The sequence below is a fragment of the Streptomyces sp. NPDC030862 genome (genome assembly GCF_055571835.1).
On sequence record NZ_JBVIEN010000002.1, the window covers coordinates 178,815 to 236,006 of the forward strand.

At 73.3% G+C, this 57,192-nt stretch carries 53 protein-coding genes (1 of these 53 cut by a window edge); 32 read left to right on the forward strand and 21 right to left on the reverse strand.

The genetic code is table 11. The annotated features are described in order from the left end of the window. Positions 1–136: 136 nt before the first annotated feature. The gene (folP, locus tag ACZ42X_RS05070) at positions 137–997 is read right to left on the reverse strand and encodes a dihydropteroate synthase (RefSeq protein ID WP_468284438.1); all 861 of its coding nucleotides are present in this window, start codon (positions 995–997) and stop codon (positions 137–139) included. A gap of 104 nt (positions 998–1,101) precedes the next feature. Here folP and ACZ42X_RS05075 point away from each other — a divergent pair, with 104 nt between their 5' ends. Then, positions 1,102–1,533: a hypothetical protein gene (locus ACZ42X_RS05075; RefSeq protein WP_468284440.1), complete on the forward strand. Its 432-nt coding sequence runs from the start codon at positions 1,102–1,104 to the stop codon at positions 1,531–1,533. Next, positions 1,530–2,111 carry a DNA-3-methyladenine glycosylase I gene (locus tag ACZ42X_RS05080; RefSeq protein WP_468284442.1) on the forward strand — a complete coding sequence of 194 codons (582 nt, stop codon included), beginning with the start codon at positions 1,530–1,532 and terminating at the stop codon, positions 2,109–2,111. The genes ACZ42X_RS05075 and ACZ42X_RS05080 overlap by 4 nt, the downstream gene beginning before the upstream one ends. Before the next feature lie 11 nt (positions 2,112–2,122). On the opposite strand, the gene chcB is transcribed toward ACZ42X_RS05080, so the two are convergent. Further along, a complete protein-coding gene (chcB, locus tag ACZ42X_RS05085; RefSeq protein WP_468284444.1) occupies positions 2,123–2,911 on the reverse strand; it encodes a 2-cyclohexenylcarbonyl CoA isomerase in 789 nt (262 codons plus the stop codon). 309 nt (positions 2,912–3,220) lie between these two features. On the opposite strand from chcB, the gene ACZ42X_RS05090 reads away from it, so the two are divergent. Then, positions 3,221–3,388 (forward strand): DUF3117 domain-containing protein, encoded by a 168-nt coding sequence (locus ACZ42X_RS05090; protein WP_179198936.1) that lies wholly within the window; start codon positions 3,221–3,223, stop codon positions 3,386–3,388. Between the two features lie 116 nt (positions 3,389–3,504). On the opposite strand, the gene ACZ42X_RS05095 is transcribed toward ACZ42X_RS05090, so the two are convergent. Beyond that, on the reverse strand, positions 3,505–4,170 hold the full coding sequence (locus tag ACZ42X_RS05095) for an O-methyltransferase (RefSeq protein ID WP_361419610.1): 666 nt from the start codon (positions 4,168–4,170) through the stop codon (positions 3,505–3,507). A 136-nt stretch (positions 4,171–4,306) separates the two neighbouring features. On the opposite strand from ACZ42X_RS05095, the gene sigE reads away from it, so the two are divergent. The 5 genes from sigE (at position 4,307) to ACZ42X_RS05120 (ending at position 8,999) form a co-directional block, all read left to right on the forward strand. Beyond that, positions 4,307–5,077: an RNA polymerase sigma factor SigE gene (gene sigE / locus ACZ42X_RS05100; RefSeq protein ID WP_468284447.1), complete on the forward strand. Its 771-nt coding sequence runs from the start codon at positions 4,307–4,309 to the stop codon at positions 5,075–5,077. Then, positions 5,074–5,955, forward strand: coding sequence for an anti-sigma factor family protein (locus ACZ42X_RS05105; protein WP_468284449.1), 882 nt, complete (start codon positions 5,074–5,076; stop codon positions 5,953–5,955). Before sigE ends, ACZ42X_RS05105 begins: the two co-directional genes overlap by 4 nt. Positions 5,956–6,061: 106 nt before the next feature. Further along, positions 6,062–7,636, forward strand: a complete 1,575-nt coding sequence (locus tag ACZ42X_RS05110; RefSeq protein ID WP_468285583.1) for a S1C family serine protease — start codon at positions 6,062–6,064, stop codon at positions 7,634–7,636. 193 nt (positions 7,637–7,829) lie between these two features. Then, on the forward strand, positions 7,830–8,258 hold the full coding sequence (locus tag ACZ42X_RS05115; RefSeq protein ID WP_361419602.1) for a sec-independent translocase: 429 nt from the start codon (positions 7,830–7,832) through the stop codon (positions 8,256–8,258). A 66-nt stretch (positions 8,259–8,324) separates the two neighbouring features. After that, positions 8,325–8,999 (forward strand): hypothetical protein, encoded by a 675-nt coding sequence (locus tag ACZ42X_RS05120; protein WP_468284452.1) that lies wholly within the window; start codon positions 8,325–8,327, stop codon positions 8,997–8,999. Between the two features lie 62 nt (positions 9,000–9,061). Here the strand turns inward: ACZ42X_RS05120 and ACZ42X_RS05125 are convergent, their stop codons facing one another. From ACZ42X_RS05125 to ACZ42X_RS05135, 3 genes are read right to left on the reverse strand one after another with little or no spacing between them, the layout of a single operon-like run. Beyond that, entirely contained in the window at positions 9,062–10,195 is a 1,134-nt protein-coding gene (locus ACZ42X_RS05125) for an Mrp/NBP35 family ATP-binding protein (RefSeq protein WP_468284454.1), read from the reverse strand. A 42-nt stretch (positions 10,196–10,237) separates the two neighbouring features. Further along, entirely contained in the window at positions 10,238–10,783 is a 546-nt protein-coding gene (locus tag ACZ42X_RS05130) for a DUF1003 domain-containing protein (RefSeq protein WP_468285586.1), read from the reverse strand. Between the two features lie 34 nt (positions 10,784–10,817). Next, on the reverse strand, positions 10,818–12,092 hold the full coding sequence (locus tag ACZ42X_RS05135) for a magnesium transporter MgtE N-terminal domain-containing protein (protein WP_468284456.1): 1,275 nt from the start codon (positions 12,090–12,092) through the stop codon (positions 10,818–10,820). Positions 12,093–12,296: 204 nt separating this feature from the next. Here ACZ42X_RS05135 and ACZ42X_RS05140 point away from each other — a divergent pair, with 204 nt between their 5' ends. Beyond that, positions 12,297–13,082: a hypothetical protein gene (locus ACZ42X_RS05140; protein WP_468284458.1), complete on the forward strand. Its 786-nt coding sequence runs from the start codon at positions 12,297–12,299 to the stop codon at positions 13,080–13,082. Here the strand turns inward: ACZ42X_RS05140 and ACZ42X_RS05145 are convergent. Both ACZ42X_RS05145 and ACZ42X_RS05150 read right to left on the reverse strand, forming a co-directional pair. Beyond that, the gene (locus ACZ42X_RS05145) at positions 13,079–13,606 is read right to left on the reverse strand and encodes a hypothetical protein (protein ID WP_468284460.1); all 528 of its coding nucleotides are present in this window, start codon (positions 13,604–13,606) and stop codon (positions 13,079–13,081) included. The two genes, ACZ42X_RS05140 and ACZ42X_RS05145, sit on opposite strands and share 4 nt — an antisense overlap. A 32-nt stretch (positions 13,607–13,638) precedes the next feature. Further along, the gene (locus tag ACZ42X_RS05150; RefSeq protein WP_468284462.1) at positions 13,639–14,766 is read right to left on the reverse strand and encodes a magnesium and cobalt transport protein CorA; all 1,128 of its coding nucleotides are present in this window, start codon (positions 14,764–14,766) and stop codon (positions 13,639–13,641) included. Positions 14,767–15,207: 441 nt separating this feature from the next. Between ACZ42X_RS05150 and ACZ42X_RS05155 the strand changes: the two genes are divergently transcribed. Further along, on the forward strand, positions 15,208–15,792 hold the full coding sequence (locus ACZ42X_RS05155; RefSeq protein ID WP_468284464.1) for a suppressor of fused domain protein: 585 nt from the start codon (positions 15,208–15,210) through the stop codon (positions 15,790–15,792). Positions 15,793–15,798: 6 nt separating this feature from the next. Here ACZ42X_RS05155 and ACZ42X_RS05160 read toward each other — a convergent pair whose 3' ends face one another. Next, on the reverse strand, positions 15,799–17,034 hold the full coding sequence (locus ACZ42X_RS05160; protein ID WP_468284467.1) for an MFS transporter: 1,236 nt from the start codon (positions 17,032–17,034) through the stop codon (positions 15,799–15,801). A 162-nt stretch (positions 17,035–17,196) separates the two neighbouring features. On the opposite strand from ACZ42X_RS05160, the gene ACZ42X_RS05165 reads away from it, so the two are divergent. The 3 genes from ACZ42X_RS05165 (at position 17,197) to ACZ42X_RS05175 (ending at position 19,506) form a co-directional block, all read left to right on the forward strand. Further along, a complete protein-coding gene (locus ACZ42X_RS05165) occupies positions 17,197–17,832 on the forward strand; it encodes a DUF6758 family protein (RefSeq protein ID WP_468284469.1) in 636 nt (211 codons plus the stop codon). A 75-nt stretch (positions 17,833–17,907) separates the two neighbouring features. Beyond that, positions 17,908–18,774 (forward strand): PHP domain-containing protein, encoded by an 867-nt coding sequence (locus ACZ42X_RS05170; protein WP_468284471.1) that lies wholly within the window; start codon positions 17,908–17,910, stop codon positions 18,772–18,774. Between the two features lie 126 nt (positions 18,775–18,900). After that, entirely contained in the window at positions 18,901–19,506 is a 606-nt protein-coding gene (locus ACZ42X_RS05175; RefSeq protein WP_468284473.1) for a MarC family protein, read from the forward strand. 83 nt (positions 19,507–19,589) lie between these two features. On the opposite strand, the gene ACZ42X_RS05180 is transcribed toward ACZ42X_RS05175, so the two are convergent. Further along, entirely contained in the window at positions 19,590–19,742 is a 153-nt protein-coding gene (locus tag ACZ42X_RS05180; RefSeq protein ID WP_361419566.1) for a hypothetical protein, read from the reverse strand. A 132-nt stretch (positions 19,743–19,874) separates the two neighbouring features. Here ACZ42X_RS05180 and ACZ42X_RS05185 point away from each other — a divergent pair, with 132 nt between their 5' ends. Next, positions 19,875–20,798 (forward strand): NYN domain-containing protein, encoded by a 924-nt coding sequence (locus tag ACZ42X_RS05185; RefSeq protein WP_468284476.1) that lies wholly within the window; start codon positions 19,875–19,877, stop codon positions 20,796–20,798. Here ACZ42X_RS05185 and ACZ42X_RS05190 read toward each other — a convergent pair. Together ACZ42X_RS05190 and ACZ42X_RS05195 are read right to left on the reverse strand one after the other, a co-directional pair. After that, positions 20,783–21,688, reverse strand: coding sequence for an alpha/beta fold hydrolase (locus ACZ42X_RS05190; protein WP_468284478.1), 906 nt, complete (start codon positions 21,686–21,688; stop codon positions 20,783–20,785). The genes ACZ42X_RS05185 and ACZ42X_RS05190 overlap by 16 nt on opposite strands. A 103-nt stretch (positions 21,689–21,791) precedes the next feature. Next, positions 21,792–23,852, reverse strand: a complete 2,061-nt coding sequence (locus ACZ42X_RS05195; protein ID WP_468284480.1) for a DEAD/DEAH box helicase — start codon at positions 23,850–23,852, stop codon at positions 21,792–21,794. A gap of 529 nt (positions 23,853–24,381) precedes the next feature. On the opposite strand from ACZ42X_RS05195, the gene ACZ42X_RS05200 reads away from it, so the two are divergent. After that, entirely contained in the window at positions 24,382–25,149 is a 768-nt protein-coding gene (locus ACZ42X_RS05200; protein ID WP_468284482.1) for a ferritin-like fold-containing protein, read from the forward strand. Positions 25,150–25,226: 77 nt separating this feature from the next. On the opposite strand, the gene ACZ42X_RS05205 is transcribed toward ACZ42X_RS05200, so the two are convergent. The 4 genes from ACZ42X_RS05205 to ACZ42X_RS05220 form a co-directional block, all read right to left on the reverse strand. After that, a complete protein-coding gene (locus ACZ42X_RS05205) occupies positions 25,227–25,493 on the reverse strand; it encodes a hypothetical protein (protein WP_468284484.1) in 267 nt (88 codons plus the stop codon). Positions 25,494–25,693: 200 nt separating this feature from the next. After that, a complete protein-coding gene (locus ACZ42X_RS05210; protein WP_361419554.1) occupies positions 25,694–25,921 on the reverse strand; it encodes a DUF3107 domain-containing protein in 228 nt (75 codons plus the stop codon). A 122-nt stretch (positions 25,922–26,043) separates the two neighbouring features. Beyond that, positions 26,044–26,685: a TetR/AcrR family transcriptional regulator gene (locus tag ACZ42X_RS05215; protein WP_355364199.1), complete on the reverse strand. Its 642-nt coding sequence runs from the start codon at positions 26,683–26,685 to the stop codon at positions 26,044–26,046. Between the two features lie 186 nt (positions 26,686–26,871). Further along, a complete protein-coding gene (locus ACZ42X_RS05220) occupies positions 26,872–27,099 on the reverse strand; it encodes a hypothetical protein (protein WP_468284487.1) in 228 nt (75 codons plus the stop codon). A 142-nt stretch (positions 27,100–27,241) separates the two neighbouring features. Here ACZ42X_RS05220 and ACZ42X_RS05225 point away from each other — a divergent pair, with 142 nt between their 5' ends. The 7 genes from ACZ42X_RS05225 (at position 27,242) to moeZ (ending at position 35,981) form a co-directional block, all read left to right on the forward strand. After that, the gene (locus ACZ42X_RS05225; protein WP_468284489.1) at positions 27,242–28,237 is read left to right on the forward strand and encodes an alpha/beta fold hydrolase; all 996 of its coding nucleotides are present in this window, start codon (positions 27,242–27,244) and stop codon (positions 28,235–28,237) included. A gap of 8 nt (positions 28,238–28,245) precedes the next feature. Continuing rightward, entirely contained in the window at positions 28,246–29,634 is a 1,389-nt protein-coding gene (locus ACZ42X_RS05230; protein ID WP_468284491.1) for a DUF3152 domain-containing protein, read from the forward strand. 204 nt (positions 29,635–29,838) lie between these two features. After that, positions 29,839–31,533 carry a DUF3492 domain-containing protein gene (locus tag ACZ42X_RS05235; protein WP_468285588.1) on the forward strand — a complete coding sequence of 565 codons (1,695 nt, stop codon included), beginning with the start codon at positions 29,839–29,841 and terminating at the stop codon, positions 31,531–31,533. Further along, positions 31,526–32,704, forward strand: coding sequence for a hypothetical protein (locus tag ACZ42X_RS05240; protein ID WP_468284493.1), 1,179 nt, complete (start codon positions 31,526–31,528; stop codon positions 32,702–32,704). Before ACZ42X_RS05235 ends, ACZ42X_RS05240 begins: the two co-directional genes overlap by 8 nt. Positions 32,705–32,857: 153 nt before the next feature. Beyond that, complete coding sequence (locus tag ACZ42X_RS05245) at positions 32,858–33,859, forward strand: NAD-dependent epimerase/dehydratase family protein (protein ID WP_468284495.1); 1,002 nt, start codon at positions 32,858–32,860, stop codon at positions 33,857–33,859. A gap of 104 nt (positions 33,860–33,963) precedes the next feature. Further along, positions 33,964–34,740, forward strand: coding sequence for a spherulation-specific family 4 protein (locus tag ACZ42X_RS05250; protein WP_468285591.1), 777 nt, complete (start codon positions 33,964–33,966; stop codon positions 34,738–34,740). A 62-nt stretch (positions 34,741–34,802) separates the two neighbouring features. After that, positions 34,803–35,981 (forward strand): adenylyltransferase/sulfurtransferase MoeZ, encoded by a 1,179-nt coding sequence (moeZ, locus tag ACZ42X_RS05255; RefSeq protein ID WP_355362658.1) that lies wholly within the window; start codon positions 34,803–34,805, stop codon positions 35,979–35,981. 117 nt (positions 35,982–36,098) lie between these two features. On the opposite strand, the gene ACZ42X_RS05260 is transcribed toward moeZ, so the two are convergent. From ACZ42X_RS05260 to ACZ42X_RS05270, 3 genes are all read right to left on the reverse strand, one after another. Further along, the gene (locus ACZ42X_RS05260) at positions 36,099–37,664 is read right to left on the reverse strand and encodes an alpha/beta hydrolase (protein ID WP_468284498.1); all 1,566 of its coding nucleotides are present in this window, start codon (positions 37,662–37,664) and stop codon (positions 36,099–36,101) included. Between the two features lie 89 nt (positions 37,665–37,753). Then, positions 37,754–39,322, reverse strand: coding sequence for an alpha/beta hydrolase (locus ACZ42X_RS05265; protein WP_468284500.1), 1,569 nt, complete (start codon positions 39,320–39,322; stop codon positions 37,754–37,756). 97 nt (positions 39,323–39,419) lie between these two features. Beyond that, positions 39,420–42,188, reverse strand: coding sequence for a lysylphosphatidylglycerol synthase transmembrane domain-containing protein (locus ACZ42X_RS05270; RefSeq protein ID WP_468284502.1), 2,769 nt, complete (start codon positions 42,186–42,188; stop codon positions 39,420–39,422). A 119-nt stretch (positions 42,189–42,307) separates the two neighbouring features. Here ACZ42X_RS05270 and ACZ42X_RS05275 point away from each other — a divergent pair, with 119 nt between their 5' ends. The 5 genes from ACZ42X_RS05275 (at position 42,308) to nudC (ending at position 52,417) form a co-directional block, all read left to right on the forward strand. After that, complete coding sequence (locus ACZ42X_RS05275) at positions 42,308–42,739, forward strand: MGMT family protein (RefSeq protein ID WP_468284504.1); 432 nt, start codon at positions 42,308–42,310, stop codon at positions 42,737–42,739. Positions 42,740–42,808: 69 nt separating this feature from the next. Beyond that, positions 42,809–46,267, forward strand: a complete 3,459-nt coding sequence (locus ACZ42X_RS05280) for an ATP-dependent helicase (RefSeq protein ID WP_468284506.1) — start codon at positions 42,809–42,811, stop codon at positions 46,265–46,267. 67 nt (positions 46,268–46,334) lie between these two features. Next, positions 46,335–49,970, forward strand: coding sequence for an ATP-dependent helicase (locus tag ACZ42X_RS05285; RefSeq protein ID WP_468284509.1), 3,636 nt, complete (start codon positions 46,335–46,337; stop codon positions 49,968–49,970). A gap of 10 nt (positions 49,971–49,980) precedes the next feature. Beyond that, entirely contained in the window at positions 49,981–51,435 is a 1,455-nt protein-coding gene (locus ACZ42X_RS05290) for a dipeptidase (protein WP_468284511.1), read from the forward strand. Between the two features lie 46 nt (positions 51,436–51,481). After that, entirely contained in the window at positions 51,482–52,417 is a 936-nt protein-coding gene (gene nudC / locus ACZ42X_RS05295; RefSeq protein WP_468284513.1) for an NAD(+) diphosphatase, read from the forward strand. Positions 52,418–52,497: 80 nt separating this feature from the next. Here the strand turns inward: nudC and ACZ42X_RS05300 are convergent, their stop codons facing one another. Next, complete coding sequence (locus ACZ42X_RS05300; protein WP_355362642.1) at positions 52,498–52,740, reverse strand: mycoredoxin; 243 nt, start codon at positions 52,738–52,740, stop codon at positions 52,498–52,500. 192 nt (positions 52,741–52,932) lie between these two features. Here ACZ42X_RS05300 and ACZ42X_RS05305 point away from each other — a divergent pair, with 192 nt between their 5' ends. The 5 genes from ACZ42X_RS05305 to ACZ42X_RS05325 all read left to right on the forward strand — a co-directional run bounded on the left by ACZ42X_RS05305 (position 52,933) and on the right by ACZ42X_RS05325 (position 56,787). Next, positions 52,933–55,113, forward strand: coding sequence for an ATP-dependent DNA helicase UvrD2 (locus ACZ42X_RS05305; RefSeq protein ID WP_468284516.1), 2,181 nt, complete (start codon positions 52,933–52,935; stop codon positions 55,111–55,113). Between the two features lie 166 nt (positions 55,114–55,279). Further along, complete coding sequence (locus ACZ42X_RS05310) at positions 55,280–55,612, forward strand: hypothetical protein (RefSeq protein WP_468284518.1); 333 nt, start codon at positions 55,280–55,282, stop codon at positions 55,610–55,612. A gap of 169 nt (positions 55,613–55,781) precedes the next feature. Beyond that, a complete protein-coding gene (locus ACZ42X_RS05315) occupies positions 55,782–56,150 on the forward strand; it encodes a WhiB family transcriptional regulator (protein ID WP_468284520.1) in 369 nt (122 codons plus the stop codon). Further along, positions 56,147–56,476 carry a hypothetical protein gene (locus ACZ42X_RS05320; RefSeq protein ID WP_468284522.1) on the forward strand — a complete coding sequence of 110 codons (330 nt, stop codon included), beginning with the start codon at positions 56,147–56,149 and terminating at the stop codon, positions 56,474–56,476. The genes ACZ42X_RS05315 and ACZ42X_RS05320 overlap by 4 nt, the downstream gene beginning before the upstream one ends. Positions 56,477–56,589: 113 nt before the next feature. Then, entirely contained in the window at positions 56,590–56,787 is a 198-nt protein-coding gene (locus tag ACZ42X_RS05325; RefSeq protein ID WP_355362632.1) for a hypothetical protein, read from the forward strand. Positions 56,788–56,833: 46 nt separating this feature from the next. Here ACZ42X_RS05325 and ACZ42X_RS05330 read toward each other — a convergent pair whose 3' ends face one another. Then, positions 56,834–57,192: the final stretch of an ABC1 kinase family protein gene (locus ACZ42X_RS05330; RefSeq protein ID WP_468284525.1), read on the reverse strand. The gene runs 1,018 nt beyond the window's last position; 359 of the gene's 1,377 nt are visible here — the last part of the coding sequence; its start codon lies beyond the right edge, outside the window; the stop codon is at positions 56,834–56,836.

Here is a 57,192-nt window from a genome sequence, read left to right on the forward strand (position 1 = left end):
GGGGGGCAAGAAGGGACCCCCACACGCCACCTACCCAGAGAAGCAAAGACAAAAACCCAAGAGGGTAGGGGGAGGCCAGCCCCCCCCCCCCCCCCTCCCACCCCCCCCCCCCCCCCCCCCCCCCCCCCCCCCACGCCTACGCCAGTCCCCGGCGGGCGACGGCCGGCGGCCGGTGGCCCGCGATGGAGGCCACCATGTCGAGGACCTGCCTCGTCTCGGCGACCTCGTGGACGCGGTAGACCTGCGCGCCGAGCCAGGCCGAGACCGCCGTCGTGGCCAGCGTGCCGAGGACGCGCTCCTTGACCGGCCGGTCGAGCGTCTCGCCGACGAAGTCCTTGTTGGAGAGGGAGACCAGGACCGGCCAGCCCGTCTCCACCATCTCCGGCAGGCGGCGCGTCGCCTCCAGGCTGTGCCGGGTGTTCTTCCCGAAGTCGTGGCCCGGGTCGATGAGGATCCCGTCGCGCCGCACCCCGAGCGCGGCGGCGCGCTCCGCGAGACCCACGGTGACGCGCAGGATGTCCGCCATCACGTCGTCGTACGTGGTGCGGTGCGGCCGCGTGCGCGGCTCCGCGCCGCCCGCGTGCGTGCACACCAGGCCCGCGCCGTACCGCGCCGCGACCTCCGCGAGCTTCGGGTCCACGCCGCCCCACGCGTCGTTCAGCAGGTCCGCGCCCGCCTCGCAGACCGCCTCGCCGACCTCGTGCCGCCAGGTGTCGACGCTGATCACGACGTCCGGATGCCGGCGCCGCACCTCGGCGACGAAACCGACCGTGCGGCGCGCCTCCTCCGCGGCGGAGACCTCCTCGCCGGGGCCGGCCTTGACGCCGCCGATGTCGATGATGGCGGCACCCTCCGCCACCGCCTGCTCGACGCGGGCGAGCGCGGGCTCGTCGCGGAACGTGGCGCCCTGGTCGTAGAACGAATCCGGGGTCCGGTTCACGATCGCCATGATCACCGGCTCGCGCGCGCCGAATTCACGCCGTCCCAAGCGCAGCATCCCGTACGTCCTCCTCGCGTTACGTCGACTGCGACCTTAGCTGTCGGTGGCGCATGGCACGATCGGGAGCAGACGGTTCGGCTCTTACCGGGAGAGGCACGCCTGTGTTCTGGTTCTTGATGATCGCGATGGTCGTGGTGATCGCCGCGGTCACCCTCGCGGTGGTCGGCGGCGGTGAGAGCGAGGTCCTTCCCGAGGCGGCGCCCGAGCAGCTGGTGGACCCGCTGCCGCTGACCCGCCCGGTGGGCCGCGCCGACGTCGACGCCCTGCGGCTGCCGGTCGCGCCGCGGGGATACCGGATGGCGGACGTCGACGACGTGCTGAGCCGGCTCGGCGCGGAGCTCGCCGAGCGGGACGCGCGGATCGCCGAGCTGGAGGCGGCGCTCGCCGGGGCGCAGGCCACCGCGGTCGGCGGGCCGGACCTCTTCGACAAGAGGCCCGCCCGCCCGGAGACCCGTCCGGAGATGCGCCCGGAGGCCCGTCCGGAGGCCCGTCCGGAGACCCGCTCCGGGGACGACGAGGAGCCGGGCCGGTGACCGGCGGAGTCGTACCCGGCCCGGACGGGAAGCCTCGCTGCCCCTGGGGCGTCTCCGCGACCGAATACGTGCCGTACCACGACGAGGAGTGGGGGCGGCCGGTCCACGGCGACGACGCCCTCTTCGAACGGCTCTGCCTGGAAGCCTTCCAGTCGGGCCTGTCCTGGATCACGATCCTGCGCCGCCGCGAGGGCTTCCGCCGCGCCTTCGCCGACTTCCGGATCGAGGCCGTGGCCGAGTTCACCGACGCCGACCGGGAGCGGCTGCTCGGCGACGAGGGCATCATCCGCAACCGCGCCAAGATCGACGCCTGCCTCGCCAACGCGCGCGTGCTGGCGGGCTGGGCCCCCGGCGAGCTCGACGCCCTCGTCTGGGGCCACGCCCCCGACCGCGCCGGAAGGCCGGCGCCCCGCACGATCGCGGAGGTGCCGGCGGTGACGGAGGAGTCGACCGCGCTGTCGAAGGACCTGAAGAAGCGCGGGCTGCGCTTCATCGGCCCCACGACGGCGTACGCCCTGATGCAGGCGTGCGGACTGGTCGACGACCACCTGGCGGAGTGCGTGGCCCGCCGGGACTGAAGCGTGTCCGCCTAGCGGCCGAGGTACTTCGGCTGCTCCTTCGCGAGGAAGGCCTGGACCGCGATGGTGTGGTCCTCCGACGCGCCCGCCTTCGTCTGGAGCTCGTCCTCCTTCTCCAGCGCCTCCTCCAGCGTCCGGGACGCGCCGTACGCCAGGGACTCCTTCAGCGCGGCGTACGCGAGCGTCGGGCCCGAGGCGAGGGTCCGGGCGACCGAGGCGGCCTCGGCGGGCAGGTCCGCCGCCGGGACCAGCCGGTTCGCGATGCCCAGGTCGTACGCCTCCTGCGCCTTGATCGACCGCGGGAAGAGCAGCAGGTCGGCGGCGCGGCCCGGGCCCACCACGCGGGGCAGCGTCCAGGAGACGCCCGAGTCGGCGGCCAGCGCCACGCCGGCGAAGGAGGTGTTGAAGGACGCGGTGTCGGCCACGACGCGGTAGTCGGCGGCGAGCGCGAAGCCGAAACCGGCTCCGGCGGCGACCCCGTTCACCCCCGCCACCACCGGCTTCTCCATTCCGGTGATCGCCCGGACGATGGGGTTGTAGTGCTCCCGCACCGTGCTCATGGTCCGGCCGGAGCCGTCGCCCAGGAGCGCGATGTGCTCCTTGAGGTCCTGGCCGACACAGAAGGCGCGGCCCGTCGCGGTCAGCAGCACGGCCCGTACCGCCGGGTCGTCGCCGGCGGCGTGCAGCGCGTCCCGCAGGGCCACCTTGGCGTCGATGTTCAGCGCGTTCATGGCGTCCGGCCGGTTGAGCGTGATCGTCGCGAGCCCCTCGCTCACCTCGTACAGCACGGTGTCGGCCATGGCGGATCCCCTCAGTCGATGACGACGATGTCCGCTCAGCATGGCGGAGATCTCCGCCCCCCTCCATGTGACCTGCGTCAAAGAAACTCCGGTGACGCGGCCGTACGCAGCGGCGAAGTATCGCAGGCGGATCGCCGAATTATGCGGTTTTGCGAAAGCGCGTTGCGGAAGCGATGCGGTCCGATGTTGGTCATCGGGTCCCGCCATGCGGGATAATGACCTGGAAGCAATGTGTTCGATGCCGGTGATGCGTGCCCATGCCAGAGGGCCGTCGGCGACGATGAGCTGGTTTCAGGAAGGGGAACGAGCATGGCGGCCATGAAGCCGCGAACGGGTGACGGCCCGCTCGAGGTGACCAAGGAGGGGCGGGGCATCGTCATGCGCGTTCCGCTCGAAGGCGGCGGTCGGCTTGTCGTCGAGCTGACTCCGGACGAGGCGAAGGCACTCGGCGAGGCGCTGGAGAAGGTCACGGCCTGACACTGCCCACAGTTTTTCCGACGGTCCCGGCGTGAAGGTACGCGCCGGGGCCGTCGTGTTCCCGCACGGTCGGCTTCTCGCGCGGTCGGCTTCTCGCCCGACCGGCCGGACACGTCCTAGCCGCGCCGTACCGCGCAGAGCAGGCCGTCGCCCACCGGGAGCAGCGACGGCAGCAGCTCCTGGCTCTCCCGTACGGCGCGCAGCAGCTCCCGCAGGCGCTGCACCTCGGCCGGCTGGGCCGCCGAGTCGACCGTGCGGCCGTCCGCGAAGACGCCCTCGAAGCAGACGAGCCCGCCGGGCCGCAGCAGGCGCAACGATTCAGCGAGGTAGTCGAGGCACTCCGTGCGGTCGCCGTCGCAGAAGACCAGGTCATAGCCGCCGTCCGCGAGCCGGGGCAGGACGTCAAGGGCCCGTCCGGGGATGAACCGGGCGCGGTTGCCCGCGAAGCCGGCCGCCCGGAAGGCCTGCTTGGCGAACTGCTGCCGCTCCGGCTCCGGGTCCACCGTGGTCAGGACGCCGTCCGGGCGCATGCCGTGCAGGAGGTAGATCCCGGACACCCCGGTCCCGGTCCCGATCTCGGCCACCGCCTTGGCGTCCGCGGTGGCCGCCAGCAAACGCAGCGCGGCGCCGGTGCCTGGCGACACCGAGGGCAGCCCTGCCTCCCGGGCCCGGTCACGGGCCCAGCGCAGTGCTTCGTCCTCGGCGACAAAGGCGTCGGCGAACGCCCAGCTCGTCTGCCGGTTGGCGGTAATGACCCTCTCCTGTCCCCGTAGTTGGCGCAACGGTGACTGTATCCGCTCGGGGCCGGGAACCCGCAGATGGGACCGGGCGTTAAGGAGGGGCAGAGGGACCAAGACACGGGAGACGGTCCCAAGTTCACGTAAAGATTCTTATCCGGAGCTAACGGGCGAGGTGGCTATGGTAGGGGCTCCGCTGGACACCACCAGAGCCGACAGGGGAGGTGCGGCTGCGCCTGTGGATCGGGGAGGAGTGCCGCTGCTGCGGCGCTTTCTCAGGTCGGCGGGTGAGCCGAAATCCGTGACCTACACCGCTGACCGTTCCCACGCCGTCGACGACTCCGCACCCACCACCGCGACCTTCGCCTCGGATGCGGAATCGCAGGCGTGGGCTCCGCCCTCGTGGGAGGAGATCGTCAGCACGCACAGCGGCCGCGTCTACCGCCTCGCGTACCGCCTGACCGGCAACCAGCACGACGCGGAGGACCTCACCCAGGAGGTCTTCGTCCGCGTCTTCCGCTCCCTGTCGACGTACACGCCGGGGACGTTCGAGGGCTGGCTGCACCGCATCACCACCAACCTCTTCCTGGACATGGTCCGCCGCAAGCAGCGCATCCGGTTCGACGCGCTCGGCGACGACGCGGCGGAGCGGCTGCCCAGCCGTGAGCCGTCCCCGCAGCAGGCCTTCCACGACACGCACTTCGACGCCGACGTGCAGCAGGCGCTCGACACGCTCGCGCCCGAGTTCCGCGCCGCGGTCGTGCTCTGCGACATCGAGGGGCTGTCGTACGAGGAGATCGCCGCGACCCTCGGGGTGAAGCTCGGCACCGTCCGCAGCCGTATCCACCGCGGCCGCTCCCACCTGCGCAAGGCCCTCAAGCACCGGTCGCCCGAGGCCCGCGCCGAGGGGCGCGCGTTCGCGGCCGTGGGCGGGGAGGGCGGACCCGCGTGAGTGGCACACGTCCGACCCCCGCGGAGCAGCATCTGGGGGACCGGCTCGCCGCGCTGGTGGACGGCGAGCTCGGCCATGACGCCCGCGAGCGGGTTCTCGCGCACCTGGCCACCTGCGCCCGGTGCAAGGCCGAGGCCGACGCCCAGCGCCGGGTGAAGAGCGTCTTCGCCCAGGCCGCCCCGCCGCCGCCCTCCGAAGGGCTGCTCGCACGCCTCCAGGGGTTGCCCGGGGGCCCTGTCGGCCGCGATGACGACGACGAACGACGCTCCGGCGGCGGCCCGGGCGGACCGGGCGGGCGCAGACCCTTCGCCGACGGAGTCTTCGAGGTGACCCACGACGGCTTCGCGCTGCCCGGCGGGCCCGGCTCCGGCTTCCGTATCCACGAGGTCCACGACGTGGCACGCCCGGCCGCGGACCGCTCGCCGTGGCGCGGACGCCGGTTCGCGTTCGCCGCCGCGAGCGCCGTGTCGTTCGCGGCGATCGCCCTGGGCGGCGCGCTGCCCACGGCCGCCACGCTCGACGCCCGGGGCGAGGGCGGCAACAACGTCACCCCGCTGCGTACACCCGGCCAGACGGCGAACGCCACCACCAACTCCGCGAGCGACCGCCGCCGCGGCAGCCTCCCCGGCAACGGCAACGGCAACGGCAGTGGCGCCGCCCACGGGGCCATCACGCCCGCCCCGGTCGTACGGGCGCAGTCACGGCAGTCGGGGGCCCCTCCCTTTCTCCCGGCGACCCTTCCGCCGACCGCGCTGACCGGGGTCGCCCCTCCGGCGCCGCTGGCCCCGCTGCTCCACCTCGCCAACGCCCCGGGGCTGGGCCCGGTCGCCACGGCGACACCGTCGTCGGGCGTTCTGCCACTGATCGTCCGACGCTGACCGGGAGCCCTGCGCGGGACCACCGGACCTGGTTGAATCCATGCCGCAGGGCGCCTCCAGCTCGCTGGGGCGCGGGACGGGACAGCAGCGCCGCAGCGGGGAGCACATGAACGACGGGAAGCCCACCGGTCCGAAGCCGAAATGGTGGAGCCGTCCGGCTCGCCCCGCCCCGGCGTCCCCGCCGGCGCCCGACCACCAGCCCGTGCCGGCCCCGGAGCCCGTACCGGTCCCGGAGCCCGTACCGGTCGTACCGGGCGCCGAGCCCGTACAGGCCGTACAGCCCGCGGAGCCCGCACCGGCCGCGCGGCCGCAGCCGCTGCACGAGCCCGACGAGTACCGCACGCCGCCGTACGGGGAGCCCGGGCCCTGGGCGCCCGCGCCGCCCGTGCAGCGGCCGGTGGCGACCCCGCCGCACGGCACACCGGTGCCCCCGGCGCCGCAGGCAGCCGCCGTACCTCCCGCGTACGGAACTCCGGGAGCGCCCTCGCAGTGGCTGCAGTACGACCCCTGGAGCAGCCCCGGCGGCCGTCCGCAGCCGCTCACGCACGCCGGTGAGCCGCCCGCCCGCAAGGCCCGGCGGCGCGGGCTCGCCTTCACCGGCGCGCTGCTGCTCGCACTGGTCAGCGGCGTACTCGGCGGCGGCGTCGGCGCGTACATCGAGCGCCACGGCGGGCTCACCACCGTCGAGCTGCCGCAGGCCGGCCCCGAGGGCGCCGACCGGGCCCCGGACAGCGTCGCCGGGATCGCCGCCAGCGCCCTGCCCAGCGTCGTCACGATCCACGTGAGCGGCGGCGGCGAACAGGGCACCGGCACCGGCTTCGTCCTCGACGAGCGCGGCCACATCCTCACCAACCACCACGTCGTCGACCCCGCCGGCACCTCGGGCGACATCACCGTGACGTTCAGCGGCGGCGAGACGGCCTCCGCCAAGCTCATCGGCAAGGACAGCGGCTACGACCTCGCGGTCGTCCAGGTCACCGGCGTCTCGAACCTCAAGCCGCTGCCCCTGGGCAACTCCGACAACGTCCGCGTCGGCGACCCGGTCGTCGCCATCGGCGCGCCCTTCGACCTCCAGAACACCGTGACCTCCGGCATCATCAGCGCCAAGGAGCGGCCCATCACGGCGGGCGGCGAGAAGGGCGACGGCAGCGACGTCAGCTATGTCGACGCGCTCCAGACCGACGCGCCGATAAACCCCGGCAACTCCGGCGGCCCGCTCGTCGACTCCAAGGCCCGGGCCATCGGCATCAACAGCGCCATCCGCGCCGCCGACAACGGCGCGGGTCTCGACGGCGGCCAGGGGGGCTCGATAGGGCTCGGCTTCGCCATCCCCATCAACCAGGGCAAGCGCGTCGCCGAGGAGCTGATCAACACCGGCAAGGCCACGCACCCGGTCATCGGCGTCAGCCTCGACATGAAGTTCGGCGGCGACGGCGCCCGGGTCGGCGAGAAGGCCCAGGACGGCAGCCCGTCCGTCGTCCCCGGCGGACCCGCGGCGCAGGCCGGCGTCCGCCCCGGCGACGTCATCACCAAGGTGGACGGCCAGCGGGTGCACAGCGGCGAGGAGCTCATCGTGAAGATCCGCGCCCACCGCCCCGGCGACCGGCTCCGGCTGACGCTGGAGCGCGGCGGCAAGGAGCAGACGAAGACGCTCACCCTCGGCTCGTCCTCCGACGACTGAGGCGATGACCGAGGCCATGACGGAGGCGGTGGCTGCCGCGATGACCGAGGCGGTGGCTGCCGCCGGTGGTGGAACGGCAACCTGACGGTAACCACCAGGTACCGTCCCGGCAGCCCGGCCAGGTACCGTGGAGCGGGCCCCGGGCCCTCGGTACCGACCCCTGTGGAACCGGACCCTGTGAAGGAGCGGCAAGGTGTTCAACGACATAGGCGGATTCGAGCTCGTGGCGCTCGTGGTCCTTGCCGTGCTCATCTTCGGGCCGGAGAAGCTGCCGAAGGTCATCCAGGACGCCGCCCGCTTCATCCGGAAGATCCGCTCGTTCTCGGAGAACGCCAAGCAGGACATCCGCAGCGAGCTCGGCCCCGAGTTCAAGGACTTCGACTTCGAGGACCTCAACCCCAAGACGTTCATCCGCAAGCAGCTCACGGAGAACGAGGACCTCAAGGAGATCCGCAGCAGCTTCGATCTCAAGAAGGAGATCACCGAGGTGGCGGACGCGGTCAACGACCGCGGCGACTCCTCCGTCCCCGCGACCGTCAACGGAGGCGGCCCGGACCTGCTGAAGAAGCGCGACACCCCTGAGCCGGGCGAGCGTCCCCCGTTCGACGCCGACGCCACCTGAGCCCTTCCGCGGCGCTCGGTGGCTAAGCTCTCCCTCTGTCCACGTATCGAGGAGGCGGCCGGACAGATGGAGACGACAAGTCGGGTGGGCGCGCAGAGCGCCGCACCCAGCGCCAGATCCGCGTCCGACGGGGTGCCGGGCGCCCGTCGCACGGTGGACGGCTATCTGCGGGCGCCCTTCCCCTGGTACGGCCTCGACGAGGCGTTCACCGGCCCGCGCTGGCTGATGCAGGTCGGGGTCTCGGCGGACGGCACCGTCCAGCACGGCTCGACCGGCCACGGCGACGAGCCGTCGATAAGGCCCGAGGCGATCGGCGCCCCCGCCGACCGGGAGCGCTTCGCCGTGGTCGTCACGGTCGCCGCCAACCCCGTACGGCGCAGCGGCGACGGCACGGGCGTGCTCGACGCCACGAGCGTCTCCTCCGCCGCCTGGCTGGCCGGCTCCGGGCTCCTCGCGTACACGTGGCCGCCCCAGCTGGACCACACGCTGCGCGACAACTGGCTCGACCAGCAGACGGAGACCGCCTTCGAGCTCGCCGACGACCTGACGGGCCAGCCCTGGACGTCGCTGTCGCTGCCCGTCGACGGCGTGCCGGTGCCGTTCCACTACCGCGAGTCCGAGTTCGGCTGGGTGCTGGCGGGCACGACACGGGCCGGGGTCCACCTGGGCGCGTACGGCCGCGGGATGAGCGCCTACGGCCTGGGCTTCGCGGTGATCCGGGACATCACGGCGTACGCGTAGCGACGGCGCCGGGCACGTGAGAGGGGGCGGCCCGCAGGCCGCCCCCTCTCACGTGTACGCGATCAGAACTTGTTGCGCGGGGTGATCCCCAGCGACATGCCCGACAGGCCGCGCTGGCGGCCGCCCAGCTTGCCCGCGATGGCGCGCAGCGCCGCGCCGGCCGGCGAGTCGGGGTCGGACAGCACGACGGGCTTGCCCTCGTCGCCGCCCTCGCGCAGCCGTACGTCGATCGGGATCTGGCCCAGGACCGACACCGTGGCGCCGGTGGTCTTCGTCAGGCCGTCGGCGACCTTCTGACCGCCGCCCGTGCCGAAGACGTCGACCATCTCGTCGCAGTGCGGGCACGGCAGGCCCGACATGTTCTCGACGACGCCCACGATCTTCTGGTGGGTCTGTACGGCGATGGAGCCGGCCCGCTCGGCCACCTCGGCCGCCGCCTGCTGCGGGGTGGTGACGACGAGGATCTCGGCGTTCGGCACGAGCTGCGCGACGGAGATCGCGATGTCGCCGGTGCCCGGCGGCAGGTCGAGCAGGAGCACGTCCAGGTCGCCCCAGTACACGTCGGCGAGGAACTGCTGGAGCGCGCGGTGCAGCATCGGGCCGCGCCACACCACCGGGGTGTTGCCCGGGGTGAACATGCCGATGGAGATGACCTTCACCCCGTTGGCCGACGGCGGCATGATCATGTTCTCGACCTGGGTCGGGCTGCCGTCCGCGCCGAGCATGCGCGGCACGCTGTGCCCGTAGATGTCGGCGTCCACGACGCCGACCTTCAGCCCGTCGGCGGCCATCGCCGCAGCCAGGTTCACGGTCACGGAGGACTTGCCGACGCCGCCCTTGCCAGAGGCCACGGCGTACACGCGGGTCAGCGAGCCGGGCTTGGCGAACGGCACCTCGCGCTCGGCGGTGGTGCCGCGCAGCGCGGCGGCCAGCTCCTTGCGCTGCGCGTCGCTCATCACGTCCAGCGTGACGTCGACGCCGGTGACGCCCTCGACGCGGGAGACGGCCTCGGTCACGCGGGAGATGATCGTCTCCCGCATCGGGCAGCCGGAGACCGTGAGATAGACGGTGACGGCGACCGCACCGTCCGCACCGATCTCCACTGACTTGACCATGCCGAGTTCAGTGATCGGTCGGTTGATCTCGGGGTCGTTCACCGTCGCCAGTGCCTCGCGCACCGCGTCTTCCGTAACCATATGGAGATGGTACGGCGCTGGCCCCGGCCTCCGGTAAGCCCGTCAGCGGTCGCCTTCGTCACTTCCGCGCGCCGCCGCCTCCCGCCGCTCGTCGAGCTCCCGTACGAGGTCCTCCAGCTCGGAGCGGATCCAGTCGCGGGTGGCGACCTCCCCGAGGCCCATGCGCAGGGCGGCGATCTCCCTGGTCAGGTACTCGGTGTCGGCGATCGAGCGCTCGTTCTGCTTGCGGTCCTGCTCGTGGGTGACCCGGTCCCGGTCGGCCTGCCGGTTCTGCGCCAGCAGGATCAGCGGGGCCGCGTAGGAGGCCTGGAGGGACAGGGCGAGGGTCAGGAAGATGAAGGGGTACTCGTCCCAGCGCAGGTGGCCGGGCGCTGAGATGTTCCACAGCACCCAGACGATGATGACCACCGTCATCCAGACCAGGAACCGCCCGGTGCCGATGAAGCGGGCGATCCGCTCCGAGAGCCGCCCGAAGGCCTCGGGATCGTACGCCGGCAGCAGCTTGGGCCGCCGGATGCGCGGCTGATCCAGCCGGATGCGCGGCACGGGCGGCTCGCCCACCCGCTCCATGCGCTCCACCCGGTCCATGCGGTCCGCGCGCTCCGTCCGGTCGTGCCTGCGCTCAGCCGCCATGCGGCACCCCGCCCTCGGGGTCGAACTCCGCCTCGCGCCAGTCCTCGGGCAGCAGGTGGTCCAGTACGTCGTCGACGGTGACGGCCCCGAGCAGCGACCCCCCGTCGTCCACGACGGGGGCGGCGACCAGGTTGTACGTGGCGAGGTGGCTGGTCACGACGGGGAGCGGGGTGCCGGGGGAGAGCGGCTCCAGGTCGGTGTCGATGATCGCCGACACCAGCGTGAACGGCGGGTCGCGCAGCAGCCGCTGGAAGTGCACCGTCCCCAGGTACTTCCCGGTCGGCGTCTCGTCGGGCGGCCGGCAGACGTACACCTGCGCCGCCAGCGCGGGGGAGAGGTCCCGCTGGCGTACGCGCGCGAGGGCGTCGGCGACCGTCGCGTCCGGGCGCAGCACGATCGGCTCGGTGGTCATCAGCCCGCCCGCCGTCCGCTCCTCGTACGCCATCAGGCGGCGTACGTCGGCGGCGTCGTCCGGCCGCATCAGGGTGAGCAGCCGCTCCTTGTCGGCCTCGGGCAGCTCGGACAGCAGGTCGGCCGCGTCGTCCGGGTCCATCGCCTCCAGGACGTCCGCGGCCCGCTCCTCCTTCAGCTTGCCGAGGATCTCGATCTGGTCGTCCTCGGGCAGCTCCTCCAGGACGTCCGCGAGCCGGTCGTCGTGGAGGGCGGCGGCGACCTCGGCGCGGCGCTTGGGCGACAGGTGGTGCAGGACGTTGGCGAGGTCGGCCGCGCGCATCCGCTCGAAGGTGGCGAGCAGGCTCTCCGCGCCCTGGCCCTCCTCCTCCAGCGAGAAGCCCGTCACCGCCGACCAGTCGACGGTCAGCGTCTCCCCCTTGCGGCGCAGCGCCCCGCCGCCGCCCCGCCGGACGAAGACCTTGTCTATCTCCCAGTCGCGGCGGGCCGGGAGCTGCTGGATGGACACGTCGAGGACGGTCACCTCGGAGCCGTCCTCGACGAGCCGGACGCGGCGGTCGAGCAGCTCGCCCAGGACCAGGCGCTCGGTGGGGCGCTGCTCGAAGCGCCGGACGTTGAGCACGCCCGTGGTGATGACCTGGCCGGACTCCACGCCGGTGATCCGGGTCATGGGCAGGAAGATCCGGCGCCGGCCGATCACCTCGACGACCAGGCCGAGGAGCCGGGGCGGGCGGCGGCCGACGCGCAGCATCGCGACGAGGTCGCGGACGCGGCCCACCTGGTCCCCGTTGGGGTCGAAGACGGGGACGTCGGCGAGGTGGGAGACGAAGACCCGGGCGGTGCCTGACGCCATGCCGTACACCTCCTCGCCCGCCACCGTCCCACCGGGTGGCCGGAAATCGACACCGATGAGTGCTTTACGACGATTCAGGCTAGCCCGTCCCGATGCGGGTCGCCCAGGCAGGGCGTCCGTCCGGCTCTCTGCCGGACCCCGCGGAAGGCCCCGGTACGCTGCGGTCTCACAACCCCCCACCAGCAGACGAGAGGCAGTGCGCAGGTGACCGCTCTCCCCCCGGCTTCGCGTGCCCGCCGGGCAGTCCGGGCATCCCTCCCCGTCGCACTCTGCGCCGGACTGACCGCGATGCTCACCGCGTGCGGTGGCGAGGAGGACCCGGACGCGGGAACCAACGGGCTGGGCAAGCTGTCCGCCTCGGAGATCGAGACCAAGGCCCAGGGCGCGGCGGACACCGCCAAGGCGGTCCGGCTGTCGGGGACGCTGGTCAGCAAGGGCGGCACGTACAAGCTCGACATGCGGCTGAAGGCCACCGGCGCGCTCGGCTCCGTCTCCTCCCGTACGAGCACCTTCGAGCTGCTGCGGGTCGGCGACGCGCTCTTCCTGAAGGCGGACGCGGCCTTCTGGACGCACGCGGAGAGCGAGTCGGACGAGAAGGGGCCCGACGAGTCCGACACGGAGGCGGCGGACAAGCTCGACGACAAGTACGTCAAGGTCCCGCAGGACGACCCCTCGTACAAGCAGCTGCGCGGCTTCACCGAGATGAACGTCCTGCTGGACGGCCTGCTGGAGCTGCACGGCGAGGTGGTCAAGGGCGACCGCGCCAAGATCGGCGGCATCCGCACGATCAAGGTCTCGGGCGGGCAGGCGGGCGAGGGCGGCACGCTGGACGTGTCCCTGGAGGGCACCCCGTACCCCCTGCAGTTCGCCCGCGGCGGCGGCGGGGGCGTGGTGGCCCTCTCCGACTGGAACGAGGACTTCCCGCTCGAGGAGCCCGCCAAGGACGAGACCCTCGACTACGGCCGCCAGCTGCCCCGCACCAGCGACTAGCCCTTCTTCGCCTGCTTGCGCCGCTTCAGCAGCAGCCGCGGCAGCGCCGCCGGGATCGGGTGGCGGGTGGTGGCCGGGCTGGGCAGCGGCACCGCCGACAGGGAGCCGTCGGGGTGGGCCGTCGTCGCCTCGCGGGGCGTGAGCCGCAGCAGGCGGCACTCGCGGGCCCAGCGGTCGGTCATCGTCTCGGCGTCGGGGGCGTTCAGCCGCTTGCCCTTGAGCTCGTCGACGGCCGCCCGCCACTCCTCCGAACCGGGCGCCGGCTCGGTGACCGCGGCGGTCCAGGCGACGACCCGGCCGCCCTTGTCCTTGCTGCGCACGATGACCTCGGCGGCGGAGCCGTCGGCCAGACCCGGGGGCAGCGGCTGCTCGCCGGGGCCGTCGCCGATGACGTACGCGGCGCCGTCGTGCCACACGTGCCACAGGGCGCGCGCCGGGCCGCCCTCGCCGCGTACCCAGATCAGGCCGGACTTCTTGGTGGCCTCCTCGACGAGGGCGGGGCCGAGCAGCGCGTCGTGTGTCATGCCCCGCAGCTTAGAAGAAGCCGCGGCGGCCGCTACAGCCAGCCGTTGCGCTTGAGGGTGCGGTGGATGACGAAACAGATGACCGAGATGCCGGCCAGCACCAGCGGGTAGCCGTACTTCCAGCGCAGCTCCGGCATGTAGTCGAAGTTCATGCCGTACACGCCGCACACCGCCGTCGGGACGGCGATGATCGCCGCCCAGGAGGTGATCTTGCGCATGTCCTCGTTCTGCGCGACGGTGGCCTGCGCGAGGTTCGCCTGGAGGATGGAGTTCAGCAGCTCGTCGTAGGAGACGACCTGCTCCTGCACCCGGGCGAGGTGGTCGGCGACGTCCCGGAAGTACTTCTGGATGTCCGGGTCCACCAGCCGCATCGGCCGCTCGCTCAGCAGCTGCATCGGGCGCAGCAGCGGCGACACCGCCCGCTTGAACTCCAGCACCTCACGCTTGAGCTGGTAGATCCGCCCGGTGTCGGCGCCGCGCGTCGAGCCCTTCGTCGGCGGCGAGAACACGTCGATCTCGATCTGGTCGATGTCGATCTGGACGGCGTCGGCGACCGCGATGTAGCCGTCCACCACGTGGTCGGCGATGGCGTGCAGCACCGCCGACGGGCCCTTCCCCAGCAGCTCGGGCTCGCCCTCCATCCGGTGGCGCAGGTTGCGCAGGGAGCCCTGCCCGCCGTGCCGGACGGTGATCACGAAGTCCCGGCCGGTGAAGCACATCACCTCGCCGGTCTCGACGACCTCGCTGGTGGCGGTGAGCTCGGCGTGCTCCACGTAGTGGATGGTCTTGAAGACGGTGAACAGCGTGTCGTCGTACCGCTCCAGCTTGGGCCGCTGGTGGGCGTGGACCGCGTCCTCCACGGCGAGCGGGTGCAGCCCGAACTCGGCGGCGATGCCCGCGAATTCGGCTTCCGTCGGCTCGTGCAGCCCGATCCAGGCGAACCCGCCGCCCTCGCGCACCTGCCGCATCGCCTCGCGCGGCGTCAGGCACGCCTCCTCCTTCAGGCGGCGGCCGTCGCGGTAGACGGCGCAGTCGACGACGGCGCTCGACGCCGACGGGTCGCGGGTGGCGTCGTACGAGTTGTACGCGTTGTACGGGGCTCCGGTGCGCTTGCGCAGGGACGGGCGTACCGCTGCGCGCAGGTCACGGATCATCGACATGGCTGGCTCCTTCACGGAGAGGCCGTCGGCGCGGCGCGGGACAAGGCCGGCGCAGCCCGGAATGAGGACGTGGCGTCATGACGTCCGCAAAGCGGGCGGCACCGCGGTGTGCTCGCGGTGACGGCGTTCGCTACAGACAGGCAAAAAAGGGTGTGCTCTTCCGTCGTGCGCGTCGCCGTGTGTGGAGTGGCTGGTGTGCCTCAGCTCACAGAGCGGAAGCCCAGGAAGCCGGGCAGCGGGCGGAAGAACCGTTGGTACTGCACGATCGACTTCGATCCACCGCAGCCCCACCTCCTCCGGCCGGTCCCCCGTGGGGGACGACGTGTCGTCGGGGCTGGAAAGCAGGCTCGGCCTGCTGCCCCGACCAGCGGCCAAGACTATCAGCCGACTGACGGTCAATCCCTTACTTTGCCCATTCCATACGCGCTTTATGCTCGGCGGATGGAAGAAGTTCTTGCACTGGTCGAGGCCCGGCTGCGCACCGCCCTCGGTGAACCGGACGCGCGCGCCGCCGTGACGTTCCTCGGGACAGACCGCATCGAAGTGCTGCGCTTCACCGAGGGCGATGTGGTGCGGTACGCCACCCTCGGCATGTCGGCCCAGCCCATGACCGACCCCACGGCCGCGCTCGCCGACCCGGTCAAGGGCCCGCGCGCGGAGCTTCTCCTCACGGTACGGGCGGGGATCGCCGACACCGGCAAGGTGCTGCGCCCGCTGGCGGTGCTGGCAGCCTCGCCGCAGGTCGAAGGCGTGGTCGTGGCGCCGGGGGCGTCCCTGGACCTCGGTGAACCGCTGTGGCCCGGCGCGCCGTTCAGCTCCGTGCTGGTCGCGGAGTCCGGCGGTCTGGTCGAGGACCTGGAGCTGGACGAGCCGAGGGACCCGGTGCGGTTCCTGCCGCTGCTGCCGATGACGCCCAACGAGGCGGCGTGGAAGCGGGTGCACGGCGCGCAGGCGCTCCAGGAGCGGTGGCTCAACGCCGGTACGGACCTGCGCGATCCGCTGCGCAGGTCCGTAACCCTGGACTGACGTACGTCAGTTGGCGAAGGCGGGCGCGGGCCGCGCCTCCAGCTGCTCCTCGGCCTCGTGGGCCAGCGCCCGCCGCCGTACGAGCACGATGCCCGCGCCGATCAGCGCCGCCGCACCCGCCACCAGGAACGGCAGATGGACGTCGCTCCACTCCTCCAGCTTGGGGGCGAAGTACGGGGCGGCGGCCGCCGCGAACCAGCGCACGAAGTTGTAGCCGGCGCTCGCCACCGGGCGCGGGGCGTCCGACACACCGAGGGCCAACTCGGTGAAGACGGTGTTGTTCACGCCGATGAAGGCGCCGGACAGGATCGTGCACACGACGGCCGTGGTGTGGTCGCCGTACCCGAGCACGACGACGTCGGCGGCGAGCAGCACGAGCGAGCCGCCGAGCACCTTCAGTGACCCGAACCGCTCCTGGAGGCGCGGCGCGACCAGCACGGAGAAGACCGCGAGCAGCACGCCCCAGGCGAAGAAGACCGCGCCGGACCGGTACGGCGTCATGTCCAGCACGAACGGCGTGAAGGCCAGGACCGTGAAGAAGGCGTAGTTGTAGAAGAACGACGCCGCGGCGGCGGAGGCGAGCCCTCCGTGCCCGAGCGCCCGTAGCGGGTCGAGCAGGGCCGTCTTGCGCGCGGGCTTCGGCTGCTCCTTCAGGAACGCGGCGATGCACAGGAAGCCGATCGCCATCAACGCGGCGGTGCCGAAGAACGGGTAGCGCCAGCTCGCGTCGCCGAGGGCCGCGCCGAGCAGCGGTCCGCACGCCATGCCGAGGCCGAGCGCCGACTCGTACAGCAGGATCGCCGCCGCGCTGCCGCCGGCCGCCGCGCCGACGATCACGGCGAGCGAGGTCGAGACGAAGAGCGCGTTGCCGAGTCCCCAGCCCGCCCGGAAGCCGACGAGCTCGCCGACCGAGCCGGAGGTGCCCGAGAGGGCGGCGAAGACGATCACCAGCGTGAGGCCGGCGAGGAGCGTCCGGCGGCCGCCGATGCGGCTGGAGACGAAGCCGGTGATCAGCATCGCGACGGCGGTGATCAGGAAGTACGAGGTGAAGAGCAGGGAGACCTGGCTGGGCGTGGCCCGCAGGCCCTGCGCGATGGACGGCAGGATCGGGTCCACCAGCCCGATGCCCATGAAGGCGACGACGGACGCGCCGGCGGTGGCCCACACCGCCCTCGGCTGGCGCAGGATGCCGCGCCCGCCCTGTGCGCCCGCGTCGAGGGGGTCGGGTGCCTGAGCCGTCATGCGGGGGTGTCCTCTCCCGAGTCAGAGATGAGTGCTCTATGCACACAATAAATTAGAGAGGCTAATGGATGCAAATTACATGTACTTTTCCTGGGCCGGATGGCACACCGGAAGAGTGATCGTCCTTGACGCGGCGACGGCCGGGTAGGACCGTTGAACGCTATGAGGGGCGAACCCAGTTGCCCGAAGTGCGGAGGCCGGGTCCGGGCGCCCGGTCTCTTCTCCGACTCCTGGCAGTGCGCCGTGCACGGCCCCGTGCACCCGCTGCAGCCCGTGCTGCCACCCAGCGTCGAGGCGCTCGGCGTCGTGACGCACCGCGCGAGAGTCCCCGTCTGGATGCCCTGGCCCCTGCCGCTCGGCTGGCTCTTCACCGGAGTCGCGTACGCCGGTGACGACCGCAGCGGCGGGCGCGCCACCGCCGTCGCCTGCTCGGGCCCCGGCCCGCTCGGCGGCGTCGGCGAGCTGCTGCTGATCGCCGAGGAGCTCGGCGTCGGCCTCGGCGCGCGGTACGCGGGCATCGACGGCCCCGACCCCGGCCCGCACATCTGCGGCGACAAACCCCCGCAGACCAAGGTGCTCGCGGCCGGCCGCCCCACACCGCTGTGGCACGTCACCGACGCGCCCGAGGACCGCGCGGTCTTCGCGGGCGAGGCGCGCGGGCTGTGGCTGTGGGCGATCGCCTGGCCGGAGCATTCCGGGATGCTGCTGTACGACGAACTCGTCCTGACCGACGTCCGCGAGTCGGGCGCCGAGGTCGAGCTCCTGCCGTGCGGCGCGCTGACGCCACGCCTGCTCTGACGTGCGGAACGCGGCTTCCGGGGCGGTTATCCTGGGGTATCCCCTGTCCGTCACCGAGCCCCGGAGTCACGCGTCGTGCGCATCGACCTGCACACCCACTCCACGGCTTCGGACGGTACGGACACCCCCGCCGAGCTGGTGCGCGCCGCCGCCGCGGCCGGGCTCGACGTCGTCGCGCTGACCGATCACGACACCACGCGCGGCTACGCGGAGGCCCTCGCGGCGACCCCCGAGGGGCTCACCCTCGTCACCGGCGCCGAGCTCTCCTGCCGCATCGACGGCGTCGGCGTCCACATGCTGGCGTACCTCTTCGACCCGGACGAGCCCGAGCTGGCCCGCGAGCGCGAGCTCGTGCGCGACGACCGTGTGCCGCGCGCCCGGGCGATGGTCGGCAAGCTCCAGGAGCTGGGCGTGCCGGTCACCTGGGAGCGCGTCGCGGCCATCGCCGGCGACGGCTCCGTGGGCCGCCCGCACATAGCCGAGGCGCTCGTCGAGCTCGGTGTCGTCGGCTCCGTCTCGGACGCCTTCACGCCCGAGTGGCTCGCCGACGGCGGCCGGGCGTACGTCGAGAAGCACGAGCTCGACCCGTACACCGCCATCCGCCTCGTCAAGGCGGCCGGCGGCGTCACCGTCTTCGCGCACCCGCTCGCCGTCAAGCGCGGCCGCACCGTGCCCGAGGCGGTCCTCGCCGACCTCGCGGCGTACGGCCTCGACGGCATCGAGGTCGACCACATGGACCACGACGAGCCGACACGCGCGCGGCTGCGCGGCCTCGCCGGGGACCTCGGACTGCTGACCACCGGCTCCAGCGACTACCACGGCAGCCGCAAGACCTGCCGGCTCGGCGAGTACACCACCGACCCGGAGATCTACGGCGAGATCACCCGGCGCGCCACCGGCGCGTTCCCGGTGCCGGGCACCGGGGGACCCTCCCCGGCGTAGCTCTGGGGGAGGACGCCCGTAACGACCCCGCATGGCGGGCGGCCCGGGCGTTCCTCCGCTGCCCGTGAACCGCGACGCCCTCCCCCGCCCTTTTTTGTTCGCACCTCTTCCCGCAAGGCCCACACTGTGTTCGACGCTGCCGTCTTCGGCTCCCTCTTCCTCACCCTGTTCGTCATCATGGATCCCCCCGGGATCACCCCGATCTTCCTGGCCCTGACCTCCGGCCGCCCCGCCAAGACGCAGCGGCGCATGGCCTGGCAGGCGGTCGCCGTCGCCTTCGGCGTGATCACCGTCTTCGGCATCCTCGGCCAGCAGATCCTGGACTACCTGCACGTCTCCGTTCCCGCGCTGATGATCGCGGGCGGGCTGCTCCTGCTGCTCATCGCGCTCGACCTGCTCACCGGCAAGACGGACGAGCCGAAGCAGACGAAGGACGTCAACGTCGCCCTCGTCCCGCTCGGCATGCCCCTGCTCGCCGGCCCCGGCGCGATCGTGTCCGTCATCCTGGCCGTGCAGCACGCGGACGGGGTGGGGGAGCAGATCTCGGTCTGGGGCGCGATCGCCGCCATGCACATCGTGCTGTGGCTGACCATGCGCTACTCGCTGGTGATCATCCGGGTGATCAAGGACGGCGGTGTGGTGCTGGTGACGCGGCTCGCCGGCATGATGCTCTCCGCCATCGCGGTGCAGCAGATCATCAACGGCGTGATGCAGACGATCCAGGCCGCGTGACGCGGCGGTTCGCGCACGACCGCGCCCCCGCTCGGAGTCGTTCCGTGCGGGGGCGCGGCGGTGTGTGGGCGATGCCCAGGCGCTTACGACGCCGTGGTCTCAGCCGGGCGGATGTAGATGCGCTGGCCGATAGCGGCGGCCTGCTGCACCATCCTGTTGACGGAGGCGGCGTCCACGACGGTGCTGTCCACGGCGGTGCCGTCGACATCGTCGAGTCGCATGATCTCAAAGCGCACGGGCTTCTCCCTTCGTCGTGTTCCATACGGGTGCAACGACCTGCGTACCTTAAACATTCCCTACGCTAAGGAAATTTTTTACGTGTCTAACTACTGGCGGGGTGTCAGCCGCCGACGGACAATGAAGCCGGTATGAACGAAGCCGCCGTGAACGACCCCACCGCGAACGAAGCCGCCGAGCTGTCCCGTCGCCTGGAGCGCACCAATGAGCTCCTCCAGCGCATGCTCGTCGAGGTGGCGAAGACGCCCTCGACGCATGCCATCTTCGTCGACGCCGGTTACGTCTATGCTTCGGCCGGATTGCTGGTGGCGGGCACCGAGGACCGGCGCGCCTTCGACCTCGACGCCGAGGGCCTGATCGAGGCCTTCATCGACAAGGCCCGCACGATCTTCGCCGACAGCCGGCTGCTGCGCGTGTACTGGTACGACGGCGCCAGGCGCCGCATCCACACGCCCGAGCAGCAGGCCATCGCCGAACTGCCCGACGTCAAGGTCCGGCTCGGCAACCTCAACGCCAACAACCAGCAGAAGGGCGTCGACTCCCTCATCCGCTCCGACCTGGAGTCCCTCGCCCGCCACCGCGCCATCAGCGACGCGGCGCTCGTCGGCGGCGACGAGGACCTGGTCTCGGCGGTCGAGGCGGCCCAGGGCTACGGCGCGCGGGTGCACCTGTGGGGCATCGAGGCGGCGGACGGGCGCAACCAGGCCGAGCCGCTGCTGTGGGAGGTCGACAGCCGGCGCGCCTTCGACCTGGACTTCTGCCGCCCGTACGTCACGCGCCGCCCGGTCACGACGTACGAGAACGAGGGCGAGCCGCCGCCGTCGCGCGACGAGGTGCGCTTCCTCGGCGCCCGGATCGCGGAGACGTGGCTCGCGGAGCGGGGCCCGGTCACCATGGCCGAGCTGCTGCCGAGCCACCCGTACCTGCCCGGGCCCGTGGACCAGGACCTCCTGATGGAGGCCGAACGGCTGCTGAGCCGTTCGCTGCGCGGGCACGCCGTGCTGCGGCGGGCGCTGCGGGACGGCTTCTGGCAGCAGCTTCAGTCGCGGTTCTGAAGCCCCTGCCGCCGAGGCCGCCGGGCGTCCCAGAAGCGCGCGACGGCCGCCGCGGTCTCCGCCGGCCGGTCGGTGTTCGGCGAGTGCGCGGCGCCCTCGATGACCGTGCGGTGGGCGCCGAGGCGCTCCGCCATGGCGTCGAGCAGCGGGACGGGCCAGGTGTCGTCGGTCTCGCCGGACACCACGTGCAGGGGGAGGGCCTGGCGTACGGCGGCGAGCTCGTGGACCCGGTCCGGTTCCACGGTCAGCTGGCGGCCCGTCACCAGCAGCTGGACCGGGTGGTGCCGCAGCCAGCGCTGCCGCAGGTCCTCGCGGGTGCTGCGCAGGTACTCGGCCTCCTCCGGCGGGTCGAGCGCACGCATGGCCTCCCAGACCTGGCCCATGGTCATGACGCGCAGCGCGTCACCGAGCAGCTTGATCTTCTGCTGCTGGGCGGGCGCGACCTCGGCGGGGCCGGACGACATGAGGGTGAGCGTGGCGAAGGGCGCGGCGTCGAGGAGGACGGCGGCGCGGGCGATCTGGCCGCCGAGCGAGTGCCCGAGGAGATGGACCGGCCCGCTGCCGCCGTCGTTACCGAGCGCTTCGGCCTGCGCGATCGCGTCGCGTGCCAACTCCACCTGCGCGTAGGCCTGTTCGGTTTCCGGTCCCTCGGTCTCGTACTGACCCCGGCCGTCCACGGCGACGGTCCGGTAGCCCGCGTCGGCGAGCGGCTGGAGCATCGCGATGAAGTCCTCCTTGCTGCCGGTGTACCCGGGCAGCAGCAGGGCGGTGCCCCTCACCGCGACGCCCTCGGCGGGGCGTGCGTCGAGGACGGCGAAGCCGCCGCGCGCGGTCCGCAGACGGGAGGCGCGGGCGCAGGGGGGTGGCGTGAAGGTGGGCGGCCGGCTCATGCCCCGAGGCTACCGGTGGGGCGGGAAAGCCCCGCACAAGGCGATGGCCCCCGCGCCTCCGGGAGGAGAACGCGGGGGCCATCGCAGCCGGGTCGCTCAGCACTCAGCTTTCGGGCTGGGCGGCGACGGCCTTCTTGCGCGTGCGGCGGGGCTTGGCCTCGGCGGCGGGTGCCTCCGCGGTCTCGGCGGCGGGCTCGGCCTTCTTGCGCGTGCGGCGGGGCTTGGCCTCGGCCGGGGCTTCGGCTTCCGCGGCCTCCACGACCGGCTCGGCCTTCTTGCGCGTACGACGCGGCTTCGGTTCGACCGGAGCCTCGGCGGCGGGTGCCTCCGCGGTCTCGGCGGCGGGCTCGGCGTTCTTGCGCGTACGGCGGGGCTTGGCCTCGGCCGGGGCTTCGGCTTCCGCGGCCTCCACGACCGGCTCCGCCTTCTTGCGCGTACGACGCGGCTTCGGCTCGACCGGAGCCTCGGCGGCAGGGGCCTCGGCCACCTCGGCGGGCGCCGCCGCGGCCTCGGCCACCGGCTCCGCCTTCTTGCGCGTGCGGCGGCGCGGCTTCGCCGGCTCCTCCGCGACGGGCTCCGCGGCAGGCTGGGCGACGGGCTCGGCCACCGGAGCGGCCTCGGTCGCCTGAGCCACCGGAGCGGCGGCCTGGGGCTCCGCGGCCACCGGCGTCACCGGGGCCGTCTCCGACGCCGCGCCCACGCGGGTGCGCCGACGGCGGCGAAGGGTGCGGGGCGCGTCCGAGGCGGGAGCCTCCTCCACCGCGGTCGCGGCGGCGGTCACCGCGGCGTCCGCGGCCACCGGGGCGCCGCTGCGCGTGCGGCGGCGCTGGCGCGGGGTGCGCGTCCGCGCCGGAGCCTCGTCCTCGGAACGCTCCGAACGGTCCGAGCGCTCCGAACGGTCCGAGCGGCCCGAACGCTCCGGGCGTTCGGAACGCGACGAGCGCGACGTACGAGGCGAACGGCCGCGGCCGCCCGGCTCGCCCAGGTCCTCCAGCTCCTCCGCGTCCAGACCCGCACGGGTCCGCTCGGCGCGCGGCAGGACGCCCTTGGTGCCCTCGGGGATGTCCATGTCCGCGTACAGGTGCGGGGACGTCGAGTACGTCTCGACCGGGTCGTGGAAGTCCAGGCCCAGCGCCTTGTTGATCAGCTGCCAGCGCGGGATGTCGTCCCAGTCGACCAGCGTGACGGCGATGCCCTTGCGGCCCGCGCGGCCGGTGCGGCCCACGCGGTGGAGGAAGGTCTTCTCGTCCTCGGGCGACTGGTAGTTGATCACGTGCGTGACGCCGTCGACGTCGATGCCGCGGGCCGCGACGTCGGTGCAGACGAGGACGTCGACCTTGCCGTTGCGGAACGCGCGCAGCGCCTGCTCGCGCGCGCCCTGGCCGAGGTCGCCGTGGACCGCGCCGGACGCGAAGCCGCGACGCTCCAGCTGCTCGGCGATGTCGGCGGCCGTCCGCTTCGTACGGCAGAAGATCATCGCGAGTCCGCGGCCGTTGGCCTGGAGGATGCGCGAGACCATCTCGGGCTTGTCCATGGAGTGCGCGCGGTACACGTACTGCGCGATGTTCGCCACGGTCGCGCCCTCGTCGTCCGGCGCGGTGGCGCGGATGTGCGTGGGCTGCGACATGTAGCGGCGGGCCAGGCCGATGACCGCGCCCGGCATGGTCGCCGAGAACAGCATGGTCTGGCGCTTCGCCGGAAGCATGTTGATGATCTTCTCGACGTCGGGCAGGAAGCCCAGGTCGAGCATCTCGTCGGCCTCGTCGAGGACGAGGGCCTTGACCTTGGACAGGTCCAGCTTGCGCTGGCCGGCCAGGTCGAGCAGGCGGCCGGGGGTGCCGACGATGACGTCGACGCCCTTCTTCAGCGCCTCGACCTGGGGCTCGTACGCGCGGCCGCCGTAGATCGCGAGGACCCGGACGTTACGGACCTTGCCGGCGGTGAGCAGGTCGTTGGTGACCTGGGTGCACAGCTCGCGGGTCGGGACGACCACGAGGGCCTGCGGGGCGTCGGTCAGCTGCCCGGGCGTGGCCCGGCCCGCCTCGACGTCCGCGGGGACGGTGACCCGCTCCAGCAGCGGCAGGCCGAAGCCGAGCGTCTTGCCGGTGCCGGTCTTGGCCTGGCCGATGACGTCGGTGCCGGAGAGCGCGACCGGGAGGGTCATCTCCTGGATGGGGAACGGCGTCGTGATGCCGACGGCTTCGAGCGCCTCGGCGGTCTCGGGGAGGATCCCGAGCTCTCGGAAAGTCGTAGTCAGGGTGCTGCCTCTTCTGTGAGACGCGGTACGAGGCGAACGCTGGGGGTCTTACCGTGCCAGTTACGGCCGGCCGCAGGCCGTCAAGGCCGCAGTCGGGTGGCGCGGGACCACTGCCGTCGCTCGAGCGTCATACCGCTGAGGGGCCCCTCAAGTGGCGCACCAGGCGCCCCGAGGGCTGTCGGGTCGGAGCCGATCGGGCCACCGACCGGGCATCCTCATTCATGAGATGGCCCGCCGAGTATGTGTACGAAGACGACTGAATACTCAGCAGGCGCAATATCACTGTACCCCGGATTCGCGCATCTGTGTTGGGCCAATTCATAACGAGGGGCAGGTCACACTCCACGGCGTCGGAGCCCGCGCCGCCGCAGCGTCGCGCCGGGCGTGCGCCGGGCTCGCCCGTGCGGGCGCCGACGGGCGGGCTATTGTGCCGTTCATGGAGACGCCTGACAACGCCACCGCTTCCGCCCCCGCCGGAGAACCGGCCGGAGAACCGACCGAAGAACCGACCGGGATCGCCGCCCTCGACTGGGCCGGCGCCTCCGCCGAGCCCCAGTACCGCGCGGCGGTCGTGGACCTGCTCGGCGCGCTCGCCTACGGCGAGCTGGCGGCCTTCGAGCGGCTCGCCGAGGACGCGAAGCTGGCGCCGACGCTCGCCGACAAGGCGGAGCTGGCGAAGATGGCGTCCGCGGAGTTCCACCACTTCGAGCGGCTGCGGGACCGGCTGACCGCGATCGACGTGGACCCGACATCCGCGATGGAGCCGTTCGCGAGGGCGCTGGACGAGTTCCACCGCCAGACGGCGCCCTCCGACTGGCTGGAGGGCCTGGTCAAGGCGTACGTGGGCGACTCGATCGCCAGCGACTTCTACCGCGAGGTCGCCGCCCGCCTGGACTCCGACACGCGCGCGCTGGTGCTGGCGGTGCTGGACGACACCGGGCACGGCAACTTCGCCGTGGAGAAGGTGCGCGCCGCGATCGAGGCCGACCCGCGCGTGGGCGGCCGGCTCGCGCTGTGGGCGCGCCGTCTGATGGGCGAGGCCCTGTCGCAGGCCCAGCGGGTGGTCGCGGAGCGCGACGCGCTGTCGACGATGCTGGTGGGCGGGGTCGCGGACGGCTTCGACCTGGCGGCGGTCGGCGAGATGTTCTCCCGGATCACCAAGGCGCACACCAAGCGGATGGCAGCGCTGGGCCTCGCGGCCTGACGCCCGCCCTGGCGCCCAGCCCCGGCGCCCGCTCTCGGCGCCGCCGGGCTTACGCCACCAGCCTTATGCCGCCCGCCTTACGTCGCCGCCGAGCGGCGCAGTCGGCGGGTCGGCCGCAGCAGCAGTGACAGGACGACCGCGTCCACGGCGAGGGCACCCAGCAGGGTGCCCAGCACGAAGCCCGGACCGAGCGCCGCGTGGGTGATGAGCGCGCCGAACAGCCCGCCCAGGGCGCCGGCGATCAGTACCGCGCGGCGCGGCGGAAGCCGGTCGGCCAGCCGCTGGAGGGCAGCCCAGGAGAGTGCGAGTCCGAGCACGACGGAGCCGAGAGCTTCCACGAGCACAACTGATCACCTCGCGGTGGGGCGGGGCGGGCAAAACGGTCGTAGGCCGTACTACCCGATCAGTGACCGAAACAACCCTGGTCGAGCCGACCGGACCGCCGACCCGGTCATCGACCGGAGCCAGGGCATGAGGAAGGCCCGACGGATGCGACCGCATCCGCCGGGCCTTCCTCGTACCGGTCCCGTGGGCCCCGTACGTCTCAGAGCGCGCCGAAACCCACCCGGCGCGCCGCCGGCTCGCCGATCTCCACGTAGGCGATACGGTCCGCCGGCACCAGTACCCTGCGGCCCTTGTCGTCCGTCAGGCTGAGCAGCTGCGCCTTGCCCGCCAGCGCGTCGGCCACCGCGGCCTCGACGTCCGCGGCCGACTGCCCGCACTCCAGAACGATCTCCCGGGGCGCGTGCAGCACGCCGATCTTGACCTCCACGGCTATGTCCCTCCGAACGGTCAGCGTTGCGCGGTTCGCCGCGCCGTACGCAGCACACATTAGCCCGGAGAGGGGACCCGGCAGCCGTCAGTCGAACACGCCAACAGCGAACACGGCCGGTGTCAGTGCGACTCCGAGCCGTGCAGTGGGAAGCCCGCGATGCCGCGCCAGGCCAGCGAGGTCAGCAGCTGCACCGCCCGCTCGCGCGGAATCGACGACTCGCTGGACAGCCAGTACCGCGCGACCACCTGGGACACGCCGCCGAGCCCGACGGCCAGCAGCATCGACTCGTCCTTGGACAGGCCGGTGTCCTCGGCGATGACGTCCGAGATCGCCTCGGCGCACTGGAGGCTGACCCGCTCGACGCGCTCGCGCACGGCCGGCTCGTTGGTCAGGTCGGACTCGAAGACCAGGCGGAACGCGCCGCCCTCGTCCTCCACGTACGCGAAGTACGCGTCCATCGTCGCGGCGACGCGCAGCTTGTTCTCGGTCGTCGAGGCGAGCGCCGTACGGACCGCCTGCAGCAGCGACTCGCAGTGCTGGTCCAGCAGTGCCAGGTACAGGTCCAGCTTTCCGGGGAAGTGCTGGTACAGCACCGGCTTGCTGACCCCGGCGCGCTCCGCGATGTCGTCCATCGCGGCCGCGTGGTACCCCTGGGCGACGAAGACCTCCTGGGCCGCGCCCAGAAGCTGGTTGCGTCGGGCACGGCGCGGCAGGCGTGTACCCCTCGGGCGCGCCGCCTCTGTCTGCTCGATGGCTGTCACGCCGCCTCCCAAAATCGATCCATGTGGCGCTGTGCGCCACGCCCGCCATCGTACTTTTGGGTAACCCGGCTGTGCGCGGTGCGAGCGCAGAATTTCACGTACCGGACGCCCGTGGTAGCTCCCTGGTGCCAGCAGATTCAACTTTTAACGACGTCAAACAGGCCAAAACCACTGCTGGTCGGCCGCTCAGCGGTAGTCGTCCTCGTCGAGGTCCACCACCCGCGTCTGCTCGGCGGCGTCGGCCGGGTTCACGAGCGCCGGGTCGATGCGGGTGAGCGGATCGTCCTCGCGCGGCCGCAGCTCCGTGTGCTGTTCGGCGGCGTCCGCCTCCGGGGTCTCTTCGGTGAACCCGCCGGTCGCGGTCTCGTCGGCGGTCTCGTCGAAGGTCTCGAAGTCGGTCGGGTCGACGGTCATGGGCTCCCTTTCACGTGGACGGGCGGGGGCCTGGGCGAAATGCCCCGTCTCTACGAGCCTAGGAGGTACCCGTGGACGGCGCTATGCGATCTGTGACGGCCGACACAGCAATCGTTGCGTGATCGTCTCGTAACATTGCCGCATGTCTTCGACCGAGCTGCCGGAAACCCCTGCCGCCGCCGCAGCGGCACCGCGGGTGAGTACCGTGCGGGTCGCGGAGGGCGAGCGGCTGCGCACGGTGGCGCTGCCGGGACTGACCCTGACCGTACGCGCGCGGCCCGCCGCCCGCGCCGGACTGCCGCCCGCGCTGTACGTGCACGGGCTCGGCGGCTCCTCGCAGAACTGGTCCGCACTGATGCCGCTCCTCGCCGACCGCGTGGACGGCGAGGCGGTCGACCTGCCCGGCTTCGGCGACTCGCCGCCGCCCGACGACGGCAACTACTCGGTGACCGCGCACGCCCGCGCCGTCATCCGGCTCCTCGACGCCGCCGACCGGGGACCGGTCCACCTCATCGCCAATTCGCTCGGCGGCGCCGTCTCCACCCGCGTCGCGGCCGTCCGCCCCGACCTCGTCCGCACCCTGACGCTCGTCTCGCCCGCGCTGCCGGAGCTCCGCCCGCAGCGCGGCGCCTGGCCGACGGCGCTGCTCGCGCTGCCGGGCGTCTCGACGCTGTTCTCCCGGCTGACCAGGGACTGGACGGCCGAGCAGCGCGTCCGGGGCGTGATGTCCCTCTGTTACGGGGACCCCGGTCGCGTCACCGACGAGGGCTTCCGCAACGCCGTGGAGGAGATGGAGCGGCGCCTCGCCCTCCCCTACTTCTGGGACGCCATGGCGCGCTCGGCGCGCGGCATCGTCGACGCGTACACCGTGGGCGGCCAGCACAACCTGTGGCGGCAGGCGGAGCGGGTGCTCGCGCCGACGCTGCTGGTGTACGGCGGGCGCGACCAGCTGGTCTCGTTCCGCATGGCGCGCCGGGCCGCGGCCGCCTTCCGCGACGCGCGGTTGCTGACGCTTCCGGACGCCGGACACGTCGCGATGATGGAGTATCCGGAGACGGTCGCGAAGGCCGTACGGGAACTGATCGACGAGAGCGACGCCCCTGGCGGTGGCGGTGGCGACGACGACGGCGGGAGCTGATCCAGGGCGTGGGACGACATAGTCGCAAGGGCTCCTCCGCCGCCTCCGCTTCCGCCTCCGCCGTGCCGGCCGGGAGCGAGGGCGCACCCGCCCCGGCGGAGCGGCCCGCACAAGCCCCCGGGGCCGCACACGCTCCCGGGGCCGCACCCGCTCCTGGTGCCGTACCCGGGCCCGGAACCGGAAGGCGCCGCAAGGGCGCCGCGCCCGCGTCTCCGGCCTCTCCCGCCTCCCCGCCGCCCTGGCCGTACGAGGCGCCGGGGGCGTACGAGCCGCCGCGGGCGTACGCCGACGAGCGGCACCAGGCCCCGCACGCGCGCGGCGGCCATCCCGAGCACCCGCACCAGGAGCAGCCCGCACGGTACGGCGACTGGCAGGGCGTACCCCGTTCGACGCCGGGACCCCGGAGCGGCGTGGGTGCCGGGGCGCGGATACCGGGACCGCGGCGCGAGTTCGTGGAGGCGTTCGACCAGGGCCGGGGCGAGGACGCCCGGCGGACGGACCAGGGGGAGGAGCGGCCCGAGGAGGCGTCGGCCGCCGTCCCCAAGGAGGGCAGGTCCGGCAAGGGCCGCACCGTCACCGGCATCGCGGCCGCCGCGGTCACCACGGTCCTCGCGGTCGTCGTGGCCGGCCAGGTCACCGGCACCGGACCGGACCTCTCCGCCAACCGGCCGGCGGGCGAGGCCGCCCAGCGCGACGTCGATGGCTCGGCCGCCCGCTCCGACCGTTCCGACCGCGCCGACGGCCGTGCCGTGCCGTCCGAGGCCGGCCGGGCGGAGCAGCCGGCCGCGCCCGCGACGTACGAACAGCTCATGACCCGGCAGTTCCCGATGGACCCGGCGCTGAAGGGGGCCGGGGCGTTCGAGGTCGTCCCCGGGTTCGACAAGGCGCCCGGGCGGGGCGAGAAGGTGCGCTACCGCGTCGACGTGGAGAAGGGGCTCGGGCTCGACGCGCGGCTGTTCGCCGAGGCGGTCCACAAGACCCTGAACGACGACCGCAGCTGGGCGCACGGCGGCGCCATGGCGTTCGAGCGGGTGTCGAGCGGTGAGGCGCGGTTCGTCGTCACCCTCGCGAGCCCCGGCACGACCGGCGTCTGGTGCGCCAAGTCCGGCCTCGACACGACGATCGACAACGTCTCGTGCGACTCCGCCGCCACCGAACGCGTGATGATCAACGCGTTCCGCTGGGCGCAGGGCTCCGAGACGTACGGCGCCGACGCCATGTACGCGTACCGGCAGATGCTGATCAACCACGAGGTCGGGCACCGCCTCGGGCACAACCACGTCACGTGCCGCACGCCGGGCGCGCTCGCGCCGGTCATGCAGCAGCAGACCAAGTCGCTGGAGATCGACGGCGTGAAGTGCCGGCCCAACCCCTGGGTCTACCCCGGCGACTCCTGACGGACCCCCTCACCGTGTGTGAGGGGGCTGCCCCGTAGCGCGATCAAACGCGTCACGTACGGGAAAGTTACGTGCATTCACCCCTTCCGGTGGCGCGATGGACAACCGTCCGTCGCGCCATCGGCATATCCGCTTACGTTCGTCCGAGCCGCGCGCCGCCGGGCTGAACGGCGGCCGTACTCAAGGGAGATCGGGGGTGTGCTCGTGCGGATCGGACTGCTGGCCGAGGGCGGGTACCCGTATGCGTCACACGAGGGCGGGCTCTGGTGCGACCGGCTCGTGCGCGGGCTCGCGCAGCACGTCGTCGACGTCTACGCGCTCAGCCGCAGCGCCCGCCAGGAGGACGGCGGTTGGGTCTCCCTCCCGCCGCAGGTCGCGCGGGTGCGGACGGCGGCCCTGTGGGAGCCCGCGGTGGACGGCCGCCGCCCCGGACGGCACGCCCGCCGCCGGTTCGCCGCGCACATCGGGCAGCTTGCGCAGGCGGTGTGCGGCACCCGGGAGGACGCGGGCGGCTCCTTCGCCGAAGGGCTGTACGGGCTCGCGGAGCTGGCGCGCGAGAGCGGCGGCCTCGCCCCGGCGCTGCGCTCCGAGACCGCCCTGCGCGCCCTGGAGTCGGCGTGCCGCGCGCCCGGCGCACGCCGGGGCCTGCACGGCGTCACCGTGACCGAACTCCTCGCCGTCACCGACCGGCTGGAGCGCGCCCTGCGCCCCCTGTCGCTCGACTGGTACGGCGAGGAGGACGGCCTCGGCGCCGTCGACCTGTGCCACGCCACGTCGGCGGGGCGGCCCGCGCTGGCCGGGCTGATGGCCAAACGCTTCTTCGGGGTCCCGCTGCTGGTCACGGAGTACGGCGTACAGCTGCGCGCGCACTACCTCGCCGGTGCCGACGCCCGCCTGAGCGCTCCCGTACGCACCCTGCTCGCCTCCTTCCACCGCCTCCACGCCGCCGAGGTGTACCGGCAGGCCGCCGTCATCACCCCCGGCACCACGCACGCCCGCCGCTGGCAGGAGCGGTGCGGCGCCGACCGCGCCAAGCTGCGCACGGTGTACGCGGGCATCGACGCCGAACCCTTCGCGGCGGTCGGCGAGGCGGCGGACACCGTGGACCCCGGTGTCGCGCGCACGCTGGTGTGGGTGGGGCGCGTCGAACCCGCCAAGGACCTGATCACGCTGCTGCACGCCTTCGCCCGGGTGCGCGAGCAGGAGCCCGACGCGCGGCTCCGGGTGATCACCGAACCCGGGCGCGGGCGGAACTCCGCGGCGTACCTCGCCCACTGCGAGGCCCTGGCGGCACGGCTCATCCCCTCCGGTGCCGCCGGTCCCTCCGGTGCCGCCGGTCCCTCCGGCGTTTCCGGTTCCTCCGGCCCGTCCGGCGCGCCGGTGCTGTTCGAGCGGCGGTCCGGCGGTCCGGCGCAGGCGTACGCGGCGGGTGGTGTGAGCGTCCTGTCGAGCGCCGCCGAGGGCTTTCCGGCCGGGCTCGTCGAGGCCATGCTCTGCGGCCGGGCGACGGTCTCCACGGACGTGGGCGCGGTCGTCGAGGTCATCGGAGGCACCGGACTGGTCGTCCCCCCGCGCAACGCGCCGGCGCTCGCCGACGCCTGCCTCGCCCTGTTGCGCGACCCCGAGCGCCGCGCGCGCCTGGGCGCCGCCGCACGGGCCCGGGCGCTCGAACTGTTCACCGCCGAGCAGAACGTGGCGGCATTTCGCGGCATTTACCTGGAGCTGCTGTCACACACCCCGGCGCGCCGCACCACCGAGGCGGTGAACGCCGCCGGTGACCCCGTGCCCTTCGCCCTCCCGGCCGAGGACTTCCTCCAGGGCACCTCGAACGGGCGCCCCGGCACCCCCGGGTGGGTCGGGCGCCCCGTCGGCGCACACGCGGGAGGCGGCCGTGGCTGACCCCGTCAGGACGCTGCTGCTCCGCCACCGGAAGCTCTGCGAGCGCGCCGTCGACCCGCTGGACATCGCCGCGGGCCTGGAGGCGTACGGCATCACCGACCGCACCGCCGCCCGCTTCCGGCACCGTGACGTCTTCTCGCTGGCCGAGGAGCTGTACGCGCGCGTGCCCCGCCCTGCCGAAGGTGCCGCCGGGCCTCCTGCCCCTGCCTCTGCCCCTGCAGTTTCTGTTCCTGTTCCTGTTCCTGTCCCTGTCCTTGGGTCCGAGGCGTCTTGGCGGCGGTACGCGTGGGTGCTGCTCGCGCTGCTCCCCGGCGCCGTCTGCGCGGCCGCGCTGGCGGGCGCCGCCGTGACGGACGGCGCGGTGCGCACCGCCGTCGGCGTGGCCGGGGCCGTCGGCGCCGCCGCGGCGCTCGCCGGGTGCCTGCGGCGCGGGCCGCTGAGGCCGCGCGCCCGGCGCACGGTCCCCGGCCTGCGCGCGTGGCCGGGCCTGCTGCTGCTCGCGTACGCCGCGTACGGCGACGGCCTGCTCGCCGCGCTCCTCCGCGGCGGCCCGGACGAGCCGTGGCCCCCGGCCCCGGCACCGCTGGTGGGCCTGGCGTTCGCGGTGGCGCCCGCCGCCTGGTGCGCGCGGTTCTTCGCCGTACGGGCGCGGCGCCGGCTCGCGGCCGGCCGGTCCCTGCGTGACGTCGCCGCTGCCGTACGCCCGCACCTCGCCCTCGTCGTCGTGCTGTACGCGGTGGCGCTGGCGGCACTGCTGACGGCCGCGGGCGCGGCCGTGGCGGCGGCCTGGCCGGCGGGCTCCGACTTCTCCGGTGGCGGCGTGGGCGGTGGCCTGGGCGGCTGGGGCGCCTTCGGCGGCGTCAGCGGCTTCCTGGCCGCCGTCGCCCTCGGGGTCCTGCTCTTCGCCGCCCGGCTGCTCACCGTCCACGGCTTCCCCGAGCCCGCCGCCGCCGGGCTGCTCGGCGCCTGCGCCGCCGAGGCGCTCGCACCGGCCTCCCTGCTCGCCGGACGTCTGCCCGGCTGCGACGTCCTCGCCCGGCCCGTCGAGGCCGCGGTCGTGGCCTGGGGGACCGGAGCCGTACCGGCGCTCGCCTGCGGCGTGGCGGCGCTGGCCCTGCTGGCGCGTGCCGCGGCCGTCCTCGGCCGGGCCTCCGCCCACGCGGTGCCCTGACCCCCACGGCGCCCGCCGTCGCCGTGCCCGCTCGCGGAGCCGACACCGTACGGGCGCGGCGTACAGCCCCACCCCGTCACACCACCTCTAGGAGAGAACAGACATGACACCCCGAACCCCGGCAACGGCCGGTCGGCACGAAGGGGCCGCGCGATGAGGGTGCTTCTGCTCGGTGCCAACGGATTCATCGGGCGCTTCGTCGCCGACCGGCTGCTCGCCGACCCGGCCGTGCACCTGACCGCCCTCGGGCGCGGCGACGACGCCGACGTGCGCTTCGACCTCGCCGGCGGCAGCCCCGGCGCGCTCACCCGGTTCCTGGACGCCGTCCACCCCGGGGTGGTGATCAACTGCGCCGGTACCACCCGCGGCGGGGCGCGCGACCTGATCCGGCACAACACCGTGGCCGTCGCCACCGTCTGCGAGGCGCTGCGCCGCAGCGGTTGCGGGGCCCGCCTGGTGCAGGTCGGCTGCGCGTCCGAGTACGGGCCCTCGCAGCCCGGCTCCTCCACCGCCGAGGACGCGGTGCCGCGCCCCGGCGGGCCGTACGGCGTGTCCAAGCTGGCCGCCACCGAGCTGGTCCTCGGCTCCGGCCTGGACGCCGTCGTCCTGCGGGTCTTCTCGCCCGTCGGGCCCGGCACCCCGGCCGCGTCGCCGCTCGGCCGGCTCGCGGAGGCGATGCGCCGCGCCATGCAGGCCGGCGACGGCGAGCTGAAGCTGGGCGGGCTCGGCGCGCAGCGCGACTTCGTCGACGTACGGGACGTGGCGCGGGCCGTGCACGCCGCGTCCCTCTCCGCCGCGCAGGGCATCGTCAACATCGGCACGGGCCGTGCCGTACGGCTCCGGGACGCGGCCGCCGTCCTCGCGCGCGTCGCCGGTTACGCGGGCTCCCTGCACGAGCTGGACGCCCCGCCGGGACGCCCCTCCCTCGGCGGGCCCCTCGGCGGCCCCGTCGGCGGACCGGTCATCGGCGCCCAGCGCGGCGAAAGCCTGCCGGACCACCTGGCGTCCGCCCCGCCGTACCCGTATCCCGACGGGTGCGGCAGCTGGCAGCAGGCGGACGTCCGCACGGCGCGGGACCGGCTCGGCTGGCGGCCCCGCATCAACCTGGAGGAGTCCCTCGCCGACATCTGGATGGAGGCGGCATGCCGCATCTGACCGGGACGGGCGCCTGGCTGCGGGGCGCGACACGGGGTACGGCGGCGCAGGGCGCGGCGCCAGGCACCGCGCAGGACATGATCCAAGGCACCGCCGCGCAGGGCATGCTCCAAGGCACCGCGCAGGGCACGGCGCACGGCACGGCCCTCTCCGCGACCGGGCCGGACCGGCTTGGCCTCGGCGTGCCCGGCTACGCGCACCCGCTGGTCGCCCCCGCCGAATGGGCCGCGCTGACCCGCCCGGGCACGCCGCTGCACTGGGCCGTCCTCGACGTCGCGGGCGGCCCCGGGACCCGCCCCGACCCGCACTGCCTGGAGGCGGCGGGCCGACTGCGCAACGCCGGCGTGACGGTGCTCGGGCACCTGGACCTGTGCCACGGAGCCCGGCCCTTCGAGGAGGTCGTCTCCGACGCCCAGCGGTACGTCGACTGGTACCGGGTGGACGGCTTCCTGCTGGACCGCTGTCCCGCGGACCGGGCGCACCTCGCCGACGTCCGGCGTACGGCGGGCACGCTGGAGGTGCTCCTGGACCACGCCGACGGCGGGCACCTGGTGCTGGGCCACGGCGGCCCCTCCCACCCCGGGTACGCGCGGATCGCCGGCCAGCTGGTGACCTTCTCCGGGTCCTGGGCGGATTACCGCTGGTCGCAGGCGGCGGAGTGGACGGCGGACCATCCGCCCGAACGGTTCGTGCACCTCGTCCACGGGGTGCCGCGCACCCATCTCGACGAGGCGCTGCGCATCGCCCGCTGGCAGGGCGCCGGGACGATCTTCTTCACCGACCAGGCGGAAGACCGGGTCGGACAAACCAGTCCATTCGCGGCGCTGCCCGGCTACTGGGACGAAATCGTCTCGCGTATCGGACCGGGTGTCTCGGAATGAGGAGGGCCGTGGCAGTGTTACGGGGAGAACAACCGTACTGACTACCGACCAACGGAGTCCCCGTGTCGCTGCCACCCCTGGTCGAGCCGGCTGCCGAGCTCACCGTAGACGAGGTCCGCAGGTACTCCCGCCACCTGATCATCCCTGATGTCGGGATGGACGGGCAGAAGCGGCTGAAGAACGCCAAGGTGCTCTGTGTGGGCGCGGGCGGCCTCGGCTCGCCCGCCCTGATGTACCTGGCCGCGGCCGGCGTGGGCACGCTCGGCATCGTGGAGTTCGACGAGGTCGACGAGTCGAACCTGCAGCGCCAGATCATCCACAGCCAGTCCGACATCGGCCGCTCCAAGGCCGCGTCCGCGCGGGACAGCGTCCTCGGCATCAACCCGTACGTGAACGTGATCCTTCACGAGGAGCGGCTCGAAGCCGACAACGTGATGGACATCTTCAGCCAGTACGACCTGATCGTCGACGGCACGGACAACTTCGCCACGCGCTACCTGGTCAACGACGCCTGCGTGCTGCTCAACAAGCCGTACGTCTGGGGCTCGATCTACCGCTTCGACGGCCAGGCGTCGGTCTTCTGGTCCGAGTACGGACCCTGCTACCGCTGCCTCTACCCGGAGCCCCCGCCGCCGGGCATGGTCCCCTCCTGCGCCGAGGGCGGCGTGCTGGGCGTGCTGTGCGCGTCCATCGGCTCCATCCAGGTCACCGAGGCGATCAAGGTCCTGGCCGGCGTGGGTGACCCGCTGGTCGGCCGCCTGATGATCTACGACGCCCTGGAGATGCAGTACCGCCAGGTCAAGGTCCGCAAGGACCCGAACTGCGCGGTCTGCGGCGAGAACCCGACCGTCACCGAGCTCATCGACTACGAGGCCTTCTGCGGCGTCGTGTCCGAGGAGGCCCAGGAGGCGGCGCTCGGCTCGACGATCACTCCCAAGCAGCTCAAGGAGTGGATCGACGAGGGCGAGAACATCGACATCATCGACGTCCGCGAGCAGAACGAGTACGAGATCGTCTCGATCCCCGGTGCCCGGCTGATCCCGAAGAACGAGTTCCTGATGGGCAGCGCCCTCCAGGATTTGCCGCAGGACAAGAAGATCGTCTTGCATTGCAAGACGGGTGTCCGCAGTGCGGAAGTCCTCGCGGTGCTGAAGTCGGCGGGCTTCGCGGACGCGGTGCACGTCGGCGGCGGCGTCATCGGCTGGGTCAACCAGATCGAGCCGGAGAAGCCGGTCTACTGACCGAGCCGGTCTTCTGACCGGACAAGGCGGTCCACCGGACCGTCGTTCGCTTCATGCGTTCGCTTCACACGCCGAGGGGCCGGATCCGGGGCTGGATCCGGCCCCTCCGCGTGCGCGTCACGCCGAGCAGGTCGTGCCGTTCGCCGGCACCTTGCCGTCCAGCAGGTAGTCGTCCACCGTCCCGGTCACGCAGGACGACGAACCGTACGCCCCGTGCCCCTCGCCCTTGTTGGTGACGAGGACGCCGACGCCCGCGCCGAGCTCGGCCGCCATCCTCTGCGCCCCCTCGTACGGCGTGGCCGGGTCGCCCGTGGTGCCCACCACGAGGATCGGTCCCGCGCCCGGCGCGCTCGCCGCGGAGTGCGCGGCCTCGCCCTTCACCGGCCAGTCCGCACACCAGCCGGCCAGGTCCCACGCCAGGAAGTCGCCGAAGACCGGGGATATCCGCCGGAACTCCGGCAGCAGCGCCTTCACCTCGTCGGTCGTCGGCCGCCGGTTGCTGTCGGCGCAGGAGATCACCCGCTGGGAGTGGGCCTGGGTGCTGTAGTGCCCGCTGCCGTCGCGGTTGTTGTACCAGTCGGCGAGCTCCAGCAGCTTGTCACCGGTGCCGTCCTGTTCGGCCTCCTCCAGCGCGCCCGTCAACTGCGGCCACAGGCTCTCCGCGTACAGCGCCTGCGCGATGCCGGTCAGCGCCAGGCTGTCGGTGACCTGCCGGCCGCTGCTCGTCGGCAGCGGCTCCCGGTCGAGCCGCTGCAGCAGCCCGGCCACGCGCGCGGTGCCCGCCTTCGCGCTCTCGCCGGTCGAGGCGAGGTAGCTGTCCAGCGCCCGCTGGAACCCGGTGGTCTGATGGCGGGCGTGCGCCACGGAGTCGGCCGTCGGGTCGACGACGGCGTCCAGCACCGTCCTGCCGACGTTCTTCGGGAACAGGTGCGCGTAGGTGCCGCCGAGCTGCGTGCCGTACGAGATGCCGAAGTAGTTCAGCTTCCGGTCGCCCAGCACGTGCCGCAGGAGGTCCAGGTCCCGGGCGGTGTTGGAGGTCGTCAGATGGGGGATCAGCCTGCCGTTGCGGGCGGCGCAGTCCTTGCCGAAGTCGGCGCCGTCCCGGAGGAACGCGGCCGTCTCGGCCTCGGTGTCCGGTGTGAGGTCGACGCTCGCCTCGGCGGCGGCCAGCTCCTTGTCGTCCCGGCACCGCACGCCCGCGCTGCCCGCGACCCCGCGCGGGTCGAAACCGACCAGGTCGTACCGTGCGTTGAGCTTGCGGTACTGGTCGGCGAACTGGGGCAGCAGCTCCACGCCGGAGGCGCCCGGGCCACCGAAGTTGAACAGCAGCGAGCCGATGCGCCGGTCCTTGTCCCTCGCCTCCTGGCGTATCAGCGCGACGTTGATCGTCTCGCCCTCCGGATGCTTGTAGTCCAGCGGGACCTTGACGGTCGCGCACCGCCACTCCCCGCCGGGCCGCTCGCCGCCCTCGGGCGCGGCACACGCGCGCCACTCCGGCCGCTGCCCGGTGAGCGCGGCGGGCAGCGTGGCCGCCTGCCCGGTCGGGGCCTGCCGCTCGGGTGCCGGCCGCTCGCCGCCGCCACCCGAGGTGCCCGAACCCGCCCCGGAGCTGCAGCCCGCCGCCGCCCCGGCGAGCAGCACGGCGGCCGCGGCCAGGGCCCCTGCTCGTACCCGCATGGACATGTGTCCCCCAAACGTGTGCACTGGAGCGCCCATCGTAGGCCCGGCCACTGACAGTGACGACGCCGAGCGGTCTCCGTCCCCGCCCCCTCCTACGGGCAGACCGTCCCCGAGCGCGGGACCTTGCCGTCCAGCAGGTAGTCGTTCACCGTCCTGCGTACGCACGCGTCGCCGGTGCTGTAGGCGCCGTGCCCCTCGCCCCGGTACGTCACCTCGATCCCGACGCCCTTGCCGAGCGCCTCCGCCATCCTCTTGGCGCCCCCGTACGGCGTCGCCGGGTCGCCGGTGTTGCCGATGACGAGGATGGGCGCCGCGCCCTTCGCGCCGACGTCCGGGTGGTCCCAGGTGCCGGGCACGGGCCAGCCGGAGCAGCCGCCCAGGCGCCAGCCGAGGAAGGTGCCGAAGAGCGGGGACGCCTCCCGGAACTCGGGCAGCTTCTTCTTGGTGTCCTCCAGCGAGAAGCGGGCCTTGTCGTCGACGCAGTTGATGGCGGTGTTCGCCGCCTGGAGGTTGTTGTAGTTGCCGTTCTGGTCGCGCCCGTTCATGGAGTCCGACAGGGCGAGGAGCAACGCGCCCTGGCCGCCGTCCGCCTCGTCGATGCCCTGCTCCAGATACGGCCAGAACTCCTTGGAGTACAGCGCCTGCACGATGCCGTTGGCCGCGTGGGTCTGGGTGAGCTTGCGGTCGCCCATCCCGGCGACGGGCTTCTCGTCGAGCCGGGCGAGCAGGTCCGCGACGAACCTCTCGATCTCCTCGACGCTGCCACCGGGCAGCTTGCACGCCTCGCCGCGCTTCACACAGTCGGCCGCGAAGTTGCGGAACGCCAGCTCGAACCCCTTCGCCTGGGCGACCGACCCCTGCTCGGTGGTCCCGGAGGGGTCGACGACGGCGTCGAAGACGGCGCGCCCGATCCGTTCCGGGAACTGGTGGGCGTAGACGCCGCCCAGTTCGGTGCCGTACGAGATGCCGAAGTAGTGCAGCTTGTCGTCGCCCAGCACCGCCCTGATCAGGTCCAGGTCGCGGGCGGCGTTCACGGTGCCGACGTGGGGCAGCAGGTGGCCGGAGTTCTCCTCGCAGGCGGCCGCGAAGTCCTTCAGGGCCTTCTCGTACGCCTCCTCCTCCCGGGCGTCGTCCGGTGACGCGTCCAGGGCGAAGAACGCGTCGAGCTCCCGGTCGTCCTGGCACTCCACGCCCTCGCTGCGGCCGACCCCGCGCGGATCGAAGCTGACCAGGTCGTACCGGGTGCGCAGCTCCTCGAAGTTCTTCGCGGAGGAGGGCAGGGCGGTGATGCCGGAGCCACCCGGCCCGCCGAAGTTGAAGATCAGCGAGCCGATCCGCCGGGCCGGATCGGTGGCCCTGGCCCGGATCAGGGCCAGCTCGATCGTGTCGCCCTCCACGTCCTCGTAGTCCAGCGGCGCGTCCATGAAGGCGCACTCCCACCGCGCGCCCCCCGGCAGCGGGGAGGGGGCCGTTCCACTGCCCTCCTCGACGGACGGGGCACGGCACGGGGACCATTCCAGCTCCTGGGCCGCCAGGTCCGTGGGCCGGTCCGGGGCCCCGCCGTCCCCGCCGTCGGAGCAGCCGGCGGCGAGCAGGACGGCGGCGGCGGTCGCCACGGCGAGCGCGGCGGTACGCCGGTGGGCGCGGGTGGGCGTCGGCATGCCTCCATGCTGCGCCGGTGCCCGGCCCGCCGCCCGCGACGGCGGTCCATGCGGGTGGCCGGGCCCGGCACCGGGCCTTCCTAGAGCGCGTCTCTTCCTAGAGCGCGTCCTTCCGCGTCAGGTAGTTGAACGAGAACCACCCCGGGAGCACCGGCAGCCACAGCGTCAGCAATCGGTACAGCAGCACCGCCGGCGTGGCGACCTCCAGCGGCAGCCCCACCGCCACCAGGCCGAAGGTGAGCGCGCCCTCCACCGCCCCGACACCGCCGGGCGTCGGCGCCGCCGAGCCCAGCGCGTTGCCGGCCAGGAACACCACGGCGAGGCTGGCGTAGCTCAGCTGCTGGTCGCCCTGGTCGAACGCGCGGATCGAGGCGTCCAGGCACAGCACGAACATGGCCGTCAGCAGCAGCATGCCGCCGATGCCGGTGAGCAGCTTCACCGGTCGCTGGAGCACGTCCAGCATGCGCGGCACCACACCCGCGAACAGCGAGCGCAGCCGCGTCGAGACGAACTTGCGCAGTGCCGGGATCGCCGTGACCACCAGCACCAGCACGGCGACCGTCAGCAGGCCCGCGATGACCGTCCTGGACGGCGTGAAGTCCTGCGTCTTCTCCGTACCCGTCAGGTAGCCGAAGGCCAGCAGCAGCAGGATGTGCGCGCCCAGGCCGAAGAGCTGCGAGGCGCCGACGCTCGCCACCGCCAGCCCGGGCCGTACGCCCGACCGCTGGAGGAAGCGGGTGTTCAGCGCCACGCCGCCGACCGCCGCCGGCGCGACGATCTTCACGAACGACCCCGCGACCTGCGCCACCACCGTCCTCAGGAACGACACCCGCTCCGGTACGAACCCGAGCAGGCTCATCGCCGCCGCCACATAGCTCAGTGCGGAGAAGAGCACGGCCATCGCGACCCACGCCCAGTGCGCCTCGGCGATCGTCGACAGCGGCGTACGGGCGATCTGCGACAGCAGGAAGTACGCCGCGATGGCCCCCGCGATCAGGCTGATCAGGGTGCGGGGCCTGATCCGCTCCAGCCGCACCGGCTCCACCGGCGCCTGCGGCCTGATCAGCAGCACCTGCCGCCGGATCTGCGCGAGCAGGTCCTCCTCGCGGGCCTCGTCCAGCGCCTCGTCCAGCGCCCGCTTCTCGGCCTGCTTCTCGGCCCGTACGGCCTTGCGCTCGGCCTTCTCGTCCTTGACGGCCTTGACGGCGCCCTCCGGCTGCCCGTGCTCCGCCGCGGCCTCCAGACGGGCCTGCCGGGCCTCGTCCGACGCCTTGAGGACCGCCTCGCGCTCGCGCTCCGCGCGCTCCCGGGCGAGCTTGCGCAGCGTGGCGCGGGTGGAGCGGCTGAGGGCGATCGGCTGGAGCAGCGGCAGGCAGTCGGCGACCTTGTCGGGGCCGAGCACCTCGACGGCCGCGGTCACCGCGCGCTCCGCGCCGACCCGCAGGCCCAGCGTGGTCAGCAGCTGCGCGATGTCCATCCGCAGCACCAGATCACCGGCGGCGATCTCCCCGCCCCGCAGGTCCGTGAGGATCACCTTGCCGGAACGATCCACCAGAATGGCGTCGCCCGTGAGCCTGCGGTGGGCGATGCGCCGCGACTGCAGTGCCCTGACCTGTTCCCAGGCGCCCCGCACCAGCTCGTCGGTGATCTCCTCGTCAGCCAGCGCGTCCAGGTACCGGCCGCCCAGGTGCTCGTACACCAGCATCACGGCGTCCGGCCCGAGCTCGGAGGTGGCGATCAGCTTCGGCGCGTTGGCCCCGGCGGCGATCGCCGCGTACGCCAGCAGTGCCTCCTGCTCCAGCGCCTGCCGCAGCGACTGGATGGACCGGCGGGTGGTGATGCCGCGCAGCGTCATCCGGCGCCACAGGCGGTAGAAGAAGCCCTGCGCCTGCTGCTCGCGGTCGACGACCGTGACGTCGAGGGGAGGGCCGTCCTCCAGGGTGACGATGTAGCGGCGGCCCCGGTCGCCCTGCTCGACCGACTCGGACACGTCCTCCGCGCGCATCGCGCTGACCGGACGGAACCCGACGTGGCGCAGACCGGCGAGCAGCGTCTGCCCCGTGGGCCGGACGTTGGGGGAGCCGACGGCGTAGAGCGTGCCGTAGGCGACGGTCCAGCCGATCAGGATGGTGAGGATGATCGAGAGGGGAGTGGTGTAACCCGCCACCAGCATCGTGAACGCGTCGAGCAGCAGCACCACCCACAGGGCCACCCTCCAGCGCGGCCTGCGGGCCATCCCCACGGCCGACATATAGGCGATGACGGGTGCCAGGTAGCCGTGTACGGGGTCGGTCAGACCGCCCCCGGCCTGCGGCTGCGTCAGCGCGTCCTGGATGGTGCCGGGCGCGCCCCTGGCCACCCAGAGGTCGGTGGCGAGCGTCACCCCGTGCGCCAGTACGGCGGCGAGGACGCCGTCCGCGATGCGCAGGCCGTCCCGCTTGATCAGCCGCTCGATGGCGAAGGCGACGGGCACCAGGAGGACGGCGATGCTGGACGCGAGACCGGCGAGCTTGACGAAGAGGTCGGACGCCTGGCCGGTGCGCTCGTTGATGTCCTGCTCCAGGCCGGACGTGGTGGCCTGGGCGAACGCGGCGATGGCCAGGACGACGGCGATCGCGAAGAGACCGATGAGCAGCCGCAGCAGATCGGACGGGCGGTGTACGCGGGCGGCGAGAAGCGGCTCGTCACCGGAGACGCGGTCGATGGGCCCCTCCGCGTTCACGCATACCGTCTCCTTCTGCTTCTCCCCGAGGGGTTCCCGGAGTGGCTGCCCGAGGGGTTCCCCGAGAGGCTCCCCGGGTGGCTGCCCGAGAGGCCGTACATCCTGCCCCTTCATGGTGCCTCTGTCTTGTTGATCTCGTATCACCGGTCACCGCCCTCACCGCCCGGAAGATGGTGGCATGACCTGGCGTCGGCGGGGGGCATCAGGGTGCGCGGACCGCATTGTCGGCGGGTTTGTCGGCGGGTTGGTGCAGGATGGTCCGAATGAGTGCGCAGGAGCTTCCGGAGTACGCGGAGCGGGTGCTGGAGACCGCCGAGCTGATCCCGCCCGGCCGGGTGATGACGTACGGGGACGTCGCCGAGTGGCTGGGTGAGGGAGGCCCGCGCCAGGTCGGCCGGGTCATGACGCTGTACGGCGGCGCCGTGCCCTGGTGGCGCGTGGTGCGGGCCGACGGGCGGCTGCTGCCCGGCCACGAACAGCGGGCGCTGGCGCACTACCGCGAGGAGGGCACCCCGCTGCGCCCCGCCCCGAGGACCGAGGAGGGGCACCTGCCGCGCCTCGACATGCGACGGGCACGGTGGGACGGCGGTGAGGCCGGTGCCGGTGCCGGTGCCGGGGCTGGGGCTGGGGACGCGTCTTCGGGTGACATCTCTCTCGGTGGCGCGCCCGGCGGTGATGAGGCGAGCGGCGCATGACGGTGCCGCCGTCCGCGTAACGTTGTTGCCCTTCACCACCAGCACACCCACCAGGACCGGCGATCCAACGTGAGCTCCTCCTCCACCACCACCGGGCGTACGCCGTACCGGGAGCGCACTCCCGGCGCGTACCGGCTGGTGCGTACCCCGCCGGCTCCCGTGAACCCCCCTCTCCTGGACGCATCGCAGCGTGCGGTGGTTGACCACGCCCACGGGCCCCTGCTGGTGCTGGCCGGACCGGGCACCGGCAAGACCACCACCCTGGTGGAGGCGGTCGCCGCCCGCATCGCCCAGGGCGCCGATCCCGAACGGCTCCTGGTGCTCACCTTCAGCCGTAAGGCGGCGGTGGAGCTGCGGGACCGGATGGCGGCGCGCATCCCCGGCGCACGCGCCCCCCAGGCCACCACCTTCCACTCCTACTGCTACGCCCTGATCCGCGCCCACCAGGACGCGGAGCTGTTCGCCGAACCGCTGCGGCTGCTCTCCGGCCCCGAGCAGGACCTCGCCGTGCGTGAGCTGCTCGCCGGCCAGCTGGACCTGGAGCGGGAGGGCCTGGCCCGGGTCCACTGGCCCGACGAGCTGCGGGCCTGCCTGACCACGCGCGGCTTCGCCGACGAGGTGCGCGCCGTACTGGCCCGCTCGCGTGAGCTCGGCCTGGACCCGCGCGCGCTCGGTGCCTTCGCGGCGCGCCAGGGACGGCCCGACTGGTCGGCGGCGGCGCAGTTCCTCGCCGAGTACCTCGACGTACTCGACATGCAGGGCGTGCTGGACTACGCCGAGCTGGTGCACCGGGCCGTGCTGCTGGCGGATTCCGTGACGCTGCCCGCGTACGACGCGGTCTTCGTCGACGAGTACCAGGACACCGACCCCGCCCAGGTCCGCCTCCTGAAGGCGCTCGCGGGCGGCGGGCGGACCCTGTACGCGTTCGGCGACCCGGACCAGTCGATCTACGCCTTCCGGGGCGCCGACGTCAACGGCATCCTCGACTTCCCGCACACCTTCCGCCGCGCGGACGGCGCCCCCGCGCCGGTCGCCGTCCTGACCACCTCCCGCCGCTCGGGCGCGGCCCTGCTGGCCGCCACGCGCCTGCTGACCGCGCGGATGCCCCTGCCGCGCCTCCCGACCGACAAGGTCCGCGCCCACCGCGAGCTCGCGGCGGTGCGCGCGGGCGGCCGCGTGGAGGCGTACACCTTCCCGACGCCCTCCACGGAGCTCGACAACATCGCGGACATCCTGCGCCGCGCCCACCTGGAGGACGGGGTGCCGTGGCAGGAGATGGCGGTCCTCGTCCGCGCGGGCGCCCGTACGATCCCCTCCCTGCGCCGCGCCCTCACCTCCGCCGGCGTGCCCGTGGAGGTCGACGCCCCGGACATCCCCCTCCGCCACGAGCCCGCGGTGGCCCCGCTGCTGACGGCCCTGCGCGCCACGGCGACGGCCGCGCTGCGGCACACGGCGGCGCCGGAAGACGCAGAGCCCGGGGCCGCAGAGCCCGAGGCTGCCGCGCCGGAAGCCGCAGCGCCTGAGGTCGCTGCGCCGGAAGACGCCGAGCCCGAGGCTGCCGCGCCGGAAGGCGCCGAGCCTGCGGCCGCCGTGCCCGAGCCCGCCGCGCCCGAGGCCCTCGCCGGGGAGGCGGCCGACGGAGCCGGTGCCGAGCCGTGGCTCGACCCCGAGACGGCCCTCACCCTCCTCACCTCGCCCCTCGGCGGCATGGACGCCGCCGACCTCAGGCGCCTGGGACGGGCGCTGCGCGACGAGGAGCGGGCCGGCGGGAACAAGCTGCCGCCGCCCTCCGACACGCTCATCGCCCGCGCCCTCGCCGAACCCGAGCGGCTCGTCGCCCACGACCCCGCCTACGCACGCGGCGCCCAGCGGCTCGGCGGCCTCCTGCGCCGTACCCGCGAGCTGCTCGCGGACGGAGCCACCGCCGAGGAGGCCCTGTGGCTCCTCTGGGACGGCACCCCTTGGCCGGCCAGGCTCCAGCGGGCGGCGCTCCGCGGCGGCGCGGCGGGCCGCAACGCCGACCGCGACCTCGACGCCGTATGCGCCCTCTTCGAGACCGCCGCCCGCGCCGAGCAGCGCACCGGCGGCCGGGGCGCCCTGAACTTCCTGGAGGAGCTCGACGCCCAGGACATCGCCGCCGACACCCTCACCAAGCGGCCCGTCCGCCCCGACGCCGTCCGGCTGATGACGGCGCACCGCTCCAAGGGCCTCGAATGGAGCCTCGTCGTCGCCGCCGGCGTACAGGAGGGCCTCTGGCCGGACCTGCGCCGCCGCGGCTCCCTCCTCGAAGCCGACCGCATCGGGCGCGACGGACTCGCCGAGCCGCTCACCCCCGGCGCACTCCTCGCCGAGGAGCGCCGGCTCTTCTACGTGGCCGCCACCCGCGCGCGCGACCGCCTCGTCGTGACCGCCGTCAAGGCGCCCGCCGACGACGGCGACCAGCCCTCCCGGTTCCTCACCGAGCTGGGCGCCGAACCGAAGGACATCACCGGCCGCCCCCGCCGCCCCCTCGCCGTGGCCGCGCTCGTCGCCGAGCTGCGCGCCACGACCGTGGACCCCGAGGCGTCCGAGGAACTGCGCGACGCCGCCGCCCGGCGCCTCGCCCGGCTCGCCGCGCTCACCGACGAGGACGGCCAGCCCCTCGTCCCGGCCGCCCACCCCTACCGCTGGTGGGGCCTGTACGACCCGACGCACTCCGCCGTGCCCCTCCGGGACCGCGACCGGCCCGTCGCCCTCTCCGGGAGCGCCCTGGACCAGCTCGCCAACACCTGCGCCCTCCAGTGGTTCCTGGGCCGGGAGGTCAAGGCGGACGCCCCGGCCACCGCCGCCCAGGGCTTCGGCAACGTCGTCCACGTCCTCGCCGACGAGGTCGCCTCCGGCCGCACCCCCGCCGACCTCGCCGTCCTCATGGAGCGCCTCGACTCCGTCTGGGACGCCCTCGCCTTCGACGCCCCCTGGAAGTCCGCCCAGGAGAAGGAGCACGCGCGCGTGGCGCTGGAGCGGTTCCTGCGCTGGCACGTCATGGACCGTGCCGGCCGCACCCCCGCGGCCACCGAGCACGACTTCGACGTCACCCTCGAAGCGGGGGAGTACGAGGTGCGCATCCGGGGCTCCATGGACCGCGTCGAGGCCGACGAGCACGGCCGCGCCTACGTCGTCGACTTCAAGACCGGCAAGCAGGCGCCCACCAAGGACGAGGTCGCCCACCACCCCCAGCTCGCCGTCTACCAGCTCGCCGTCCGCGAGGGCGCCGTCGACGAGGTCTTCGACGGCCGCCGCCCCGAACCCGGCGGCGCCGAACTCGTCCACCTGCGCCAGGCCGCCCCCAAGAAGGAGGGCGGGGAGGCGCTGCCCAAGGTGCAGGCGCAGGAGCCGCTCAGCGGCGAGTGGGTCGGCGACCTCCTCGCCACCGCCGCCGGACGCGTCCTGGACGAACGTTTCACCCCGGCCACCGGCAAGCACTGTGACCACTGCGCGTTCCGGGCCTCGTGCAGCGCCCGCCCCGAGGGCCGCCACATCGTCGAGTGATCGACGAGTCATCGATGAGTGATCATCGGGTCGGGACTGTCAGCGGGGCCGGTTAGCCTCGATGACCGTGACCACTCGCCTCACCGACCCCGAGCAGCTCAAGGAGCTTCTCGGCATCCCGTTCACCCCGGAGCAGACGGCCTGCATCACCGCGCCGCCCGCCCCGCAGGTCATCGTGGCCGGAGCCGGCTCCGGCAAGACGACGGTGATGGCCGCCCGGGTGGTCTGGCTGGTCGGCACCGGGCAGGTCGCGCCCGAACAAGTCCTCGGCCTCACCTTCACCAACAAGGCGGCCGGCGAGCTCGCCGAGCGCGTCCGCAAGGCGCTCGTACGGGCCGGGATCACCGACCCCGACGTCATCGATCCGGACCATCCGCCCGGCGAGCCCCGCATCTCCACGTACCACGCCTTCGCCGGCCAGCTGCTCACCGACCACGGCCTGCGCCTCGGCCTGGAGCCCACCGCCCGCCTCCTCGCCGACGCCACGCGCTACCAGCTCGCCGCCCGCGTGCTGCGCGAGGCGCCCGGCCCGTACCCTGCGCTGACCAAGTCGTTCCCGACGCTCGTCGGCGACCTGCTCGCCCTCGACTCCGAGCTCGCCGAACACCTCGTACGCCCCGCCGACCTCCTCGCGTACGACTCCGACCTCCTCGCCGCCCTCGAGAGCGCCCGCCTCACCAACGCCGACCTGCGCAAGGTCCCCGAGGCCGCCGCCGCGCGCCGCGAGCTCGCCGACCTCGTCATCCGCTACCGCGCGGCCAAGCGCGAGCGCGACCTGCTGGACTTCGGCGACCAGATCGCGCTCTCCGCCGAGCTCGCGATGACCCGCCCGGAGGTGGGGCGGATCCTGCGCGACGAGTTCCGTGTCGTCCTCCTCGACGAGTACCAGGACACCTCCGTCGCACAGCGCCTGCTGCTGTCCGGCCTGTTCGGCGGCGGTACCGGCCACCCCGTCACCGCGGTGGGCGACCCCTGCCAGGCCATCTACGGCTGGCGCGGCGCCTCCGTGGCCAACCTCGACGACTTCCCCGAGCACTTCCCGTACGCGGACGGAACCCCCGCCACCCGCTTCGCGCTCAGTGAGAACCGCCGCAGCGGCGGCCGCCTCCTCGACCTCGCCAACGGCCTCGCCGCGCCCCTGCGCGCCATGCACGCGGGCGTGGAGGCCCTGCGCCCCGCGCCCGGCGCCGAGCGCGACGGCACGGTGCGGATCACGCTGCTGCCCACCCAGGCGGAGGAGATCGCCTGGCTCGCCGACTCCATCGCCCACCTCGTACGGACCGGCAAGGAGCCGGGCGAGATCGCCGTCCTGTGCCGTACGGCGACCGACTTCCCCGAGATCCAGGCCGCGCTCGTCGCACGCGACATCCCCGTCGAGGTCGTGGGCCTCTCCGGGCTGCTGCACCTCCCGGAGGTCGCCGACCTGGTCGCCGTCTGCGAGGTCCTCCAGGACCCGGGTGCCAACGCCTCCCTCGTACGCCTCCTCACCGGCCCGCGCTGGCGGATCGGCCCCCGCGACCTGGCGCTGCTGGGCCGCCGCGCGCGGCTCCTGGTCCACCGGGACCGCGACGGCGCCACGGACCCCGACGAGCGGCTGGCGGCGGCGGTCGAGGGCGTGGACCCGGCCGAGGTCGTCTCCCTCGCCGACGCCCTCGACACCTTCCTGGACGGGGGCGGCGAGGACGACGGCCTGCCCTTCTCCGCCGACGCCCGGGTCCGGTTCGCCCGCCTCGCCGCCGAGCTGCGCGACCTGCGCCGCTCCCTCGCCGACCCGCTGATGGACGTCCTGCACCGGATCCTCGCCACCACCGGCCTGGAGGTCGAGCTCTCCGCCTCCCCGCACGCCCTGGCCGCCCGCCGCCGCGAGACCCTCTCGAACTTCCTCGACATAGCCGCCCGCTTCGCCTCCCTGGACGGCGAGGCGACGCTGCTGGCGTTCCTGGGCTTCCTGCGCACCGCGGCCCAGTACGAGAAGGGCCTCGACAACGCCCTGCCCGGCGGCGAGAACACCGTCAAGGTCCTGACCGCCCACAAGTCCAAGGGCCTGGAGTGGGACGTCGTCGCCGTCCCCGGCCTGGTCACCGGCCAGTTCCCCAGCACCAGGTCACGCGAGTCGTGGACGGCCCAGCCGCAGGTCCTGCCGCACGCGCTGCGCGGTGACGCCCCCACCCTCCCGGCGATCGAGGAGTGGGACGCGAAGTCGCTCACGTCCTTCAAGAGCGCCATGAAGGACCACCAGCAGACCGAGGAGCTCCGCCTCGGCTACGTGACCTTCACCCGCCCCCGCTCCCTCCTGCTGGCCTCCGCGCACTGGTGGGGCCCCACCCAGAAGCGCCCGCGCGGCCCGTCCCCGTTCCTGCACGCCCTGTACGACCACTGCGCGGCGGGCTTCGGCGAGATCGAGGCCTGGGCCGACGAACCCGAGGAGGGCGCCGAGAACCCCTCCCTGGAGGAGTCCGCGGCGGACCGCCCCTGGCCCCTGCCGCTGGACCCGGCTTCCCTCGCCCGCCGCCGCACGGCCGCGGAGCGGGTGCTGCGGTACCTGGACACCGAGGGCGATGCGGCGCCTCCGGCGGCGGCCGCCGCGGGCCCCGACCTCGACGAGCCGTGGCCCGACGAGCCCGTCGACCTGGACGAGCCCGTCGACCTGGACGAAGCCTGGCCCGACGGCCTCGCGGACTGGGACGACTGGGACGTCGTCGCACCCGGGCCGCCCTCCGCCGGGGCCGTGCCGGGGGCCGAAACCGCCGCCGAGACCGCGCTCGGAACCGGGGCTGACGCCGATAACGGCACCGGCTCCGGCACCCGTTCCGGCACCGACTCCGCCCCCGGCACCGACTCCGCCCCCGGTGCCGGAGGCGTGCCCGGTGCCGGAGCCGTGCCCGCGCCCCGGCGTGGGGGAGCCGCCGACGGCCCCGCCGCGCGCCCCGGGGGCGTACCGCCGGTTCCGGGAAGGGGCGGCCGGGTGGGGGAGGGCCTCACCCCCGAGGACGCCCGCACCATCGCCTCCTGGGACCGCGACCTCGACGCCCTCACCGCCGAGCTCCTCCACGCCCGCGCCACCACGCGCGAGGTGCACCTCCCCGCGTCCCTGTCCGCCTCGCAGCTGCTGCGCCTCGCCGCCGACCCCGACGGCTTCGCGCAGGAGCTCGCCCGGCCCATGCCGCGCCCCCCGCAGCCCGCCGCGCGCCGCGGGACGCGGTTCCACGCGTGGGTGGAGTCCCGCTTCGACGCGGTGCCGCTCCCGATGCTCGGGCCCGACGAGCTGCCCGGCGGCGAGGAGTACGCCGACGAGCCCGAGATCGCCGACGAGCGGGACCTCGCCGCGCTGAAGGAGGCGTTCGAGCGGACCCCGTACGCCCACCGCACCCCGTACCGCGTGGAGGCGCCCTTCCAGCTCACCCTCGCCGGCCGCGTCGTCCGCGGCCGCATCGACGCCGTGTACCGCGACCGCGACAGCGGCGCGTACGAGATCGTCGACTGGAAGACGAACCGCTCCCACACCGGCGACCCCCTCCAGCTCGCGGTCTACCGCCTCGCCTGGGCCGAGCGGCACGGGCTCGCCCCGGAGGCGGTCGGCGCGGCCTTCGTCTACGTCCGCACGGGCGACGTCGTCCGCCCGGACCACCTGCCGGGACGCGCCGAGATCGAGCGCATCCTGCTCCGTGGGACGCCCGACGGGCCGACCCCCGATCCCGGATAGGCTCAAGGGCATGAGCGACACCCCGGACAGCGCCGTCCAGACCGTACGTACGTACATAGAGCAGCACCGCGCCGCCTTCCTCGACGACCTCGCCGAGTGGCTGCGCATCCCGTCCGTGTCGGCGCAGCCCGCGCACGCCCCGGACGTACGGCGCAGTGCCGAGTGGCTCGCCGCGAAGCTGACGGAGACCGGCTTCCCGGTCGCCGAGGTCTGGGAGACCGGGGACGGCGCGGGCGCCCCCGCCGTCTTCGCCGAGTGGCCCTCCGGGGACGCGACGGCACCCACCGTCCTGGTCTACGGCCACCACGACGTCCAGCCCGCGGCCCGCGGGGACGGCTGGAACACGGACCCCTTCGAGCCCGTCATCCTCGGAAACCGCCTCTACGCGCGCGGTGCCGCCGATGACAAGGGACAGGTGTTCTTCCACACCCTGGGCGTCCGCGCGCACCTCGCGCTGACCGGCCGCACCGCCCCCGCCGTCAACCTCAAGTTGCTCATCGAGGGCGAGGAGGAGTCCGGCTCGACGCACTTCCGGGAGCTCGTCGAGCGGCACCGCGCCCGCCTCGCCGCCGACGCCGTGATCGTCTCGGACACCGGCATGTGGTCGGAGACCACGCCCACCGTCTGCACCGGCATGCGCGGCGTCGCCGACTGCGAGATCACGCTGTACGGGCCCGACCAGGACCTGCACTCGGGCGCCTTCGGCGGCGCCGTCCCGAACCCGGCCACGGCGGCCGCCCGCCTCGTCGCCGCCCTGCACGACGAGGACGAGCGCGTCACGATCCCCGGCTTCTACGACGACGTCGCGGAACTCACCGACCGCGAGCGCGAGCTGATCGCGGAGCTCCCCTTCGACGAGGCGTCCTGGCTGGCCACGGCGAAGTCGTACGCCACCCTCGGCGAGGCCGGCTACACCACCCTGGAGCGGGTCTGGGCCCGCCCCACCGCCGAGGTCAACGGCATCGGCGGCGGCTACCAGGGCCCCGGCGGCAAGACGATCGTCCCGGCCACAGCCCATGTGAAGCTGTCGTTCCGGCTGGTCGCGGACCAGGACCCGGACAAGCTCGAAGCGGCCGTACGCGACTGGGCCGCCGCCCGCCTCCCGGCGGGCATCCGCCACGAGATCGTCTTCGGCGCCCCCACCCGCCCGTGCCTGACGCCGCTCGGCCACCCGGCCCTCCAGGCGGTCGCACGGTCGATGAGCACGGCCTTCGACGGCGCCAAGATCCGGTTCACGCGCGAGGGCGGCTCCGGCCCGGCCGCCGACCTCCAGGACGTCCTCGGGGCGCCGGTGCTGTTCCTCGGCATCTCCGTACCGTCCGACGGCTGGCACGCGCCGAACGAGAAGGTCGAGCTCGACCTGCTGCTCAAGGGTGTGGAGGCGACCGCCCACCTCTGGAGCGACCTCTCCACGGCACTGCCCGCAGCGCCGTCCGCAGCACAGTCCGTCGCCGCACTCCGCTGAACAGACACCCATTCACCCGGGGGAGTTGGAACCACCAGTGACCACCATGAGCAACGAAGCCCACCGGCCGATCAGCCTGACGGCCCCGAGCGGCATCGACCGCGCGGCACACCACCGCCTCGACGAGGCGTGGCTGGCCGCGGCGTGGAGCCACCCGACGACCCGGGTCTTCGTGGTCTCCGGCGGCCAGGCCCTGGTCGACGACACCCCCGACGGCCGCACCGAACTGGTCATGACGCCGTCCTTCGAGGCCCCGGTCACGGAGACCCACCGGTACTTCCTGGGGACGGACGAGGACGGCGTCAGCTACTTCGCGCTGCAGAAGGACGCGCTGCCGGGCCGCATGGACCAGTCGGCCCGCCCGGCCGGTCTGCGCGAGGCGGGACTGCTGCTGTCGCCGCGTGACGCGGGGCTGATGGTGCACGCGGTGGCGCTGGAGAACTGGCAGCGGATGCACCGGTTCTGCTCCCGCTGCGGCGAGCGCACGGTGATCGCGGCCGCCGGCCACATCCGCCGCTGCCCCGCCTGCGGGGCCGAGCACTACCCGCGCACCGATCCGGCGGTGATCATGCTGGTCACGGACGACCAGGACCGTGCACTGCTGGGCCGCCAGGTCCACTGGCCGGAGGGCCGCTTCTCCACACTGGCGGGCTTCGTGGAGCCGGGCGAGTCGATCGAGCAGTCGGTCGCGCGCGAGGTCTACGAGGAGGCCGGTGTGACGATCGGCGAGGTGGAGTACGTCGCCAGCCAGCCGTGGCCCTTCCCCTCCAGCCTGATGCTGGGGTTCATGGCGCGCGCCACCTCCTACGAGATCAACGTGGACGGCGACGAGATCGAGGAGGCCCGCTGGTTCTCCCGTGACGACCTGCGGGCCGCGTTCGAGTCCGGCGAGGTTCTTCCCCCGTACGGGATCTCGATCGCGGCCCGACTGATCGAGCTCTGGTACGGCAAGCCGCTCCCGAAGCCCGGAAACGCGGCCTGAGTGGCCTCGGCCTGAGCGGCCGCGGCCCGGCCGGTTTCGGCCCGGTTTCGACCCGGCCGGTTTCGGCCTGACCGTTTCGGTCAGGCGCCGATCTTCTGCTTGACCTGGGCCAGCGAGGGGTTCGTCAGCGTCGTGCCGTCCGCGAAGAGCACGGTCGGCACGGTCTGGTTGCCCCCGTTGGCCTTCTCGACGAACGCGGCCGACTCAGGGTCCAGCTCGATGTTGATCTCGGTGTACGCGATGCCCTCGCGGTCAAGCTGGCTCTTCAGCCGCCGGCAGTAGCCGCACCACGTCGTGCTGTACATCGTCAGGGTGCCCTGCATCGTCTCTGCGCTCCTCGCGTTCACTGGGGGTGGGTGCCGGCCGGTTGCGGCACCAGGAGACAGAACGTACGCCCTCCGCCCGTCATTCCCGGGGGCGCACCGAGCGGCCGAGTGGGGTGATTAATACGACCGGGACCCCTGTCCTGTGGACAACCGGCGGGACCGCCGCCGCCGACCTGGCAGCATGGCAGGGTGACAGCAGCAACGGACTCCACTCTCTTCCCGCAGGTCCCTCAGACGGCCGACGCGGTGCTCGACGGGCTCGACCCCGAGCAGCGCGAGGTGGCGACGGCCCTGCACGGTCCGGTGTGCGTGCTGGCGGGTGCCGGCACGGGCAAGACGCGCGCGATCACCCACCGGATCGCGTATGGCGTGCGGGCGGGCATACTCGCGCCCGCCAGTGTGCTGGCCGTCACCTTCACCAACCGGGCCGCCGGAGAGATGCGCGGGCGGCTGCGCCAGCTCGGCGCGGGCGGCGTCCAGGCCCGCACCTTCCACTCCGCGGCCCTGCGCCAGCTCCAGTACTTCTGGCCGAAAGTGGTCGGTGGCGATCTGCCCCGCCTGGTGGAGCGCAAGATCCAGCTGGTCGCCGAGGCCGCCGCGCGCTGCCGTATCCGCCTCGACCGCAATGAGCTGCGCGACACCACCAGCGAGATCGAGTGGGCCAAGGTCACCCAGACGGTCCCCGCCGACTATCCGGCCGCGGTCGCCAAGGCCCAGCGCGACGCCCCGCGCGACCCCGCCGAGATTGGCCAGATCTATGCCATGTACGAGCAGCTCAAGCGGGACCGCGGAGTCATCGACTTCGAGGACGTGCTGCTGCTGACCGTCGGCATCCTCCAGGACCGCCACGACATCGCCGAGCAGATCCGCCGCCAGTACCAGCACTTCGTGGTGGACGAATACCAGGACGTCTCGCCCCTCCAGCAGCGGCTCCTCGACCTGTGGCTGGGCGACCGGGACAACCTGTGCGTCGTCGGCGACGCCAGCCAGACGATCTACTCCTTCACCGGGGCCACCCCCGACCACCTGCTGAACTTCCGCGCCCGCCACCCGAACGCCACCGTGGTGAAGCTCGTCCGCGACTACCGCTCGACGCCGCAGGTCGTCCACCTGGCCAACGGGCTCCTCGCCCAGGCCCGCGGCCGGGCCGCCGAGCACCGCCTGGAGCTGGTCTCCCAGCGCGACCCGGGCCCCGAGCCCGCCTACACGGAGTACGCCGACGAGCCCGCCGAGGCCGAGGGCACCGCCCGCCGCATCCGCGACCTGATCGCCGCCGGGGTCCCGGCCGGCGAGATCGCCGTGCTCTACCGGATCAACGCCCAGTCCGAGGTCTACGAGCAGGCCCTGGCCGACGCCGGCGTGCCCTACCAGCTGCGCGGCGCCGAGCGCTTCTTCGAGCGCGCCGAGGTGCGCGAGGCGGGCGTCGCCCTGCGCGGCGCGGCCCGCGCCGGCGGGAACGACTCGCTGCTCGACGACGCCGAGGACCTGCCCTCGCAGGTGCGGGCCGTGTTGTCGACCAAGGGCTGGACCACCGAGCCCCCGGCCGGCTCCGGCGCCGTCCGCGACCGCTGGGAGTCGCTGGCCGCCCTGGTCCGGCTCGCCGAGGACTTCGCCCGCGCCCGCCCGGACGCCACGCTCGGCGACCTGGTGACCGAGCTCGACGAGCGGGCCGCCGCCCAGCACGCCCCCACCGTCCAGGGCGTCACCCTCGCCTCGCTCCACGCGGCGAAGGGCCTGGAGTGGGACGCCGTGTTCCTGGTCGGCCTCACCGAGGGCATGATGCCGATCACCTACGCCAAGACGGACGAGCAGGTCGAGGAGGAGCGCCGCCTGCTGTACGTCGGCGTCACCCGGGCCCGGCTGCACCTGTCGCTGTCCTGGGCGCTGTCGCGCTCGCCCGGCGGCCGCGCCTCCCGCCGCCCCACCCGGTTCCTCGCCGGGCTGCGCCCCGGCTCGGCGTTCCCCGGCGCCCGTACCGCCGGCGGGGGCGGCGGCGTCGAGCGCGGCAGCGGCGGCTCCCGCCGCAAGCGCCGGGGCCCGGTGCAGTGCCGGGTGTGCGGCAGCACCCTTACCGACGCCGGCGAGATGAAGCTCATGCGCTGCGAGGGCTGCCCCTCCGACATGGACGAGGGCCTCTACGAGCGCCTGCGCGAGTGGCGGTCGGAGCAGGCCAGGGAGCTCGGCCAGCCCGCGTACTGCGTCTTCACGGACAAGACCCTGATGGCGATCGCGGAGGCCGTGCCGTCGACCGATGGCGAGCTCGCCGCCATCTCGGGCGTCGGGGCGCGCAAACTGGACCGCTTCGGCGCCGACGTTCTGGCCATTTGTGCAGGTCAGGAGGTCGGCGAGAGCGGAGGGGAGGACTCCTGAAAACTCGTCGGAAAAATAGTTTGCGCCCACAGCAGTGATCCCCATAGGTTCTTAACCACGAGAACAGCGGCTTCTCTGAAGCCCTGTCCTTGTGCTGTACTTATCCGAATACGCGTGGGACCGGCTCCAACCGATCCCCCCAAGACGCCGAGAGGAGGCGATTGCAGTGATCAGCATCAACACCAGCCCCAGCAGCACCACCGCCAAACTGGCCGGTCACTCGGTCGTCTCCGCCTGCTCGCTCGGCCTCTCCGGCTCGGCGTTCATTGGCACCGGTATGTCCGGCCTCGCGGCCGAGCGTCCCGCCATGCTTCTGGCGGATCTTCCCGTCCGTGAGCGCAATGAGCGACCGACCAAGGCACTGGAAGCAGCAGTAGTGAAGGCAGAGGCCCAGGCCTATGCCTTTGCGGCGGCCGGTGCCGAAACGAAGAAGCAGACGCAGCACCACCACACGATGTGGGCCTTCCGTGGGCTCGAACCCTGGAGTGATCCAGCCTGATCCAGCATCAGGCCGGCGCCTTCAGGGCCGCGGAACCCCACCCGGGATCCGCGGCCCTTCTGTTTTCCCTGATGAGGGAGACGGAGCGAAGGGGCCTCGGGACAAGGCAGAACCCGGTACCAGCCCACCGGCCAACAGGCCGGACCGACCAGACGAGGAAGACAGAACCGTGCAACTCGAAGCGCACGCCCCGTCCGTACCGCCTTCACAGACGATCCCCCCGCCCGGCCTCACGGAGGACCCCGCTTTGACCCCCCTCACCGCGCTCACCGCGCTCGACGACGCCATCGAGAACCTGGGCGTACCCGTTCCCTGCCGCGCTTACGACCCCGAGGTCTTCTTCGCCGAGTCGCCGGCCGACGTCGAGTACGCCAAGTCCCTCTGCCGGACCTGCCCCCTCATGGAGGCCTGCCTGGCGGGCGCCAAGGAGCGGCGCGAGCCGTGGGGCGTCTGGGGCGGTGAGCTCTTCGTCCAGGGCGTCGTCGTCGCCCGCAAGCGGCCGCGTGGCCGCCCGCGCAAGAACCCGGTCGTGGCATGAGCGCCACTGCCGGAACCATCGACCGCCCCCTGACGCACGATCCCCAGAAGCAGGCCCCCATGTCCTCTTCCGCGAGCGAGCCCAACGGCTCCGCCACCACCCCAGCTGTCACCACCATCGGCGCGAACGTCTCGCGTCAGAACAGGAACCGTGAGATGCAACTCCTCCAAGAAGCCCTGGCCCGTGCCCATATGCATGAGCGCATGCGGGAAGTGAACGCGGAACGCCAGGCCGTGCGCCTGGTCGCCGCCCGCCGCATGCAGCGCCGCGCCGAGCGTGTCTCGCTGCGCGCCCGCCGCGCTCTGGCCATGGCTGTTATGCACTAAGTGCCCCACGGCACTGAGCCAGACAGTGGAACCTCGCGGGGGCCGGTCCGAACGGACCGGCCCCCGCGGTGCGTTGCACGCGGCCCCGGCCCGGGCGGGGTTATCGTCTCGTAGTGAACGAGCGGACTCCTCCCCCCGAGCCGCAGGGCAAGCAGAGCGTGGTGTGCTCCCGCTGCGGCAAGACCGCCGACAAGCTGCCGGTGACCTGGACCTGTTCCGTGGAGAACGGCAGCCGCCGCTACTTCTGCGACGACTGCGCCCGCGCCCACCTCAGAGCCATCGAGAGCAGACTCGACTCCGCCTGGTGGTGACGGGGCCCGCCGGCCGGCGCGGCCCCGCGCCGCCCCGCCGGCCGTTTCAGGCCTGGGCCTCCACCACGGCCGCGTCCTCCTCACCGTCGTCCTCCGGCAGGAAGCCCGGCAGCCACGACTCCAGCTCGTCCCGCAGCCGTACCGTCGCGTTCAGCTGGCACAGCACCCCGATCGTGCTCAGCGTCACCCGGTGGATCAGCAGGTAGGACGGCGGCAGGTTGAGCTGCTTGCCCAACTGGTACGCGGGAGAACGGACATCGGCGATCCGCGCCGCCTGGGCACGTATCCAGCCGCGCGTGAAGGTGAACGCGTCCACCTCCGCCGGCTCGATGATCGGCAGCAGATACTCCAGCACCGCGTCCGGGTCGAGCTCGATCGTCTCCTTGACGAACCCCTCGGCGCACA

Coding starts and splice junctions, on each gene's coding strand:
- ACZ42X_RS05145 (WP_468284460.1), bottom strand. CDS start 13,606: ATGACACACGACGCGCTGCTCGGCCCCGCCCTCGTCGAGGAGGCCACC.
- ACZ42X_RS05120 (WP_468284452.1), top strand. CDS start 8,325: ATGGAGACGACAAGTCGGGTGGGCGCGCAGAGCGCCGCACCCAGCGCC.
- ACZ42X_RS05135 (WP_468284456.1), bottom strand. CDS start 12,092: ATGGCGTCAGGCACCGCCCGGGTCTTCGTCTCCCACCTCGCCGACGTC.
- ACZ42X_RS05320 (WP_468284522.1), top strand. CDS start 56,147: ATGAGCGCCACTGCCGGAACCATCGACCGCCCCCTGACGCACGATCCC.
- ACZ42X_RS05195 (WP_468284480.1), bottom strand. CDS start 23,852: ATGACCCTCCCGGTCGCGCTCTCCGGCACCGACGTCATCGGCCAGGCC.
- ACZ42X_RS05225 (WP_468284489.1), top strand. CDS start 27,242: ATGTCTTCGACCGAGCTGCCGGAAACCCCTGCCGCCGCCGCAGCGGCA.
- ACZ42X_RS05245 (WP_468284495.1), top strand. CDS start 32,858: ATGAGGGTGCTTCTGCTCGGTGCCAACGGATTCATCGGGCGCTTCGTC.
- ACZ42X_RS05185 (WP_468284476.1), top strand. CDS start 19,875: ATGAACGAAGCCGCCGTGAACGACCCCACCGCGAACGAAGCCGCCGAG.
- ACZ42X_RS05300 (WP_355362642.1), bottom strand. CDS start 52,740: ATGCAGGGCACCCTGACGATGTACAGCACGACGTGGTGCGGCTACTGC.
- nudC (WP_468284513.1), top strand. CDS start 51,482: ATGAGCAACGAAGCCCACCGGCCGATCAGCCTGACGGCCCCGAGCGGC.
- ACZ42X_RS05130 (WP_468285586.1), bottom strand. CDS start 10,783: ATGGACCGGGTGGAGCGCATGGAGCGGGTGGGCGAGCCGCCCGTGCCG.
- ACZ42X_RS05265 (WP_468284500.1), bottom strand. CDS start 39,322: ATGCCGACGCCCACCCGCGCCCACCGGCGTACCGCCGCGCTCGCCGTG.
- ACZ42X_RS05160 (WP_468284467.1), bottom strand. CDS start 17,034: ATGACGGCTCAGGCACCCGACCCCCTCGACGCGGGCGCACAGGGCGGG.
- ACZ42X_RS05260 (WP_468284498.1), bottom strand. CDS start 37,664: ATGTCCATGCGGGTACGAGCAGGGGCCCTGGCCGCGGCCGCCGTGCTG.
- ACZ42X_RS05150 (WP_468284462.1), bottom strand. CDS start 14,766: ATGTCGATGATCCGTGACCTGCGCGCAGCGGTACGCCCGTCCCTGCGC.
- ACZ42X_RS05110 (WP_468285583.1), top strand. CDS start 6,062: ATGAACGACGGGAAGCCCACCGGTCCGAAGCCGAAATGGTGGAGCCGT.
- ACZ42X_RS05125 (WP_468284454.1), bottom strand. CDS start 10,195: ATGGTTACGGAAGACGCGGTGCGCGAGGCACTGGCGACGGTGAACGAC.
- sigE (WP_468284447.1), top strand. CDS start 4,307: ATGGTAGGGGCTCCGCTGGACACCACCAGAGCCGACAGGGGAGGTGCG.
- ACZ42X_RS05250 (WP_468285591.1), top strand. CDS start 33,964: ATGCTCCAAGGCACCGCGCAGGGCACGGCGCACGGCACGGCCCTCTCC.
- ACZ42X_RS05290 (WP_468284511.1), top strand. CDS start 49,981: ATGAGCGACACCCCGGACAGCGCCGTCCAGACCGTACGTACGTACATA.
- ACZ42X_RS05275 (WP_468284504.1), top strand. CDS start 42,308: ATGAGTGCGCAGGAGCTTCCGGAGTACGCGGAGCGGGTGCTGGAGACC.
- ACZ42X_RS05190 (WP_468284478.1), bottom strand. CDS start 21,688: ATGAGCCGGCCGCCCACCTTCACGCCACCCCCCTGCGCCCGCGCCTCC.
- ACZ42X_RS05090 (WP_179198936.1), top strand. CDS start 3,221: ATGGCGGCCATGAAGCCGCGAACGGGTGACGGCCCGCTCGAGGTGACC.
- ACZ42X_RS05165 (WP_468284469.1), top strand. CDS start 17,197: ATGAGGGGCGAACCCAGTTGCCCGAAGTGCGGAGGCCGGGTCCGGGCG.
- ACZ42X_RS05200 (WP_468284482.1), top strand. CDS start 24,382: ATGGAGACGCCTGACAACGCCACCGCTTCCGCCCCCGCCGGAGAACCG.
- folP (WP_468284438.1), bottom strand. CDS start 997: ATGCTGCGCTTGGGACGGCGTGAATTCGGCGCGCGCGAGCCGGTGATC.
- ACZ42X_RS05220 (WP_468284487.1), bottom strand. CDS start 27,099: ATGACCGTCGACCCGACCGACTTCGAGACCTTCGACGAGACCGCCGAC.
- chcB (WP_468284444.1), bottom strand. CDS start 2,911: ATGGCCGACACCGTGCTGTACGAGGTGAGCGAGGGGCTCGCGACGATC.
- ACZ42X_RS05155 (WP_468284464.1), top strand. CDS start 15,208: ATGGAAGAAGTTCTTGCACTGGTCGAGGCCCGGCTGCGCACCGCCCTC.